Source organism: Vibrio sp. CB1-5, assembly GCF_059412285.1.
The window spans coordinates 1-57671 of record NZ_JBJHPB010000017.1 but is presented as its reverse complement, the minus strand read 5'-3'; the positions used below and the strand labels follow the sequence as shown (position 1 = coordinate 57671).

The following is a 57671-nucleotide window of genomic DNA, read 5'->3' as shown; positions in this document are numbered from 1 at the left end:
GAAGTACAACAAGAAAAAAGTATCGCCCGCTATTTAGATTCACCTGATTGTTTGGTGTTGGTTGCAACCGCAACAAATATAATTGATGCATCCTCTAATGCTAAAAGTGACGAAGCAACGATTGTTGGTTTCGTCACCGCTCAGTTTTGCGAACTGACTTCACCCATTAGCAAGCCGTGTTTCGTTGGCAATATCGATGAGCTGTTTGTGACACCCTCGTGGAGACAACACGGTATCGCTGAGGCTTTGCTCGTCGAGGCGCAAACACGCTTAGAACACCTTGGTGCAACACAGCTTATGGTTGAAGTTTGGGATTTCAATCAATCGGCATTGAATCTCTATAAAAAGCAGGGATTTTTCCCTCACATTCATTGTCTTAGAAAAAAAATATAAATTAGGATTATTCGTGACTCAATTATTGAGCCATTGGTTTTTTTTGTGCTTGCTCGCGCTTTTTACTGCAAATCTGAGTTTTGCTGCATCTTCAGAGTCATCTCCTGAACTACCTAGTAAGAGAGTGAACGGCCAAGCTGTGCCTAAAGCCAGCCATAACCCATTGCCGTTAGCCCCGATTGCCCCCTCGATTAGAGGGTCTTTGTGTATCGTCAGAAGTAAAGATCGTTTGTTGCTCGTGGATGAAATCATTACGGGTAAACTTTCGCTGCCTGGTGGAACGATTGAAAATAACGAAGACCCACGCCTGACTGCTCAACGAGAAACATGGGAAGAAGCAGGATTGGTTGTCGATGTAGGCAGAGAACTTGGACGTACCCACCAGGCTATATTTTTTGAATGTCATGTTGAGTCGGCCATCATCGCGTATGAAGCGACAAAGTTCTCAAAAGGAATTGAATTACCTATCTATTTCGCTCCTCACTTTGGAGTAGAAGTTCGCAGTGCAACATTAATACAGCCTAAGTCTATTGCGCCAAAGGACTACCGCTATCCAAAACAGTGGCCTTTGGTAAAAACGATGTATGAGACGGCTGATAACCAACCGATCCAGTTCATCGATAACCTCATTGAATCGGCTCCGACAATTCACCAGGTCGAACTGGGTTGGCTAGAGAACGCTCAAGAGGTCTTAATGCAAGCGCCTTTGCATATTCGCGAGATGGTAGTGTGGGGCGGACGAATCTTATATGTTCTGGTACAGCCTCTGTTTCTAATGGCGTTCTTACCTCTGTTTATTTGGCTATGGGGACGTCACTTTACCGGTCAGTTGATGTTCGCAGTGACTGCCACCTCTTTGTTTATTTTGGTGGCCAAGCAGGGTTTTGGCTTTGCGGTTCCCCATGCTTACTTGCCTTCAATCAATTACACAGATCGAAGTGGATACAGCTTTCCGGATTTGCTCATTGCAAACTGGGTTTCGATTTCCACCATCGTCATGAGTCAAATCCACACCAGATTTAGAAGTGTGTTCATGTCTGCATTTATCATTGTTAGTGTGGTGTTGGTGTTCTATCAGTTTATCAGTGGTGGTGCGTTCCTTTCTGATATGTTGGCTGGCGCCTTGCTCGGTGCGCTAGTGGGCTGGCACTTCGTACGCCATTCGTTGAGTTTAGCCGTCAGTGAAGTGTATACATTTACCCGACCTCGAGTCTGGCTGGTGCTTATGGCTGTGGCAGCGATTCTTTGCTATGTTTGGCCGTTCCCAACCTTTTTAAGTTGGCTTGGACTTTGTTTAGGTATGCTGCTGTTTACACTGGCTAGTCGCGTTCGATTACCTCGCTCTACCATGTGTTTGAAAGAGTTGCTGCTATCGCTGGTTCTTATCCTTTTTGTACTCCTTGGGTATTTTCAGTTGGAAACTGTGGTCTCACACAGTGGGATAGGTTCGTTACTGCTTCAATTAATCGTTACGCCCGTACTCATTTTGGTTCCCGCTTTAGTTATGGTGCTGTTTAGAAATCAAGATCATCAAGGTCGTGGCGTAAAAGGGTAACTACCGATAGAAATCGAGAGATAAAATGAAGGCTGACTTGAAGAGGAGGTTTTTATGATTATCGCTTTGATTGCGGCTTGTTCGGCGTTTATGTCTAGCGTAGCAGTACAGTTAAACGGCGCAGTAGATGCGGCATTAGATAGCATTGCCGACATTATGTTTATGTAAAAAAGGTCTGATAATTCAGACCTTTTTTATTCTACCTAACGATACTATGCCGTTGCTGCGACTTTGTTTCGACGAGATTGTGCGGCAAAGTAGAGCTTGGTTTCTTCGATGACGACACCGCGAAGAAGCACTAAACCGATCAGGTTAGGTATTGCCATCAGGCCATTGACGATATCGGCGATAATCCAAATCATATCGAGATGCAGAAATGCACCTGAGGCGACCAAACCAACGAAAATAATTTTGTAAGGAAGCACCGCTTTAGTCCCCATCAGGAATACTACGCAGCGTTCACCGTAATAGTTCCAGCCTAGAATCGTGGTGAAGGCGAAAAACATGAGACCAATTGATACCAGCATTGGACCAAAGTACTCAGCGTTAAGACCGGTCGCAAACGCGTGTGTGGTCATTGCTGCGCCAGCAAAGTCACTTTGCCATGCACCAGTGAGAATCAATGCAAGACCCGTCATGGTACAAATGATGATGGTATCGATAAACGTACCTGTCATCGAGATAAGCCCTTGGCGTACACAGCTGTCAGTTTTCGCTGCCGCCGCCGCTATTGGCGCACTACCAAGACCGCTTTCGTTTGAGAACACGCCACGAGCGATGCCCGATTGAATTGCGAGCATAATGCTTGCGCCGACAAAGCCGCCGGTTGCAGCTGTACTGCTAAACGCAGAAACAACAACAAGTTGCACCGCATCCACAAGCTTATCTGCGTTTATGATGATGACGCTAAGACATGCCAATACATAGAATACCGCCATGGTTGGTACGACTTTACCGGCCACCTTGGCAATTGACTGAATACCACCCAGTGTAACGAAAGCGACTAACAGCGTGAGTACTGCTGCTGAAAGCTCACGTGAGACACCAAAGGAGATCTCGCTGGCATCAAGAATGGCATTCACTTGCGGAAAAGTACCGATACCAAAGCACGCTACACCGAGGGCAAACACGGCGAACATGGTTGCGAGAAACTTGGAGCCAACACCATCACGAAGGTAGTACATAGGACCGCCGAGCATTTGGCCTTTGTCGTCCACTTTGCGGTATTTAACGGCAAGCAAGCACTCAGCGTACTTGGTTGCCATTCCGAATAGAGCCGCTAGCCACATCCAAAATAGTGCGCCGGGACCACCAAGTTTAATGGCCGTGGCAACACCGACGATATTACCTGTACCAATTGTTGCAGAGAGTGCGGTACACAGTGCAGCGAAGCTAGACACATCGCCTTGGCCAGATTTGTCTTTAGCAAAGATAAGCTTTAGTGCGGTCGGAAGGTGGCGAAACTGTAAAAGACCCAGTTTAAACGTGAAGTAAACGCCGGTTCCGACCAACAAAATAAGCAGTGGTGGACCCCAAACGAATGAGTCAATGGTTTGCAGTGTAGATTGAAGATTGTTCATGATTTCCCCTTAATAAAACAAAACTTAAGGAGAAGAGAGAAAGGGCAGTACGCGCAATCAAGCATGGCATGATCGAACAGGACTACTCGTATCGCTTAACACTGACATAGAGTCAGTTACTGAATTGAGTGTTTCAATGTTGCTATTCTCTCCTCTGTCCTTTGTACCTGAGAGTTTCACTCATCATAGAAATGAGCTTGCTCCTTCGGCGGCCGATCTAACGGCTCTCTCCAGAGGTTCCTCCAACTACAGTCCTCACTTTATCCTTATCAATTGATAAGCTCTGATTACTCAGAATAAAGCACCTGAAAGATTTACTTCTTCGGCGGGTAGTTTTAACCAAACGTTAAATTTTGGTTAATTACCACTCTCCTGCAGCCTTCATCGGAACAAATATCTAGATACTAGATAATCTGTGGGCGCAATCGTAGCGTATTTAAATAGCGATGTCATGAATAAATTTACAATTTTATTTCTGCAAATAGGGTAGCAAAGTCAACCATTTGGTATATTTGAAATGTTTCTGACGTAAAACTCGTTTAAGTAGGGTAAAGTGTCGCGTTGTGCAGTGAGCATAAAGCCCGCTCTATCTCATTTGGGACTTCCCTGAATACAAGGAGATGTATATGACTCGACTGTTAGCGATCGCTTTTCTTGTCGTGCTTGCCTTTATGCTGTTTCGCTATCGGACTAATGAGAAGGTCCAGAAAGTGGTCATAGTCACTGCCTTATCAGCGTTTGCGATCTACGTGACGACGCTGGTGATTTCAGAATTAATACGATAGTAATCGTCACTCCCAGGAGTAGGTGTGGATAAGCAACAACAAAACCAACAAGCCGAGAATGATGACGTTGTTGTCATTGAGCAAAAAGACAATCGAGCTAGGCTCTATATCGGGATTGCAGCGGTGCTTGGTATTGCAACGGGGGGGCTGATTGGCGCCTCTGTGACTCAAAGTGATTGGCAGCAGCGCTACGCTGAACTGGAATCTCGCTATCAACAAACCGTGACTCAAACCGAAGATCATGAGCAAACGTTGACTGAGCAGCTATCGATGGCAGAGTCGCAAGCACAGCTTAAACTTCGTAAAGCGGTAGAGGAGAAGGTTGCGGAACATCAAGAACAAATTGCCACTCTTGAGGAGCAAATTGCTAAGCTCGAGCAAGATAAAACTGATTTGCAAAACCAGTTGTCGAGCAAAAAGCAGCAACTGGTAAAACAAGAGAACGAAAATACCCAGCTAGTTCGTAAGAATGACATTCAAAGTTCGATGTTTGAACAGTCTCAAGAGCTGTTTAAGCGTGAGGCTGAGCTTAAAGCTGAAGTTGCCAAACTAGAGCAAGAACGAGCCCAAATCACTCCAAACCTGCAAAGGTTAAAACAGGACTGTGACTTGTATCTTGAAGGCACGTCATGGGATGCGAAGTCAGACTCTTGCGAGCGATATGATTCTGCGACCGCATCACTAAGCCAGATCGAACAGATGCTCAAAGTACACAATATGGATCTTAACCATATTGCTACTTTGAAAACTGAGTTGGGTATTCAATAAACCCTAGTTGCTTCCTTTTGCTTTTTACTATGTGTAACAACAAGTAAGAGGAAGCGTCTTGCTCGCAATTTCGGGCTGCATCAAATCTTAATGCAATTGATACGTCTCTCTGCGAATCTTCTTCACACCTAACTCGTAATTTCTATCGCCGTACGTGGCTCGCTTATTTCAAACTTCTAGACTGTCGTTAGCATCTAATTTAACGCTATTTTAATTGGAAGAATGGAGAGGCAGTTAACGTGTATAAGCCGATGGAAAAAGTATCGACACTCGTTGTTTTTGCTGCACTAGCGGTAAAAGTGGACGCGCACGGTATTCAATTTATCGATCAAGCCCCTAACGTCACCAATGCTTTGGAGTACCATCAAGATATCGACCTTGCTAGTTATTATGTCAGCGAAAAACTCGATGGAATTCGAGCAATTTGGACAGGGAAGGAGTTGGTTACACGATCCGGTCGTATTTTAAATGCTCCCAAGTGGTTCGTTAAGGATCTACCGGAGATAATGATTGAAGGCGAGCTATGGGCAGGAAGAGGAGGCTTTGGACAAGTGCAAAAAACGGTACTTGATAAAGTGCCCGATTCATCACAGTGGCAAGCGATTACTTTTATACTGTTTGATGTGCCTGGTCACTTAGGTTCATTTGAACAGCGATACGGTTACCTAAAAAACTATTGTGAGTCGCTGCCATATACTCACATTCAGTGTGTTGAACAAAAGGTGGTAGAGACACACAAAGATTTACAAGCTTTACTTACGCAAGTGACTGACGATGCAGCTGAAGGCTTAATGCTCAAAAAGCGTCATGAAATTTATCACCCTGGACGAAACAACAGCTTAATTAAAGTAAAAACCGTTCAAGATACAGAAGGGATTGTCGTTGGATATAAACCAGGAAAAGGAAAGTATGATGGCATGATGGGAGCAATACTCGTTGAGATAAACGGTGGTGTTCGGCTGTATATTGGTACAGGTTTTACCGATGAAGAGAGAGCTAATCCTCCAGCAATAGGCAAGATGATTACGTTTAAGCACAATGGTTGGACTGAAAACGGCATTCCGCGCTTTGCGCGATACCATCGTATACGAGAGGAAGAGTAGTAAAGATAAGGCTTTTATCGATTCACCACTGAGGACAAGTCGCGACCACAGCGTTTAAAAAGACGTTTCCAGTAATCGACGTGTGCTCGACTTGCTTGTTTGAAAGCGAGATGCCTTGCCTCAAGGTTGTAGCCGCTGTCATCCTTGGTCTGGAGCAGTGCCGTTACAAACAGAGTTTGAGCGGACAATGCCTGATATTCAGAATCTAGGTAAGAGAGGTAGGGTTGCACCTCCTTGACAAATACGTTGTTGAAGACGTTGACCAGATAATTAAAGCGTGAGATGTCGCGGTTTTTACCACAAGGAATGCTATCGTCATATTGATTGAGTTGCGCTGTGACCGTTTGTAACCATCTCTCACTCGCTTCCAAAGAAAAGGCCAAACGCCCAATCACGTTCTGTTTCTCTAGTACTTCTTGATAGTCAGTCAGTAGTGGCGGACGTTCAAGCGTTCCACGTTCATTGGTAGCTATGAATTTGGCAACAGCATTGAAAGCGTCTAATGGCTCTCTTATTTGTAATGCATAGCTGGCATCGCGCTTCACAATCCAATCCGAACCACTTAGTTGCAGCCGCATGGCATCACTGGTGTAAACAAGATTAAAAAAGTAGTCAGGTAAGTACTGGTACTTCACATCCAAGATTTTCTGTAGACTCTCTTTAAGCTCTGGATCAATTTGGTTTGAAGTCAAGCAGCGCTCAAGTCCATCAATAAGCTGCAGTTGGTAGTCGAAATTTCGAAACTGATCCTGAACTTTGCCAAGCACTGAGTTACGCTCTGCAATTAAGCCAAATAGATTGCATTTTCGTAGCTGATAGCTGTCCACTAGACCAAGAGTCGTACGTGGTATTTCTTTGGTAAGCTGACGCTTTGCAGGAAGCTCGACAAGCTCAAAAACTGGGGCAGGGAGTAGTTCGCGTTGCTGAATATTGGCAATGCGCTCCTGGTAATCAAGAAAGCGTTCATTCGGTGTATCGCTAAAACAACCTGTCATCACCGCAACAAAAAGCATTAATGATGACTTGGCGATTAATTTCATTGAAAGCGAAATCTCTTTAGTGCGCACGGTAACCCTGACTCCCTGAGGTGCGAGTGAACATATGTCTGCTTCAATTACCTGTTACGTAATCTTAGTGCATAGTTGATCAGTAGGAGGTTTGAGATAAATGCCTATCTTCTCACAAACCTCAAGCAATAGATCTTTTACTATGGATGGGAACTGATGACTCGAACAATGGAGCTGAAATGAGTGAGCAAGTAAAACTGGACTACGTCGAATTTGCGGCCAGTGATTTAGACAAAACAAAGCGTTTCTTTACTGCTGTATTTGACTGGTCTTTTCAGGATTACGGTGATGACTATACAGCGTTTGAAAACCAAGGTTTGAATGGTGGATTCTATCGTGCAGACTTGTGTTCAACCGCAGCGAGTGGCGGCGCATTACTGGTCTTCTACAGTGCCAACATAGAGGCAACATACAAAAAGGTTGAGGCCAACCAAGGCGTGATTATTCGCGAAATCTTTGACTTTCCCGGCGGTTGCCGCTTCCATTTTACTGAGCCGAGTGGCAACGAGTTCGCTGTTTGGTCTGAGCCACGTTAGTATCAACGTGCTGAGTCGATAGTAAAAAGCAGGCTCCGAATCATTCCAGAGCCTGCTTTTGTGCGTTAATAGAACGCGTGAACTTAGTAAATGACTTTCACCTTCTTCGCACAGCTTACTGCTTCGTCTACTGCTGTTTCTAGTGATTTACGTTTCGTCAACACCACACCTAATCGGCGGCGACCATCAATATCTGGCTTACCAAACAGGCGAACTTGCGTTTGCGGCAGAGCTAGTGCTTCATCTAGACCTTCAAAACGAATGTTGTTTGAAGTGCCCTGACCAAGAATCACCGCAGATGCTGCAGGTCCATATTGAGCGATATTGTTTACTGGTAGGCCAGTGAATGCGCGAACATGAAGAGCAAATTCTGACATCTCTTGAGAGATAAGTGTGACGAGGCCAGTATCGTGAGGGCGAGGTGATACTTCGTTGAAAATCACCTTATCCCCTTTTACGAATAGCTCGACACCGAAAATACCGTAGCCACCAAGTGCGTTAACGACTTGTTCCGCGGTGTATTCAGCGGCTTTACGTGCGTTTTCCGTCATTACTTGTGGTTGCCAAGACTCGCGGTAGTCACCATCTTCTTGACGATGGCCGATAGGCGCGCAGAAGTGGACACCGTCGACAGCACGTACCGTTAGCAATGTAATCTCGTAATCAAAGTCGATAAAACCTTCAACGATCACTCGACCGGCACCAGTGCGGCCACCTTCTTGCGCATAAGTCCATGCATTTTCGATGTCTGCTTCCGTTTTAATGACGCTCTGGCCTTTGCCCGAGGAGCTCATGACTGGTTTTACTACGCAAGGCACACCAACGTGTTCAACAGCAGCCTTAAAGTCCTCGTAGTTATCAGCAAACTGATAAGGTGAGGTGTTCAATTCAAGCTCTTCGGCTGCGAGGCGACGAATACCTTCGCGGTTCATGGTCAACTTAGTTGCATTCGCGGTAGGGACAACGTTAACACCTTTGCTTTCAAGCTCTACTAACTTGTCCGTTGCGATGGCTTCAATTTCAGGAACCACATAGCTTGGTTTTTCTTTTTCGATGATGGCTTCGAGTGCTTCCCCATCTAACATGTCAAGTACATAGCTACGGTGAGCGACTTGCATTGCTGGTGCATCTTCGTAGCGATCACAGGCGATGACTTCTAAGCCAAGTCGCTGACATTCGATGGCGACCTCTTTACCCAGTTCACCAGAGCCCAACAGTAGTACACGTGTAGCGTTTTCACGAGTTGCTGTACCAAACATATAAAATCCTTGACGTTCATGAGGAAGAATTGCCGGGGATCATACTGGATTATCTTCAAAAAGCAAACGTTTGCGCGGAAAATATATTGAGATATTTGAATCGTTAAAAAAATAGCCTCGCGATAGGGCGAGGCTATGATTATTGTTCAATAAAGCTGCTTGCGTTCAATAGAACAGTTGGCTAAAGAGCGACATATTCCAATGGAATATCTGGGTCGATTGCTTCAAGCGTCGCTTGTGTATCGGCGAGGTGGCTGATTTTACCGGAGGCCATCTCTGCAAGTGCCACGAGTTGAATATTTTCGAACGACTGCCCAGCGAGTAATAGTTGCATGAAAGCAACTTGAAGTGGAGGCAGGCTAGGGTTGAATGCTGCATTTTCCGCATAAGCACCTTTGTAGGTTTTACCGTCTTTAGTGCTAATAGCAACGCCGCTAAGGTTCTTAGTATATGGTGAGTGGCTTTGATTAAGCGCATCAACAGCAGAGAGAACCAATGTGTCTGTTTCATCGGTTGAGAGCCCATGTTGTTTAGGACTCATTAGCGCATCGGTAATACCTAAATCTTTAGGACCAAACGATTCTGGTAGGTACTCTTGTAACGTCATCTCATCTCGTTGAGGCAATTGCACAACCAAAGAATCGGCGGTGGTAAGCTCATTCATGAATTGACGACAGTGGCCACAAGGACTGTAGTTGATGGTGATGTCCTTCAGGCCAGTTTCACCTTTCATCCAAGCATGGCTGATAGCGGACTGCTCGGCATGGACGGTTTGACCAAGTTGAGCTCCAATGATTTCCATGTTAGCACCAAAATAAAGGCGTCCGGACAATCCACGAACGATCGCGCCAACAAAAAACTCTGAAATCGGCGCATAGGAATACGCAGCTGCAAAAGGTAAAAGGGCGACACGCAGCTCGCTATCGTCAAGACCAGACAAAGCCTGGAGCTTTTCAAACTGCTCTTTGGATAAAGTCGCATCGAAATCTGGAGCCGATAAAATAGGCTTTAAAAAGGTAGCAATATGCTTTGGAGTGTCGGCCAACGCAGAATCAAAACGATCAGTCATGCGGTTTCCTATGTGATCAAGTGTTTTTTATATTCTAAGCAAGTTCTCAGGATATAAAGGTGATTAGAATCACGTTAAATAATGCAATATTTGCAAATGTTGCAATATAAGAGTGACATCACACAAAAAATCGAGTTGCTAGATCTGACAACCCGCAATAGGTATTAGTGAAGCCAATGGCTCAACCAAATCGAAAAGGCGAACATCGACGGCGCAAGCACTGAGGTAATGACACCGCATATTACCAATGCTAGGGAGCTAAACGCGGCATCGCGAGGATCTTTTTCAGCGCTTGTGGCAGTGCCTAGGGCATGAGATACCGTTCCCATAGTAAGACCTTTCGCAATCGGGTGGGTGACGCCTAATAGTTGGTAAATTGGATAGGCCATAATGGCACCGAATAGGCCAACAAGTAACACAAGGATGGCTGCAATCGCAGGCTCGCCACCGAGATGGCTAGAAACTTCCATCGCGATAGGAGTAGTTACAGACTTACCAAGTAAGCTAGCAATAAGCTCCATGTCTGCACCGAGCAATACGGCGATAATCGATGCTGTAAACATAGACGCTATACTTCCCACACCGCAGGCCAGGGCAATGATTCGCCAGTTTTGGCGTATCTGAGGAAGTTGCTCATACAGGGGATAGGCTAGGGCAACAACCGCAGGTTGAAGCAAGTAACTGATCCACTCGTTGTCAGCGTAATAGGTATCAAATGGTACATTCAGTACCAGTAGCAGAGGGATCAGCATTGCGATGCTAAGTAAAAGCGGATTGAAAATGGGATTCTTTGCTTTTATGGCGATAAAGCGCGCAATAAAAAACACGATGACGGTGACAGGAAGCCACATATTATTTGTCTCCCTTCTTTAAAAAGCGATCAAGGAACACCGAAAGCACAATCAATACGATCAAAGAGCCACCCACAGCACTAGCTAGAATAGGGAGTGCGTTGCTCACTAGCATATCGAAGTGATTCATCAGGCCGACACTTATCGGTACAAATAGCAAAATCATATAGCGAATAAACACATGAGCTCCGGGTTGCACTAAGTGAACCGGAATTAGGCCGCTAGCTAGGCCGGAAAATAGAAGCAACATGCCAAACACACTTCCAGGGATGGAAACGTCAAGTAGGCTTTGAAGGGCGTTACCTAACCAAAGTGAAACAAAAATAACGGCAAAAGAGGCTACATAGCGAAGCACGGTTTTTAGCATGGCTTCCTCTTAGTAAAAATAGTGTGTACATACAGTGGGCAGCCTAAACATAGACTCATTAGACTGCCATTCGACTACGAGGATGGAGGTGTTAAGAAACGAGACGCTCCACGTAGCGGTAGACGGATTTTAGTATGGCGAGCTTTTTCTCGTCAGACTCATGTTCGTGAACTAAGTTTTCCATATTTAGCATGTAATCTTCAATACGACTTTCGAAAAACTCACGACAATGATTTGCCCACCTTGTCTGCTCCGACTCATCAAGCGTCCAAGCGAAATGGCGCGCGCGATATCGGAACAGCAGAGGCTCAATTCTAGAATCACTAAAACTAATGTCTAATGCTGACAGATTATTCGGATCTGTTTCGCGAATAATATCCATCGCGCTCTTATCCGCAGGAGTGAAAAATCCGCTGTAGAGTTGAGTATCGACATCCTTGTCTTCTGCATACTCACGTTCAATGCTGTAAAGGCCGATCAACTTCTCACGAACTTCTGGGTGCTGTTTAATAAGCGCAAGGTTTTTTAAACACTGCTCGCGGTCAATACCAATGTTTGCTGCATTTTCGGCGGTGAGTGTTTTAGCTGGGGCAAGAATTGGGCACTTGTTTAAGTGAATAAGTTTCAGTGGAACCGGGAGCTCATCTTGGCCAAGTTCATCTCGCTTGGTGTAGAGCCTTTGGTGCAGCGCTTCAACATCAAGATCGAGCAAAGGCTGAGGATCTTTCGCTAAATCCGCGACAATAACTGCGTTTTGATTGGTAGGATGCCAAGCAATTGGTACGACCCAGCTAGTGTACTGACACTCTTTCCCGAGCATTCCTGATACATGCATTAGTGGCGTCATATTGACGATATCAACCAACTCGTTCAATTTGCGCTTTTGGCGCTTTGAATAGAAATAATCAAACAGCTTAGGCTGAGCCGCTTTGACTTTTTTCGCGAGCTCAATAGTAGCGATAACATCGGCCATCGCATCGTGCGCGTTTTCGTGCTCAATACCGTTGGCAACAGAAAGGTGCTCCAATTTGAAGCTGGTAAATCCCTCTTCATTTTCTGGCCACTCAATACCATCTGGACGCAGTGCGTGACACGCTCTCATGACATCGAGTAGATCCCAACGAGAGTTCCCGTTTTGCCAGCTCCAAGCATAAGGATCGATGAAATTGCGGTAGCAAGTGTATCGAGTCACTTCATCGTCAAAGCGGATGCTGTTATAGCCAAGGCTAGTTGTATTGGGGGTGGCTAATTGTTCATGAATCTTAGCGATGAACTCAGGCTCTGAGAGCCCTTTTTCTTGGCATAGCTGAGGCGTAATTCCGGTGATTAGCGCGGCTTCTGGTGAAGGAAGGTAATCGGCGGGTGGTTGGCAATAAATGACTAAAGGCTCGCCAATGATATTAAAGTCTGCATCTGTCCTTACCCCTGCGAACTGACAAGGTCTGTCTTTCGCCGGGCTCACCCCCCAAGTTTCGTAATCGAAGAAGAAAAAAGTGGGTTGGTGCTGAGACATGGGGCATGCTTCCTTTGTTCTGAGAGAGAGCCTTTACAATCAGGGCTTTCCGTTGAGTCCATATTAGACCACCGCTGCTAAAACATGGCAATCAACAATCTAATTTAAAGCCGCTGTTGCTGTCTAATTGGACATTCAGCTGCTCAATCTCGCCATCTCATTCTTGGAATTGAACATTGGATGTTTGGACGTCTAGACGTTGACAAGTCTATAGATAGAGACTAGTCTGCTCGCCTTTCTGTCATCGACGCGACTTTTAGTATGTCTACACCACATAAAACCTCTCAATCAGCTCAAGCTTCTGGCGTAGCTCTGTTACCTCTTGCACTTTTTTTAACTCTTTTTATTGGAGTAGGTAGTTACCTATCTTGGCAAGGGGTTGAATTTGCTTTCTATCAGCTACCAGCACCGATTGCAGCGCTTCCAGCTGTGGTATTAGCAGTCTTGCTGAGTAAAGAGAAGCTTAACCGCGCTATTGAGCAGTTTTTACGTGGTGTTGGCCATCAAGACATCGTTGCAATGTGCATGATCTATTTGTTGGCTGGTGCTTTTGCAGCGGTCGCTAAAGCCTCGGGCGGCGTAGATGCAACGGTAAATCTTGGCCTTTCGGCCATCCCAACCAGTCTGATTTTGCCAGGTATTTTTCTTATTTCTGCCTTTATTGCCACCGCAATGGGTACGTCAATGGGAACAATCGCAGCAGTTGCTCCGGTTGCTCTTGGAATCGCCCAGTCAGCGGGAATGAGCATTCCGTTGACGGCGGGTGTAGTGCTTAGCGGTGCGATGTTTGGCGACAACTTGTCGATTATCTCGGATACCACTATTGCAGCGACGCGCTCTCAAGGGTGTCACATGAGAGACAAGTTTAAAGAGAACGTCAAAATCGCGATTCCCGCTGCGTTAGTTGCGATGCTTATTTTTGCTTTCAATAGTTCGGCGACGACTTTACCTGAAACTGGCGATATTGAGTGGCTGAAAGTAATGCCTTATTTGGCCATTCTTGTTCTTGCGGTATCTGGTTTGAATGTGTTCGTTGTGTTGACTGTCGGTATTTTGCTTGCTGGTGGAGTGAGTTTGCTCTCTGTTGATGACTACAGTCTAACGACACTCGGCCAAGATATTTACACTGGTTTTGGTAATATGCAGGAAATCTTCCTTTTATCGATGCTAATTGGCGGTTTGAGTGAGCTGATGCGCCAGCAAGGTGGATTGGCCTTTTTAACGAAGCTAGTGAGTCGAGCTATTCGCACTTTTGGCTCGAGCCATGATAAAACGTCAAGCCGAAGAGCAAGTGAGTTTGGTATCGCTGGTTTGGTTTCTATGGTCAACTTTTGTATTGCGAACAACACCGTAGCGATTATTGTGTCGGGCAGTGTGGCCAAAGAGTTGGCCGATGAGTATCAAGTCGCACCAAAACGTTCGGCAAGTCTACTGGATATCTACTCTTGTGTAATCCAAGGGTTGCTGCCGTACGGTGCTCAGGTACTGCTACTGGGTTCGGTATTTAACTTGTCGCCATTAGATGTCATCGCAAATTCTTACTATTGCTTTGCTCTTGCCATTGCGGCTGTTGTGGCTATTTTCCTCAAACGCTCTTAGCTACAGTTACAAAGACAGCTTGTTAGAAGTAGAATCGCCGCTTATGGTTGCAAATGAATCTCTATCATTCCTCCTGATACATTTAGTAACAAAAGGTAGAGCATTGGCTACTATTGAAAGAGTGTTGTGATTTGGTTAGCGAGTGGTCAAATGCTTCGTCGGATGATTGACAAAGTGTTTTGCACGTAAGTAACCTAAACGGGTAACAATTCTAGACTAGCAAGCGGAAAGTTGTACTTGCTAACCCATATTAGCCAAGAGGAAGTAGCATGTCTGAATTACAAATTATTAAAGCCGACTACACTGCCGTGTCTGATTTATGTGCCATGTTCTTGGATGCATACGCAGACAACGAAGCAATGCAAGCCGCACTGCGTCAAGATGAAGTGGCAGATTTTGCCCATGATTGTTACTGGCGTTGGGCCGTTGGTGAATGGGGACTTGCTGGTGGAGAAGTTTACACAACACCTGAAAGGGATGGCTGCGTTATCATGCGACCGCCAGGTACTCATCAACCCGATGTCATGCAGAAAATGGAACTGTTATCTATCGTTACTCGAATGATGGGCTCTAACCGAATCGAGATTGCCAAAGAAGTGTGTGAACAAATGCTTGCTGTACCACCAATGCAAGATTGCTACTGGCTATGGGGCTTAGGTGTATCTCCGAAAGCCGGTGGTAAAGGTTTAGCAAGTGCACTTATTAATACGGTCACAGATCAAGCCGATGCAGCCGGCAAGCCAACTTACGTCGTTGCTTCAAGTGAAAAAGTCGTGAAGACGTTTGAACGACGTGGTTTTGAAGTCCTTTCTAAGAGTGAAAATTTCCCTTACTGGTTTATGTTACGGCCAGTTCAAGGTTAAATGAGTATTGATGAAAAACGCGCTAGTCAATCTAGCGCGTTTTTTTATGCCAAAAATGCGAGAGACAGTTACACAGAATTATTTACAGGGTCAGAATCCCCGATTGAGATTGAGGCCTATGACAATGCTCACAAATACCTAGAGTGACTCAAATAGAGCGTTCTAGCACATGTTTCTCTTACAGCTTTAACATTTATTTTCAATATTGATGGTTCGATACATTTTATCGAATACTTTTCTTGTCCTTAATTTACGCAAAAGTTAGCTACTCCTACCTCTAAAGTACACTAAAAATGAAGATTGTTTGTCCTACACTGCTATTAATTTCTTTATTACTTGTAGGGATGTTATGGAAGCGTTCAGTCGATGGTTTGACGATATACCAATAAAGCGAAAAGTATTGATAAGTTTTGCAATACCGGTTTTGTTGATGCTTTTGGTTTCTATGGCGGTGCACAAAAATACTCAGTCAATGGTGGAAGATGCGAGTTGGGTGGAACATACCCACAAAGCAATTGCTCGAGCACATGAGTTGCTGACCATGGCTATTGATATGGAGACAGGTAAACGTGGCTTTTTGATCACTGGAGACGAAGTATTTCTAGAGCCTTTCAAATCCTCACTTGGCGTTTGGGATGAAAAGATTGTCATTCTGGCGGATCAAGTAAGTGATAACCCTCCACAAGTTGAGTTGCTCTGGCAAATAGATGCTTTGCACAAACGTTGGCTTGAAGCGGCGACAAAATTAGTGGAGCAACGACGTGGTGTGAGAGAGGGTGAGGAGCAAATGAGTACCATCATCGAATTGGTACAGAAACAAACCAGTAAGTCAATCATCGACGAAATAAGAAAGAAGTTTGCTAGTTTTATCGAAGTGGAAGAAGTGCTAATCCAAGTGAGGACGCTCGAATCGGCAAGATCAGCGACCCAAACGAGTTTAGTGCTGATTTTAGGTACTGTCTTTTCAGCAATTATTTCGGTTTTTGTGGCCTTTTGGAGCTCAGCTCGAGTTAAACGACGTGTTGATACTCTGTTGAAAGCTACTCACGACGTAGGAGCTGGCAGGCTTAAGCTAGGCTTGAAGAAACTTAGTGATAGCAAGCACCTTCACGGTAAAGATGAATTCTCTAGGTTGACGTCGAGCTTTAAAAACATGACGTCGAACTTGGTTGAAACTGATATCAAAATGCATGAGTACAATCAGAGACTAAAAAAAGAGAGCCAAAGAGCAGAAGCCGCTGCGCGAGCTAAAAGCGAGTTCTTATCAACAATGAGTCATGAGATCAGAACTCCTATGAATGGTGTGATAGGTATGACGAATTTGCTATTGGACACTAAGCTTGACGAGCAACAGTTAAGGATGACTGAAACCACGAAGAATAGTGCCGAGTCTTTGCTGTCAATCATTAACGATATATTGGATTTCTCAAAAATTGAGGCAGGGAAGATTGACCTTGAGGTGATTGATTTTGATTTAGGAGAAGTGATAGAGGATGTTGGTGCGATGCTCTATTTTGCAGCAGAGCAAAAGGATATACAGCTAATATGTCCAGCGACGCCAATCATGGATTGTTGTTACAAAGGCGATCCTGGACGGATCCGTCAGGTGCTGAACAATCTAGTTAACAATGCTATCAAATTTACGGAAAAAGGAGAGGTTGCGGTTTATGTCTCTTTAGTGAAAAAGCGGCTTACTGACAGCGTGATTAAGTTTGAGGTGAAAGATACTGGAATAGGTATCAGTGAAGAGCAGCAACAGAAGTTGTTTTCACGCTTTTCTCAAGCGGACAGTTCTACAACACGTAAATATGGTGGTACTGGGCTTGGTCTGTCGATCAGTAAACGACTATCTGAAATCATGGGTGGCGAAATTGGCGTCGTCAGTGAGCAGGGAAAAGGATCGAATTTTTGGTTTACGGTTGTTCTAGAGAACTCAGACAAGCAGTCTGTTGTGTATCTACCGACTGGAGATTTGAAAAAACAACACTTGTTGGTTGTGGATGACATTCTAACCAATCGAAACTTGATGCAGCAGATATTCAGCAAATGGGACATTCCGCATCAAGTCGTAGAGAGCGGTGAAGACGCATTGAAAGCGTTGACCAACGCCAAGCAACAGGGCAATCCGTTTACGATCGCAATAATTGATTACCAAATGCCGAATATGGATGGCGTACAACTGGCGCACAAAATATTAAAGAGCGACTCCATTAAAGACACTAAAATGATCATGTTTTCTTCTGTGGTACAAAGGGGTGACGCCAAACTTATGCAACAAGCCGGCTTTAGCGGCTATTTAACTAAACCTATGCAACAATCCGATCTGCTCAGTGTTCTGGAGAAGGTCTCAGGTCTTGGCTCTGATAGTCCGAAAGATAGCTTCGTAACAAGACACACGCCCGAGAAGAAAACCCAGTACCAAGCGCACGCCCTCGTCGTGGATGATGTCACGACCAATCAAGTCGTGCTTCAGTCTCTACTAGGGAAATACGGTATTAAAGTTGATAAGGCGAAAAACGGCCTAGAAGCGTTGGCGGCATTGCGCACTCATTCTGCTTATGATGTGGTATTCATGGACTGCCAGATGCCAGAAATGGATGGCTATGAAGCGACAAGAGCTATACGGAACACGAGCAATGCCAATATCAATCATTCGATCCCCGTGATTGCAATGACGGCAAACGCCCTTCAAGGTGATAAAGAAAAATGCTTACAAGCGGGTATGGATGATTACATTTCAAAGCCTATCAGCGCGAAAGCGTTAGGCGATGCGCTAGCGAAATGGCTCCCTCATAAGGTGAAACAAGATTCTTCTGATGAGGGAGAAAGAAACTTGGCATGAGTGATATCGCCATCAATACTGAGCGCATGATGATGGTGTCCATAGAAGCCATTGAGCTGCAATTTAGGATAAGCGAGTTAGAGCTCATACGCTTTATGCGTGCTCGGCTTAAGAAAGGCTGTTTCAAATTGTGGAGGGCACGTGTTTCAGGTAGAGTGACAAAGCATACAAAACTAAAAATGACCCTGTAAATAATTCTGTGTAACTGTCGGAGTTACATGTATTCAGTGAGTCGGTCTTCGAACATAATCATAAAGCGGTTTAGTGCTTGTCGCCAGTTTCTAATCGGCATAGTCCACTTCTTGGAAGCATCTCGGATAGCCAGGTAGATCACCTTTCGAGCTGATTCATCTGTTGGGAAGAGCTTGCGCTTCTTAATCGCTTTTCTAATAACGCTATTGAGAGATTCAATGGCGTTAGTCGTGTAAATCGCTCGGCGGATATCCTCTGGGTAGTTAAACAGGGTGTTGAGGTTGTCCCAATGCGCCGTCCAAGAGCGACTGATTTGAGGGTACTTGCTATCCCATCGGTCAGAGAACTGCCCTAAGGCCAGCAGCGCCTCATCTTCTGTGGCTGATTGGTAGATTTTCTTCAGGTCAGTCGTCACCGCTTTGTAGTCTTTCCAAGGGACGTACTTGACCGAGTTTCGCACCATATGCACGATACAGAGCTGTATTTGCGTCTCTGGGAACGCAGTGTTGATAGCATCGGGAAAGCCCTTGAGTCCGTCAACACAAGCGATAAGGATGTCTTTCACCCCACGGTTTTGAAGCTCAGTCAGCACATTAAGCCAGAACTTGGCACCTTCCGTTTCAGAGAGCCACATACCGAGCAGTTCTTTTTGGCCTTCCATGTTCACGCCTAACGCGAGATACACGGATTTGTTGATGACTTGCTTGTCTTGACGCACCTTAACCACAATGCAATCGAGGTAAACGATAGGGTAAATTTCATCGAGAGGTCGCGACTGCCATTCAATCACTTGCTCAAGCACCGAGTCGGTTACTTTTGATATCAGTGTTGGCGAGACGTCTGCATCATACATTTCCTTGAACGTTGCGACGATTTCACGTGTGGTCATGCCTTTCGCGTAGAGGCTCAATATCTTGTCGTCCATGGATTGGAATCGAGTTTGGTGCTTACGGACGAGTTGAGGTTCAAAGCTGGCTTCACGGTCGCGAGGGACGTCGATATCGACTTCTCCATCATCGGTGATGATTGACTTGCCCGAATAGCCATTGCGGGAGTTGGAGCTGGTTCTAGATTGATGTTTTTGATATCCAAGGTGCTCATCAAGTTCAGCGTTTAACGCCGTTTCAACGGTCACCTTGGTTAACATTTTTCGGAAGTCATCAAGATCAGATTCTGTCTTGATTGACTTCGCTGCTTCACGAGCAAAAGCTTCGAGTGCTTTCTTATCCATATTGTCCATCCTTAGCCTTTAAGGCTTAAGTTTAGACAGTTACACAGAATTCAGGACACTCTCTCCCAAGTTCATATGTGGGTCGTAACAAACTTCGGGGCAAAACCTTTTCAGAGTAAAAGCCAAACTACGACAAAAAGCATCGAAAAGTTTCGAACTTTATTGTCATAGTTCTAGTCTTTATTGTCGAGTTTCAAACTTTAATGTCCACCGACACCAAGGGGCTTTGTCGTTCCACTTCTTCGCTAATGATTATTTGCTGTTCTTGATACCAAATTTAGCCAACCTAGCCCTGTTAATATTGCTTTCGTCACCAATTTCCTGAAGAACTTCGTTTATGTTCGTTTGTAGAGCTTTATTTGCTGACCCCATCATGATAATTACTCGGACATAATCAGTGAGGTCTTTGCCCGTAAAGCTTTTAATCATTTCTTTTAGCTCTTTCTTAGGAATTTTACTTAATACCTCTGCTTCGGAAGAATTAAATGAGTTCTGGCCTCTTCTTCTCTCTAAAATCTCTATTGGTTCAGGGTGTTTGTTGTATTGTTCGAAAGCCTCTTGAAGCTTGTCAGCAAACCCTTGGTCATCGACTCCAAAAGGGTTGCTATATGGATCTGAAAGATTAAATCTTTCATAGTTTTCTTTGTGATTATCTATGTAATTGGCAATCATTTCGTCTGCAAGTTGGTCATCACCTAAATCACGTATAAGTTTTACTCCCTGACCATACTGTGATGAGCTAGTGTGGTGAACGGAAGCTTCTAGCCCTCGCTTCATTGCTTCAACAACCTCTTGTGTATTTTCAGCAAAAGAGTCATGAAACAGGTTCCAAGCTTCTTCTAATCCTTTATTTTTACTTTGGTTGTTAATTTCTTCTTGCTTTGACGAACATAGTAACTTCAATTTTTCTTCGTCTACATACCCTTGTTCAATACATTCAGCTATCAGCACATCTAGCTCGTCTGTGTACTGGTAGCCATACTGATTTAGTTTTTGGGACCAAAGCTTTGTTACCTTATCCTCTTGATCATCAGATAATCCAAATAATCTTTTCTTAGTGGTTATGAACTCGAATGATGGTATCTTTTCGGGATCTGAACTGTGGCAGTAATAGCACCAACTAATTGCAACTAACGAATAGATAGCTTGTTGTACTATCATTTCGTCATAAGAGGATAGGAATTTAAGTAGCTCTTGTGCATGTCGCTCAATTTTCTTCAATACTCTAATGTTCTTTATCTGTAAACTAACGCAACATTTTCGGATTAGGTCATATTTTTCTTGTTCATCAATTGCCAAGTCAAAGCACTCTATCGCAGTTGGCTCAAAAGCGATTTGGGTATCTACAACTTTCTCGTGATATTTGAAGTATTCTTCGAGCCTTGCTTTATCCCCATCCTCATTTAGCAGTATGACGATTTTGCACTTTTTCTCTTCTTTCAAGTAAGAAGCCATTCCTAGAATATCTCTTACAGACAGTGAATCACTATGACGCTCTAAATCGTCAAAACACACTATTGTTTTTGAAAGCGTCGCATAAAGGATAGAGTCAACCATGCCTCCTAAACCAGCAACACCGAATAACTCAACATCTTTGCCACTATCTAACAGTTTCATTATTGGCTGCTTTACGGTGCTGCCAATTTTATTCAGGTAGTGCTTAAGGTTTAGCTCTTCCTCAACGTTGCGACTCAAGGCGATTTTTGTATCAACTTTACTGAGTGCTATACCTCGCTTAAGTTCATGTAGAGATTCAATACCAAATAGAGAGACATATGAGTAATGCTTTAGTGCTATGTGATTTTCTTCCCTGATTTCCTTAAAGAATTTTTTCCACGTAAACGTTTTGCCTACCCCCCAATCACCCTTTATGACTAGTACTTCGGGTATTTCAGATAGTAGGAATTTCTCAATTTTCTTTCTGGTATTTGCAACTGACATTTTTACCTTCTTATTATTAGTTTATTGCTACTTGTTGAGAGTTGATGTTCACTCGCCCCTTTAGACACATTAGCGACATTAGAAGAAATAAGTCAAATGACACTTTGTTGGACTGAGAAGTGTTCTCCACGTAACTTTGAATGGGGCAAAAATGAGTTTATTCCCGCAAGGCATCACCCCTCAACGCCTCAAAAGTTCGCCTTTAAGAAGTGACTAATTTTCTGGAAACTGGTAGCATCAAAGTTCAAGATTTAGGAAAAGCAGCTAAAAATTACTGTTTTTCTGGAAAAGGCTCGTAAGCCTTATCACGTAAACCTTTCCAGATTTATTGCTGAAACCACCTGTGTAGGTATTTTGTGACGATGCGTTAATCGGCTCTTTAAGTCAAAACACTTTATCGATTTCAGCCCAGTCAATACTGGGCTGTTCTACATCTAAAGTTTCGAACCATGGCACACCTTTACGTAATCTAGACATTACTCATTCTAATTCACCTTGAAACGCCTCGCAGCAATCCAATAACGCTCTCAGAATTAATGGTTTTCATAGTAACTAGCACATAGCCTTTCTTTTAGTTTTTTCTACTAGCGAATAGAACTCACTCAGCATGAGTCTCTAAAAACTAGCCCTATAAACAATAAGGAACGTGAAATGAAACCCTCTCAACTGTTGGCAACTGCAGCACTCATTAGTGCCAGCATGCCTGCTTTGGCTGTCAATCCACAGCCAGACCCAGACAACCCTACTGGCTATGTGTTATTGCGTAGCGAAGTACAAGCGAGTGCCGCAGCTCAAACCAGCGACCCCATGTATGCCGTTTGGGCTAATGCGCTCTCTACCGCCCCAAATGCTATTGTCGATGCGATCGATGCAGGCTTAGCCACTAACCCAGACAACGTAAAACGTGCCGAGCGTGTGTTCCCACGCTCCGAGTGGGACTTTCTTACTCAAATGGCCGCTCCTGAATACACCTATCAACGCTTTTTACAGGCCATCGGTAAATTCCCTGCGTTTTGTGGCGACTACACCGACGGTCGCAATGCAGATGCTATCTGTAAGCGCTCTATCGTCACGGCTTTTGCGCATTTCGCCCAAGAAACTGGCGGACATATCGCGCTTGATAACACTTGGGATAACCCACTTGCTTTGGAAGAGTGGCAGCAAGCTTTAGTTCATGTGCGTGAAATGGGGTGGTCGGAAGGCCAAGAAGGCTATACCACAGGTTGCGGCCAAAATGATTGGCAAAACAAGCGCTGGCCATGTTCACCCAACCAAGGCTATTTCGGTCGCGGCGCCAAACAGCTTTCCTACCACTTTAACTATGGCCCTTTCTCGGAAGTGATGTTTGATGGTGATGCTACCGTGCTTCTTAATAACCCTGTACTCGTCGCCGATTCTTGGCTCAACCTCGCCTCAGCGATTTGGTTCTTCCTAACTCCACAAGCACCTAAGCCCGCCATGCTGCACGTGATTGACCGTACATGGAAACCCTCACAGCGAGAAATTGACGCGGGGATTGGCTATGGTTTTGGCACCACTATTAACATCATCAATGGTGGCATTGAGTGTGGCGAGCAGAACAAAGATAAAGGTCAGCCCGTCAATCGTATTCGCTATTGGGAAGGATTGGCCGCTCACTATCAGATCCCGATTGAAGCCGATGAAGCGAACACTTGCTGGCAACAAACTCCCTACGGTAGCTTAAATCTGAATGGTGCAACCGATGTGTTATATACCAACTGGGAAGCAAGCTGGAAATACCATGCCGATCGCCCAGAAGGTGTCTCATTCGAATGTAACCTTGTGGGTTATCAAACAGCGTACTCAGCTCTGGTACCCGGAGATTACGAAAAGTGTGTGACCAATTTTTATGGCTCCCACGCAAATTGGCCTGAAGTCCGCATTGTTGACCAACTACCTACTACTGGAGGTGGTGATACGGGTAGCGGTGGCGGAACTGGAGGCGGTGACACAGGGGGAACAACACCTAACATGATCACTTGGGAGCTTGGCGTCACACAGGTTAATGTCGGCGATACCGTCACCCACCAAGGCAAGTGCTTTACCGCGAAAAACAAACCAGGGGTTTGGGAAACACCGACGCAAACTAACTGGTTCTGGGAGCAGATAGTTTGTAACTAGCACATCTACTGACACCACCGATGTTGTGGTGTCAGTAACATCAAGAACGGTATTCAGTAAAATTCATTGTATATTAATAACTTAAAGCAAAAACAATAAGCCGCATGTATAGAAAACCAGTTGCATCTTATGTATAGTCTCAAACCTATCAATCGACCTCAAACTATTGATAGCTAGATATAAATTATAAAAACATAGGATGTACAAAATGACCAATTATTGGTTGTCTAACAAAACGTTGCTGGCGACAGCAATTTCTACAGTCATGCTGGCAGGTTGTGGTGGTGATTCCTCTACAACACCAGAGGCCCCTTCAGCAAAAAACTTTACCGTAACCGCTATAGATGGCTACTTAAAAGGTGCAAAAATACTCGCCGACACGAATGGTGATGGCATTTGCGAAACCGATACGAATACACTCACGACAACTGGCGGTATAGCGACTCTAGATAGTCAGTATCGTGATGTCGCTCTTTGTGTCCGTGCTGAAGTAGGTACTACTATTGATGAAACTCGTGGTGTCATTGAAAAAGCCTTCAGCCTAAAGGCTATGGCAGGTAGCCCAGTCATCACCCCCATTACCGATCTCGTAGCCAGCACAGTAAGTCAGCTTCCAGATGACGCAACAGACGAAGATAAAGACGTTGCAATTCAAGAAGTTGCCGACGCTCTTGGCGTTACAATTGACGAGCTAGATAGCGACTTTATTGATGCTACTAACGGCAACAGAAAACTAGCCATCATTAGTGAGGTGTTAGTTGATACCGTCCATAGCAGCGATTCTGAAACCACCGCTGAAGAAGCACGTAAGCTAGCAGAAAGCATTCGAGACATCCTGCCAGATAACGAAGACGACCTAAAAGACTTCCACCCTGTTATCGATGAAGGTAAACCAACTCAAAACCATCGTCCTAGTATAATCAATCAACTAAAAGACACCGACATAGAGGTGGGCGGCGTTGTTACCGAGTTCAGCATTGTTGATTTATTCGATGATAAAGATGGAGATACGCTAAACTACACCGTCAAATCACTAGATGGCGCACCACGACTCTCTGTCAGTGATGCCGGTTTGGTTTCAGGCTTTGATACCAGCAAAGCAGGTGAGTTTGAGTATCAGTTTTTTGCTATGGACTCTCACGGAGTTAAATCACGCCCAGCATCTTGGGAGCTGACGGTCACAACACCAAACACACCACCAACGGTCAATGACGAGGCTGTTGCCGAATTAAACGCTGATTTCGACGCGCTAGAGCTCTTGAAAGGCAGCGACCTTGATAAGAGCTTTGATATTGCCGATCTATTTGATGATATCGATGGTGATGAACTCACGGTTACCGTTTCAGGAAAAATCGACGGTGTAAGCATCGCGGTTAAAGATGGCTACCTGACACTAGCGGGGACACCTTCAAAAGCGGGAGAGTTCACCTTCACGCTCGCTGCTACCGATGGCATCAATAGCGACAAAGCTCAGGCAGAGTTTTCTATCAACGTGGGTGAGTCAACAGTTGAAGTTCCGCATCCGCTTGAGAACCAAACCTTCTACATGCTAGACACAAATATGGGTCCTGAGGGTTCATACACTTACCACCACCTAGAGTGTCACGCGATGAGGCTCGAAGGTGGCAATATGTATTTCTCTGCTGACCCAGAATCTCATACACCGGCTAGCTGCCCAGAGCTTGAGGCAGAACCCGTTGGTACATATTCCATTGACGGCGATACCATCACTGTGGCGATGGGTGACGACAAAGTAGCTAATATGCTCATTGTTCATCAAGATAGCGATAAAGGCTACTACATGCTCGAGATGGATGACATTATCGATGGAAAGGGTGTTGATCAACTTTACGTAAACAAAGCCGATATTGAAAAGCGACTTGCCTATAGAGGTCAAGATGGCGACCTGACCGTCGACTATTTCTTCCCAGTCATGGATGAGTCTGCAGCAGCTCCTTTTGTTCTGGGTGAAATCAGCGCCAACATAGGCAAAAACACCAACACTGGCGACACTGGTAACTATGACGCTAATGTCTTCTTTACGACTCCACCGGACTACACCTTCAATGGCAAGCCATTCTCGTGCGACTTTGCGAATGACGTATTTGAAGAGTTCCGTCTATCCAGTGTAACCCAAGAATGGACGGTCACTGAACGCTCTGAATTCGAGTGCTATGATCCAGAAGAAGACGGCTACCCAACGATTGCTATCGATTTTGACTTTAACAATGCACTGATTGATGGCGACCACTACACCATCACAGCGAAAACCAAAGAACAGTATCAGCACGAGTTTGAAAAAGTCGCGTTCTCTTTCATCTACCGTGACTTCGTCTGTACTGAAGGTGACACGCCTCGCGATAGTGATGACAACCCGACTGAAGCTGCCGATATGGCAACTTATCAAGCCGCAGTCACCAATTGTCAGGTGCAAACTGAGTCAACACAAGAGATCATTGAAGTCCTCTCTATAGCGATGGGCGGTGAATACTTTGATTTGTTTGACCAGGATATGTTCTACCGTATCTACGCTGATGGCCAGATTGGCATTCATGAAAAGAACGACGATGGAGCAATGGAAGAGCTTGCCAAAGGTAATATTCAATATAGTGCCGAAGGCTATCTGCAAACGCCACTATTCTCGTTCATTGAAGGTGGGGAAGAGCATACCTACCAAGTAACGATGGCCATCACTAATCTAGATGAGCCCTTGTCTTCTAACTCTATCAGCCAAGTTGCCGCTAAGTTCTTCAAACATAGCAGTACGTTTAACTCAAATGAGAGTAAAGGCTGGATCGAGTCTTGGCTACTAACACTAAAAGACTAATATCTTCGATATTTCAATAAGCTGCAAAGGCGCCTACGGCGCCTTTTTTCACGTTCTAGACAGAGATAGTAGCTTACTCACCAGATCTTCAGGTGACTGATCTTGATAAATAAAATATCGATACAAAGCCAAATTAAAAATGCGCTGTTTATTGGGGTCTAACGCCATAGAGTCACTCATACTTGGCACTGTTTTATGCATTTTCTGCGCAACTAAGAAATCCTGCTTAGACCGCTTTTGACAAGCATGAAAACCCTCTAACCCAATGTCTGGCTGTACTGGGATGGAGCCTTTATCTAAATTAAAATGATATTGAAACGACGGACTTTGTAGATGGCTCGCAATACGCTGTGCTTCATCTGATGACATGTACTTAGAACGCAAAAAAATCACACTATCCATATTGTAGAGAAAGTGCTGCTCGGTACCAGGCGTAACGTGGCACGAGACATAATTACTCAGCGCTTGGTCATAGGTGTTAAGCTCACCCAACACCCAATCACCACCAACTTGCATTAACGCCTTCCCCTGTGCCAAGTTAAGTGTCGCCTGAGACCACGAGAGTTTTTGCAGTGGGAGAGGCTGAACCTCACTGATGGCTCGGAAAATGTTAAGAGCACGAACAATCGTGTCAGAGGCTAGCGCCTCGGGTTCAAGTTTGACTAATGCTGCGTAGTAAAGCTCTCGCCCCCCAAGGCTTAATACAATATTCTCAAATATTTGAGCGACTTGCCACGGATCATTTCCCAATGCGAGTGGCGTTATTCCACGAGATTTCGCCGCTTGCATTACAGCAATAAATTCTTTCCATGTTGTCGGCGTCGCCAGCTGTAACTGTGATAGTAATGCCTGATTAGCCCACAACCAGTTCATTCGATGAATGTTCAGCGGGACAGCGACAAAGTCCTGATTCATGGTGTTTAGATCACTGACCAGCGGATAGAGTTTTTCCAACCACTGCTCTTCATTCGCCACTAGACTCAAGTTATAAACCAAGTTCAGCTTTGCCCAAGATTGAATATTCACACCTTCGACCAACGCCATTTCCGGCATATTCCCCGCAAGAACTCGGGTTTGCAACACACTTAATGCCGGTTCACCTCCTCCTCCTTTCACACTCTTTACTTCAAGAGGAACGCCCTGATTTTGTAACTGTGACGTCATAGTATGAAGCGCTTTCTCCTCTCCATCTGATGTCCACCAATGGAGAAATTCATACCCAGCGCTTGGTGTCGCCTGAGCCACAGAAACCACACTAAATACCAAGACCAAACTACTTAACAAACGATACGACAACTCTTAAACCTCCAGCTTCCGCCTTGCTGACTATTAATTCACCGCCATGACCACGAATAATGCTACGTGAAATCGTCAACCCCAACCCCGTCCCTTCCATTTCAGTATTAGCACGAAAATAAGGTTTAAATAGGTCCTCTACAGCGACATTTCCAATACCTTGACCGTGATCTTCGACAATCACGTCAACACTTTGTGTCGACTCAATCAGCTGAACATCGACACGGTGCCCATACTTTATGCCATTGTCGATCACATTCAGTAAGCAACGTTTTAGGGCTAACGGCTTACCCATCACACTCGGGTGATTGTGAGTCTGTATATTAATAAGGCTATCACCTTCGGGATAAAGCTCTTGGCAATGTTGAATCAACGAGATAAGGTCAACAGGCTCTATATCTTCATGAATATCCGTCTCTTTCATGCACTGTAGAGCCCCTTTCACTAAAAGATCCAGGTCACCAATAATACGACTAAATTTTTCCCTTTCTCTATCGTCATCAAGCATTTCTGTGCGCAGTTTAAGACAGGCAATCGGGGTTTTCAGATCGTGAGAAATCGCACTAAACAGCTGCTCTCTATCTCGAATGAAATTGTTCACCTTGAGGTGCATTTGATTGAATGCGGTGACCGCTGAGCGAAGTTCTCGGCTACCCGAAACGGGAATAAGAGGTATATTGTCTTCTTGTCGACTAATTTTCTCTGCCGCGACGGCAAGATGTTTAATCGGCTGCATCTCTCTTCTAAAGAACACCCAGGTGACTAATAGCAACAATATCGTCGAAAGTATGAGTGTAAAGATTTGTTGAGAGCTCAGATATTCAGCATCGAGCTGGCTAAAGGGCGCGGCAACATAAAACCAGGCACCAGAGGAAATTTTTGCTTGAATCACCAATATAGGTGTCGACTGATCACCAGAGGCCATACTGTAATGCCCCCACTGAAATGGCAAGTCATCAATTGGAAGCTCTTCGTTGAAAACTCGTAAATCGTGCCTGAGTGTGAAAGAAGCTCGTACCTCGACGTGATAATCCAATTCATGCCGAAAAATGCGCTTCACTTCAGCCACCACCACCTCCTTTCTTTCACTCGAAGGTATATCTTTAATCTCGATGGCATGATCGTTTAGTGAAACAAAGAACTTAGCCCCCCCCATGTTCCGCAGTTGATTCAGCGCTAAATGCCGATAATCCTCTGGAAGGTCATTAAAGTAACGAATCGTCGAGGCCGCACTCAACGCGAGAGCATTGGCACTATTCACAAGTGACTGCTCTTCTTTTAGGTAAGAATGTTTATACCAAACCACACTGGAGATGAGCTGAGATAATGCAATGACCACCAGCAGTATTAGAGACGTTCTTGCAGCCTGCGAACCGACCCACCATGACGATACATTACTTTTCATTGTGTATCTCAGCCATCAAGATGTAGCCTTGATTGCGCACCGTTACAATAAGCTCTCGTCCACTATCTTGAAGGTGATGCCTCAAACGACTCACCTGAACATCAATCCCTCTCTCCATGGGCAAAGCATCGCGCCCCCATATTGTTTGGGCTATTTGATCGCGAGTTAACAGGCTTTTAGGGCTATTTAAAAATAGACGCAATAGTGACAAATCACTGCCGGATAGCGCCGTCGAGGTTTCGCTTCCTCGTTTCGACAAGTGACGGGTATAGGTATCTAACTTCCATTGACCAAAGCAAATAACCTGCTCAGAACTTGAACGAGCCTGAGTCGTGTTCGTTCGTCTCAGTATCGTCTTTACTCTTGCAAGCAGCTCTCTAGGTGAGAATGATTTCGTTATATAATCATCTGCCCCCATCTCTAGACCAGCGACTCGATCGGCCTCTTCCGTCACCGCAGTAAGCATAATAATAGGCACATCGGAAAGGCGGCGTAGCTCTCGGCAAAGGCTAAACCCATCTTCTCCTGGCATCATAATGTCCAAGATAATTAAGTCTGGGTCAACCGTGTGGTATTGAGGCCACATAGCCTCCCCATCTTGTGCTAAATGTACCTCAAAACCTGCTTTTTCAAGGTACTCACCTAATGTTTCACGCAGTTCTTTATTGTCATCCACGATGAGTATTTTTTTTGCTTCCATTCTTTTTCTCTCGATGTGGTTTTGCATGCTGTGAACTGTATCGGATCCGCATGAACAGTTCTTTCGTACAGCTCAAACTATTTCTAAAAGCAAACAGCAGTTTGTAAGCGACTGCTTACAAACTGCTTGCATTTTCCAACCATGGTTACATTTACATTCGTTACGCTAATGCCAACGAATCAAAAAACGATTCATTTGAATGTTTCACACCATACAAGGAGGAAGTTATGCTAGGGCAAGCTTTCGCACAGTTACAAAAGATTGGACGCTCCTTAATGCTACCTGTGGCGGTTCTCCCCGTTGCTGGTCTTATGTTAGGTATTGGTAACGCCGGATTCGCTTTCATCCCAGATGCGCTAAGCAAGGTTATGCTCGCCGCAGGTGATGGTGTGTTCGGTAACATGCAGCTTATGTTTGCAGTTGGCGTTGCTCTTGGTTTATCCAAGGGGAATGATGGCGCGGCAGCGCTTGCTGGTGTGGTCGGCTTAATCATAATGAATGCCGCACTAGGGGTAACCGCTGGACTCCGAGGTTTAGAGACAGACGCAACGATTATGGGTGTTGCCACGCTGCAAACCGGTGTCTTTGGCGGTATTATCATGGGCGCTGTCGCTGCAGCCATGTTCAACCGATTCTACAACATCAAACTGCCAGAATACCTTGGCTTCTTCGCCGGTAAACGCTTTGTCCCTATCAGCACGGGACTGATTGCGATTGCAATTGGTATGGCGATGGCGTTTATTTGGCCGCCTGTTGGTGCAATGTTAGATACATTCTCTGATTGGGCTGCGTACCAAAATCCTACCCTTGCATGGGCTATTTATGGCGCAGGTGAGCGCTCGCTACTGCCTGTGGGTCTTCACCACATTTGGAATGCGCCATTTTTCTTTGAAGTCGGTTCTTACATTGACCCTGATACGGGTAAAGAAATTACGGGGGAACTGACTCGCTTCTTTGCTGGCGACAAAACAGCTGGCTATCTATCTGGTGGTTTCATGTACTCAATGTGGGCACTGCCTGCCGCAGCACTAGCTATCTACCACTGTGCAGCACCTGAGAAAAAGAAAGTCGTTGGTGGCCTAATGGCAACCGCCGCATTCACTTCTTGGTTAACGGGTATCACTGAACCAATTGAGTTTACTTTCTTGTTTGTTGCGCCAATTCTGTACGTTATCCATGCAATCCTAACGGGTATTGCCTTTGCTATCACAGCGATGCTGGACATTAAGCACAGTACGGATTTTGCACACGGTGCTATTCAATTCTTCCTATACTACCCAATGTCTTCGAACGCTTGGTTGTTCGCAATCATTGGTCCTCTATGGGCAGCGTTGTACTACATACTTTTCCGCACTCTTATTGTGAAATTGAACCTAAAAACACCAGGTCGTGAAACGGAAGAGACGCACAGTAAAGTCGTCGAGGTCTCAGGTGAACTGGCAAACGATATTGTCGCCGCATTGGGTGGTGCAGAGAACATCAAATCTGTCGACGCATGCATCACTCGTCTTCGCGTGAGTCTAAAAAACATTAGTAATGCGGATATTCAAGCGCTTAAAAATCTTGGTGCCATTGATGTCGTTGTCATCGGTGACAATCTGCAAGCTATTTTTGGTACACAATCCGACAACATTAAAACAGAAATAAACTCGGTACTTGCGTCTGCATAGCCGAGCGTCTCCTGAAAGGGCAGCTTCCCCCGCTCAATGCTGCTCTTTTCAACCCAACCTATTTACTAGGTTGGGTTATTTTCACTTTTTGGAGGTTATATGCACGCTTATTTGCTCGCAGCAGGGCAGTCCCGACGTTTGTGGCCACTAGGCCAAAATCAATCCTGTTTAACTCTTCCCGTTGCAGGTTTCCCTTTACTCTATTGGTGGCTAAGTTCCCTGAACGCCCTAAAGGTGTCTCGAGTCTCTATTGGTACAACTCATCACAACCAAGTAAGGGCAGCTCTGAGCCTGCTACTCAAAACCCACCCTCAACTTAAAAACTTAGCTATCGATATTGTTGATATATCTAAAAGCAAAGGACCTGCAGACACCTTACAACAGCTTATTAATGGTGTGCCTCCCCACTCTTCTAGGAGCTTGGTGTTGTTTGCTGACCAGTATCTCGATATTGCTGACCTATCCCAACTGCATCAACAAAAACACGATGCGTGCCTATTCCGGTCATTAAGAGAAGAGGAGTGTTCCGATCGCCTCTGTTTCGATCTTAATCACCCCTTTGATTTTCTTTACCACCCGAGAAGAATTGGCTACAACCACGAGCTATGTGCTCTGTTAACAAATGAACCTCTGAGCGCCATTTTCTCCTGTGGGTTGGCCAGTATAGAACCGCATATTCAATGTGGCATGATTCCAAGTGATGAATACTACCTAGAGCCGTCTTTATACCAAAACGCAAACATCGACAAAATAGCGCATCTTCAATGCCAGCAACCATCGTTTAATGTTGATTACCCTTGGGATCTAATGGCAATCAATCAACATCTCGCCACTCAACGTTGCCAGCTTCTCAAACAACATCACATTCCCCAAAGTAGTTCTGTGTCACCACTTGCCTATATTGATGGTTTTGTGAGCTTAGGGGAAAATAGCCATATCGGTGCAGGGGTGTATATTTTGGGAAATGTCATCATTGGCAATAACACCACCATACAGCAAGGTGCGATTTTAGAGGGCAATAACATCGTTGGCGATAATTGTGAGATCAAGCAACATTGCAAAGTTAATGCTCACAGCATTGTCGGTGATCGCAGCAAAATCGCTCACTGTGCTGAGCTCAATGGCCTGTTATTTGGCAATAACTACCTCAATCATCAATGTGTCGTTAATGGTATTTTAGGGCAATCGACTGATATTGGCGCTGGAACCGTGTTTGGTGATTTACGATTTGATGATGCGAAAGTCCAGCACAACATCAAAGGAAAACGCATCACTCCCCACCAATTTGGGCAGTTTGTCTATATTGGTGATCATTGCCGCACTGGAGTCAACGCTAGCCTTATGCCCGGCACCAAAGTGGGATATGAATCGATTATTGGTGCTAGTTGCTGTGTACAAGGTGACGTCGATAACGGTCAACTGGTTCAAACTCAGCCATCATTGACCTACCAAATTTGGAATCATGAGCGCTACGGCCAATAACAAAAAAATAGGAGAGCAAGATGTTTGAATACTACAGCCAACTTTCTGAAATTTTGGATAATGTTGTTAACACTAACCACCAGCAAATTAACAAAGCCAGTCAGTTATTTGCCAACGCCATCATTGAAGACAATATGATCCAGGTTCTAGGCACCGGACATTCGCACATGGTAGGACTAGAAGGCTTTATTCGCGCTGGCGGGCTTGGCAATATCAACGCGATCCTCGATTCGAATGTGCTCACCAGTGACGGAGCCTTACGCGGTTCCGCATTAGAAAAGCTTCCAGGGCTCGCAGATATTCTTTGGGATGACCAGAAAATCTCACCCAATGATGTCATTGTGGTTGTGTCCAACTCTGGTCGCAATGCGCTACCGGTCGAGTTTGCACTCAGAGCAAAACGTGAAGGGCACTGTGTCATCGCCATCACTTCCCTTACCCACTCTTCAGAGTTTAAAAGCCGACACCATTCAGGGCAGAAGCTAATGGATATCGCTGATATTGTTTTGGATAACCTAGCTCCGACAGGTGACGGCGCCATAGAAATCAATCAACGTCCTACAGGAGGAATTTCGACCATTTCTGGCATGATGCTGATGCACATACTGTGTACCGAAGCCCAGAAGATAGCGCTTGAAAAAGGCACCACACCATTGATTTTTTCGAGTCAAAATGCCGACGGCTTTAACAATGATGACGTCTATAAACACTTTCATGGACGACTAAAATGCCAATAACTCAGTTATTGAGAAGTTTTTACACAAGTTTTATTTAAGTTAACTTTCCGATGTAAGGGATATTTCTTATAGTTCATAGTGACTGTAAGGAGTTGTTAATGGACAAAAAACACGTATATTTCTTTGATGCGATGCGCTGTGTAGCGGCGCTCGCGGTAATCATCATTCATGCCTTGGGACCTTACCGTCATGAATTAGGACAAATTCCGATGGGAGAATGGGTGACGGCCATTACCTTCAATGGATTTAGTCGCTGGGCCGTTCCTGTGTTTATTCTAATTACCGGTGCGCTGATGCTTCATGATAAGCGTCCGTTCGATCTGAAATACTATTTGTCACGCCGACTGGGAAAAGTACTCATCCCATTTTTGGTTTGGTCACTGTTTTACGCTTATCTATCGGGCTGGACGGTCGAAGGCTTTAATGGCAGTACAGTAAAAGACGTATTAGCAGAAAGCTACCACCACCAAACCTATTACCACCTTGGGTTCTTCTACTACTTTATCCCTTTATACGCTGCCATTCCTTTCCTGCAACTGTTTGTTCGCAAGTTCGATGATGCGGCGCTTTATGCGTTCACCGGGCTTTGGCTACTGACTACTTTGCTGTTTTTAATGCGTATTGATGGGCCTTGGAGTGAGCAGTTCTGGTTGTACATGGGCTTATTGCCACTGGGCTATATTCTGTATCAAAAGCTGCCGGCGAGCCGTGGTGTGGTCATCACCTCTGCGATTCTTGGTGTAGGTGCGATGGCTCTGAGCAGCTATATGGTCGTGCAAGGCAGTATCGATGCTGAACGCTACTACGTCGGGCGCTGGTTCTCTTATAAGACACTCAACACGGTTTTAGCCGCAAGTATGATCTTTATCGTCTGTAAAGCTTATGCTGACAACCTCAAACCAAAGGTGAAAAAAGTAGTCAGTTTTATTAGTCAGTACAGCCTAGGCATCTACATTCTACATCCACTGTTTCTATGGCCGATGAATGAACTTGGACTGCACCATGGCCATCCAATTTACATGATCCCATTTTGGGTATTGGTCAGTGGCAGTTTGGCGCTAGGCACCAGTTGGTTGTTGGCTCGCAGCCCTAAAACCCGCTGGCTGCTGCCATAGCGAGAAGCTATTTTCCTACACACACTACGTTAAGCAGGGTGTTACCTTTAAGCGGTGACACCTTGCCATTAGTAAATAGTCCTTTCTGACCATCTCCCCAATAAGGCATCTGCATTGGCCACTGGTTGTTCACCATGACCTTCGAGCTAACAAGCGCTTGCCACTCACTGTTACTTACTAAGTGCATATCGAGATCGCTGCATACCTTAATTGCGCTGTTATAACTTAACCGGTTCCACGCCTTATTGTGCTCCATATAAAACTGATGATCACCTCCGGACAAATAAGGGACGGCATAACGCTGACCATCGAGCTGCGTGGAAAGTCGAATCGACAAGGCAGAGGATTTGTTGGAAGGCAGAGCTGGAATAGTCGCGGCTTTTTTAACAGGTTTCGGCGTTGCCGATTGTGTTTGAGGAACGGGTTGTGTCAATGTTTTTTGGCCAGATTGGGGCATGCTGAAGGCAGCTTTTACCCCATTAGGGTTTGCCGACTTGGATGAGGAAGCCGGGGATGACGTCGCCGCCTTGCTGCTGCGCTCGACGACACGAATAAACGCGTCCTTGTAGCCCTCGATGCCTTTTACCTCAGCTAAGTCTTGTTTCGCTTTATTCACATCGGTGTAAGGTCCAATCAAGCAGCGGTAGCTGCTTTGCTGTGGAAGCATCCAAACATCGGTGGATATCTCAGAATAGAGTGGCATCGCTTGCTCAAGAGGCATGGGCATTTCGAGTATCCCGCACTGGATCCAATAAACCGCGTCTTGCGAAACAGGGATTTTGCTCCCCCAAACCCCATTACCAATGGGGCAGTTTTCCGCGAGTACAGGGAGTTGATTGGTAGATGTCTGACTGGCATCACACAAAGCATCATTAGCCGACACATTCGTTGCTACTACTGCGGACATGGCCAATAAGCCGAGCAGAACACGACCACGCTGTTGGCGTGATGATGCGCTCACCAATCCCTTTACTCTGCTAAAAGAGCTCATACCTATCCCCTGAACACTTCTTTGGAATTCGCGGCACAAATAAAAAGAGCCGCAATGATTTGCGACTCTTAGTGTAGTGAGGATTGGGTTTAAAAATCAATCACTCTCGATCACCCTTTGTAGATTTTCGGGTTAAATACATCACGCAGCCAGTCACCTAATAGGTTGATAACTAGAACCAAAGTGATAAGAACCAAGCCAGGGAAGGCAGTGATCCACCAAGCACCCGAGAAGATGTACTTAAAGCCGATGCTAATCAGCGCACCTAACGACGGTTGGTCTACAGGCAAACCCAGACCTAGGAACGACAGCGCTGCTTCCGACATAATTGCATTCGCAACCTGTACCGTTGAAATAACTAGGATTGGCGACAGACAGTTCGGAAGAATGTGACGGAACATGATACGTGGCGCTTTAAAGCCCATCACGCGTGCCGCTTCCACATACTCTTTCTTCTTCTCAGCCAGTACCGAAGCACGAATGGTACGTGCATACTGTGGCCATTCGGCAATACCGATGATCACCACCAGCATTAACACTGCATATTGACTAAAGAACTCACTACCAAAGCTCGCCTTAAAGATAGCAGAGACAATGATCGCGACCATCATGGTAGAGAACGACAGCTGAACATCCGCAAAGCGCATTAGGAAGCTATCAACACGGCCACCGAAGTAACCCGCTGATAAACCAATAACTGTACCGAGAAGTAGCTGAAGACCTACAGCCGCAAAGCCAATCGTTAGCGATAGACGAGAGCCGTAAAGAATCGTCGACAGAATATCACGACCTTGCTCATCCGTACCCAGCGGGAAGGTTGCGTCACCGTCTTCCATCCAAGATGGTGGCAGCTCGGCATCCATAATGTCGATAGTACTAAGATCATACGGGTTATGCGGTGCAATCAACGGCGAAGCTAACGACATCACTAGAATCACCATAAAGACCGTGAAACTCGTCATCGCAACCTTGTCGCGCTTGAAGTAATACAGAAAATCCGATTGTTTGAAACGCTCCCAACGTGAAGGAACGGCTTGTACTGCTTGTGTCATGGTTATGCTCCTTTACCTGTTAGGTTTACTGTTGGGTTAATCAAGCCGTATAGCAGGTCGACGATGGTGTTAGTCACAACGAAGATTAGACCTACAAAGATAACGTACGCGGTGATAAGCGGCGTATCTACGCGGTTGATTGCCTCTAGGAAAAGGAAGCCTGTACCAGGCCACTGGAATACGGTTTCGGTTAGGATGGTATACGCCACCATAGTACCGATTTGTACACCACCTACTGTTAGTACAGGTAGCATGGTGTTCTTAAGTGCATGCTGGTAGTAGATCTTATGCAGCGCCAGACCTTTTGCCTTACCAAACTTGATGTACTCAGAACTCAACACTTCCAACATCTCTGCGCGCACTAGACGAATAAACAGCGGCAACATAATGGAAGCCAGTGCGATACACGGCAGCACCAAGTGCGCCAGACCATCAAGCGTTAGGAAGCCAGAGTCCCAACCAAACCAGTTTGCGGTCTCTCCTCGTCCGTACGACGGAAGCCAGCCCAGTTCGATAGAGAATACGTACATCAACATGATTGCCGTCAGGAATACAGGGATCGAAATACCGATGCTACTGCCTGCCATGATGACTTTCGTGAAGAAACTCTTCGGGTTAATTGCTGAATAAACCCCAAGAGGGATAGATAAACAGATTATGATTAACGTGGCACCCAATACCAGCTCTAATGTCGCCACTAGCTTGCTCGCAATCACTTCAACCGCAGGGCGCTTGAAGAAGTATGAGTTGCCTAAATCACCTTGTACCGCGTTACCAAGAAAACGCGCGTATTTCGTAATGAAGGGATCGTTGAGGCCCATTTCATCACGCATCGCTTGACGCTCTGCTTCTGAAACCGACTGACCTACAAGTTCACGCAACGGGTCGCCCAGGTTATCCTGAATGGCAAACGCCACCAAACTGATCACAAACATCACTATCAGTGCCTGAAACAGGCGCTTGACCAGAAACGAAAACATTCCTTGCCCCTTATGTATCCATTACATTAAAAATTCGTTCAGCCTAAAAAACGCGCTCTGCTCGCTGAACAAAGCAGAGCGCGATTATCTGTCGCTTACTCAGCGAGAGAGTGCCGCTTACTTAACGACTAGGTCACCAAAGTATGGGAAGTTCATGCCGTTGATGATTGGGCCAATCTCAACGTTAGACTTCGCTGCCCATGATGGATCTTGCCAGTGTAGAGGAACAAACGCCGCTTCATCGTATAGCGTTGCTTCTACTTGCTTAAGCATCGCGCTACGCTTCGCTAGGTCTGTCTCAGAGTTAGATGCAGAAACGATCTTGTCCACTTCTGGGTTAGAGTAGTGACCACAGTTGTACTGACCACGACCCGTAGTTTCATCACGAGTCATCGTTAGGAACTCTGTGAAGTTCGCTGAATCTTCTGTATCTGGGTGCCAGCCGATCATCATCATGTCTGCTGCACACTTATCAAACTCTGGCCAGTATTGCGCTTTAGGCATTGTCTTCAGATCAACCTTGATGCCGATCTTAGATAGCATTGCTGCCGCAGCTTGAGCAATCTTGTCATCGTTCACGTAACGGTTGTTTGGCGCCATCATAGATAGCGTAAAGCCGTTCTCGTAGCCCGCTTCCTTCATTAGCTCTTTCGCTTTCTTCAGGTCGTAGCGTGGAGTTAGCTCTTCATTGTAACCCGCGTAACCAACGGGGCTTTGCTGACCAGCAGGTGTCGCAGCACCTTTCATGATCTTCTTAGCAATACCTTCGTTGTTGATTGCGTGAACGATAGCTTGACGAACGCGAACGTCTTTCAGCGCTTCGTTGCTGTTTTGGTTCATTTGGAACGTGATGACACGCGTACCAGGCATAGTGTATAGGTTGATGTTGCTCGCGCTATCCACTCGCTTGTAGTCGTTTGGCGCTACTGGAGCAATCATGTCTACGTCGCCAGAAAGAAGAGCAGCTACACGCGTTGCAGCTTCTTTGATAGGTACTAGTGTTAAGTTATCAACGTTACCTTTTGATGCGGTATCCCAGTAGTTAGGGTTACGCTCAAACTCAACCTTGATGCCTTGCTCACGTGATTTAACCGTGAATGGGCCAGTACCAGAAACGTTAGTAGAAGCAAAAGAGTTACCGTGCTTAACGATTTCGCCTTTGTCTTTACCGTCTTCTGTTGTGCCAGAGTAGAACTTGCTGTCCATTGGGAAGATGTACGTTGCCACGTTCTCAACTAGCGGGTAAGTACCGTCAGTCTTGATTTCGATGGTGTAGTCGTCAACTTTAGTCAGTGATACTAGCGGCGCAAAGATACCTTTGAAGTCAGCAGACTTCTTAAGGCGCGCAAATGTCCATACTACGTCGTCAGCTGTTAGCTCGTTACCAGAGTGGAACTTAACGCCTTTACGTAGGTTGAAACGCATAGTTTCGTTGTCGACACGCTCCCAAGATTCAGCCAAACGTGGCTCAAATTCCATGTCTTGGTTAAAACGTACTAGTGGGTCAAATACCATGTGTGAAAGCTGCATCACACCGCCAGATAGCTGCTCTTGTGGATCAAGCGTTACTGGGTCAGCGTCGTATGCTACGGTGATGTTTGCTGCTGCAGCGCTAAAGCTTAGGCCAGCTGCCATCAAAGCCACTGCTAATTTACTTTTCATGGTTTTCATTGTGCATAACTCCTTCATGCGGGGATCCGGATCCCTTTTTGTTGTGTTTGCTTCTGCTTATATTTCCGATTAGGAACTTATTTGGCTTACGCCGTTTTTACTACGTCTTCTCTTAAACCTGTAAACTCAGGCATCAAGGAAATCAGTTGCTTGCTGTATTCGTGTTGTGGGTCGGTAAACAATTGCTCGGTTGGTGCCACTTCCAGTAGCGTACCCATTTGCATTACACCCACTCGATCACACATCTGACGGATAACCGGCAAATCGTGACTGATGAACAGCATGGTGAGGTTCAGCTCTTGCTGAAGATCTTTAAGTAGGTTCAAAATCTGCGCCTGAACCGATACATCAAGCGCTGATGTTGGCTCATCACAAATCAATAGACGTGGACGCGTTGCCAGTGCGCGCGCGATAGAGATACGCTGACGCTGACCACCAGAGAACTCGTGTGGATACTTCACACCCGCCATCTTGCCAAGACCCACGTGCTCAAGCAGATCTTCAACAATCTGTTTAGTTTCTGACTCGTTAGCGGTCAGTTTGTGGAAACGAATTGGCTCAGCAATGATGTCGTAGATCTTCATCCGCGGGTTCATTGAGGTGTATGGGTTTTGGAACACCATCTGCATCTGACGACGCATCGGACGACGCTCTTTCTCCGACTTAAGCGAAGTTAAGTCGATACCCTCAAAGGTCACCTTTCCTGAGTTTGGTGCGTAAAGACCTGCAATAACACGAGCAATGGTCGATTTACCCGAACCCGATTCACCTACTAGGCCAAATGTCTCGCCTTCATGAACCTCAAAGCTCACGTTGTTCGACGCCTGAACGTACTCACGACGACTTTCGAACAAAGAATCTTTGGTCACAAAGCGTAGGTTGACGTTCTCAACGTTAAGGAGTGGGCCTGTGTAGTTTCGGTGATCTTGGCTTTGACCTAACCAGTGGTTTTTCACATCAAGCGGCTCCATTTCGTGAGCTTCTTCGATGTAGCTAACCAGTGGGAAGCGATCCAGTTTCATGTCTGAGCGCGGAACCGCTGAAATAAGGCTACGAGTATATGGATGATCGGGGTCGCCCAGTACTTTTTTCGTAGCACCAAACTCAACCAAGTCACCACGGTACATAACCGCAACACGGTCAGTCACGTTAGACACTACGCCCATATCGTGCGTCACTAGCATACAACCGACATTGTTCTTAACGCACAGCTCACGAATCAAACCTAAGATTTGGTCCTGAATTGATACATCTAGTGCGGTGGTTGGCTCATCAGCAATGATTAGGTCAGGTTCACCCGCTAACGCGATAGCGATAACAACACGTTGGCGCATACCACCAGAGAACTGGTGCGGATATTGTTTAAGACGGTTTTCTGGTTGTGGAATACCCACTTGCTTCATTAGGTTGAGAGAGCGCTCATAGGCCTGCGCATCCGTCACCTTCATATTGGCGTGGATGGTCTCTTTTAATTGTTGCTCAACCGTGAAGAGTGGATTAAGTGAGGTCATTGGGTCTTGGAAAATAAACCCGATTTTTGAGCCACGAACTTTTCGCATCTGTTCAGGAGATAGACCGGAGATTTTCTCTCCATCCAGGAACACTTCGCCACCAGCGATCGTTCCTGGAGGTGATAGCAAATCGATCACCGCATTACCTACGGTTGATTTACCTGCACCAGACTCACCCACAACACCAACTATTTCGCCGCGTTCAATATTGAACGACAAATTTTTAACCGCGGCATGTACCCCATGGCGAGATGGGTATTCGATACGAAGATCTTTAACTTCTAATAATGACATTACCAGACCTCTACTGCTTTGGCAGTTTTCTGCCCCTGTCTGAAAAATTGAATCCATTCTTAGACAGCATTTTCTGCTGACTAATTACAAGTGCATCAATTTGGCAAATCTTTCACAGAAAAGCAACAAAAATAGGATAAAAATTCGATTTCAAGCAAATCTAAAGCAGTATAAATAAATATTTATGCACATTAACTACATATAGCAATGGTAAGACCTATTAAAAAACTTGATGTGGCACCAATAAAACCCACTATAAAACGATCATAAATCGCTACACATCACGATATTAACCATACTAATAACTAACCCACCGCGAATAGTTATTCCACAATCACTTTAACACTATGGAAACATAAGTTTTGTAACAAAGTCATTTGCAGAACTAAAGTCTAGATCTTAATCACACTTCCTAGCCTAAATGCTCAGATTTTAAAAGTTAGCAACATTTTCCCCTACGTTAAATTGCAACATAGCCAGTACTATCATTATGAACAAAACTCTAGCTTTTACAGCAAATGCAGAGCGAAGCACCATTTCTTATCTTACAAGAATCGTAGAAATGTTATTCAGCCTACTGCAAGAGGCACATCAGGCTATTTATAGAAAGAAAAAGTGCTAAGAAGAGTGAGTTTTCGCGTTTCAATAACAGCAATCATATGAAACTAAACTGGCGAAAGGCATGAAATCGAGCTCATTAGCGCCCCCGAGCTCACTCACCTACGCTACCTCAAGAGTTTTCCAACCACCAACCTCGCCTTTGGACAAGGCCTTGAATGGTGGTCGGTGAAGAGGGATTCGATTGGTTCGACACTCGACGACTGGGCTTCCATAGGACTGGCCACCCAGCCCCCGACTCGTATGGGTTCTTCCCAAAACCTGCAAACCACATACGAAAAAAGCCTCGTCTTTCGACGAGGCTTTCGAATGGTGGTCGGTGAAGAGGGATTCGAACCCCCGACCCTCTGGTCCCAAACCAGATGCGCTACCAAGCTGCGCTATTCACCGACGATGTTTTATTACGACTAAAATCGTAAAGGGAAGCAAATGCTACCAAAATTAATGGGGTGGCTAACGAGATTCGAACTCGCGACCACCGGAATCACAATCCAGGGCTCTACCAACTGAGCTATAGCCACCACAAATTTTGTTTTGTTACCGTAACAACGATAACTGAAATAGTGGTCGGTGAAGAGGGATTCGAACCCCCGACCCTCTGGTCCCAAACCAGATGCGCTACCAAGCTGCGCTATTCACCGACGATGTTCTTTTCAGAACGATTTCGTTTCGATTAAATCAAAACTGGAGACAAATGTCACCGAAATAATGGGGTGGCTAACGAGATTCGAACTCGCGACCACCGGAATCACAATCCAGGGCTCTACCAACTGAGCTATAGCCACCATTATGTTTTGCCAATATTATTTCCGGATGGCACGCCCGAAAGGATTCGAACCTTCGACCTTTGGCTCCGGAGGCCAACGCTCTATCCAGCTGAGCTACGGGCGCATGCCCTATCGGCGGATGGGAATAATACGGATATCACACTATGTCGTAAAGTACTTTTTCAACTTTTTTTCTCGTTTGTTGTCTTTTTCAGCACTTTGGTACAGAAAATAGTAGCTTGACGATGTGATTCACCCCGTGAAGCTGAAAACTTGTGGTTTATTGCAACAAGTTAACAGGATATAATCACCCAATGTTTACATTGATTTAACAGCCGTTAGATCAGCAAGCAGAATAAAATCGTATAAATGAATAGCAAGCACCGACTTGCTACCTTGTTGGATAGTAAAGTGAGTTTAATGGATATGTCTCGTCGAATCTTAACTGTGTTGGTCGCTGCACTAACTTTTTCTACTGCCTCTTTTGCAGCGGATGTGAGCCAAGAAGAATATGACGCTATCGCAGAGCGTATTAAACCTGTTGGTGGTGTTTACTTAGCCGGCAGCGAGCCAGTTGCTGCAGAGCCGACTGGTCCACGCGATGGTGCTACGGTTTACAACACCTTCTGTACTGCTTGTCACTCAATTGGTGTGAGTGGTGCACCGAAAACCGGTGACGCGGGTGATTGGGCTCCGCGTATTGCACAAGGCAAAGACGTGTTAGCGGATCACGCGATCAACGGCTTTAACGCAATGCCAGCAAAAGGCTCTTGTATGGATTGTTCGGATCAAGAAATCATCGATGCTATCGAGCACATGATTGCTGGTCTGTAATTCAGAAAAAGCACTCTATATAAAGAAGGGGCTCACTGGTTAGTGAGCCCCTTCTTTATATAGAGTGCAAATTGTCGTTACTTCTTATTGAACATCGCGCGAATATTGGCGATATGCGCTTGGCCTTTTTGCATCCGCTCTTCTGCAGAGACTGGCTTTTTAGATTGCTCCCAGTCGACATCATCAAATGGGAGTTCATCAAGGAAGCGACTATGCTCGGGCTTGATGAGTTCGCCAAACTGACGGCGCTCTTTACAGATAGTAAATGTCAGCTCTTTTTGTGCTCGCGTGATACCCACGTACATCAGGCGGCGTTCTTCTTCGACATTGTCTTCATCAATACTGGTTTGATGAGGCAAAATCCCCTCTTCTGAGCCAATCAAATAGACATAAGGGAATTCCAAGCCCTTGGAAGCATGCAGTGTCATAAGTTGAACGGCGTCGCTGTCATCTTCTTCTTCACCACGCTCCATCATGTCACGCAGAGTAAGACGCTGAACCACTTCTTTCAGTGTCTTCTCTTCTTTATCGTAATTGTCACCCTCTAGGTCTGCGACAATCCAAGAATAGAGATCAGACACGTTCTTCATACGCATTTCTGCTGCTTTTGCGCTTGATGAAGTCTCGTAGAGCCAGTCTTCGTAATTAATATCACGAACTAGGGCACGAACAGCTTCTACTGTGTTTCCACGCTCGGCATTGTCGCCAATGGTTACGATCCATTGGGTAAAGCGACGCAGGTTCTCAAGACCTCGGCCAGTGAGGTGCTGCTCTAGCCCTAACTCAAAACTGGCTTCGAACAAACTCTTGCCACGCATATTGGCGTAGCTACCCAGCTTCTCTAACGTCGCCGGTCCAATTTCTCGGCGCGGCGTATTAACGATACGCAAGAATGCATTGTCATCATCCGGGTTCACCAACACACGTAGGTAAGCCATGATGTCTTTGATTTCCGCACGAGCAAAAAACGAGGTGCCACCAGAAATCTTATAAGGCACTCGGTTTTGCATCAGCGCCTTTTCAATCAAACGCGATTGATGGTTACCTCTATATAAGACGGCATAATCACGATAGTCGGTGCGATTAACAAAGCGGTGTGCAATGAGTTCGCCAGTGACGCGCTCTGCCTCATGCTCTTCATTCTTGGCTTTCAGTACCTTGAGCTTTTCACCATCAGGGATCTCTGAGAATAGAGACTTCTCAAATACGTGTGGGTTATTGGCAATCAAGATATTCGCGGCGCGCAGAATTCGGCTTGTGGAGCGATAGTTCTGCTCGAGCATCACAGCTTTAAGGTTTGGGAAATCCTTATTAAGAAGTACCAAATTCTGAGGCTTAGCACCACGCCATGAGTAGATCGACTGGTCGTCATCACCTACCACGGTAAAGCGAGCCCGTTCGCCAACAAGCAATTTAACCAGCTCATACTGACTGGTGTTGGTGTCTTGGTATTCGTCCACCAGCAAATACTGTATACGTTTTTGCCAGCGCTCGCGCACCTCTTGATTGGTTTTAAGTAGGATCACCGGTAACGCAATCAGATCATCAAAATCGAGCGCGTTGTAAGCTTTCATCTGGATTTGGTACATCTCAAAACAATAAGCAAAGAGCTGCTCTTGCTCAGATCGCGCGCTGCCTTTGACCTGCGCTGGAGTGAGCATGTCGTTTTTCCAGTTTGAAATAGAGCTAAGTAGTGAGCGAAGTAGATCTTTATCGCCATCAAGCTGCTTTTCTGTCAGCTCTTTGAGCAAAGCCATCTGATCCTGATCGTCAAACAGAGAGAAGCCTGCTTTCAAGCCCAGCGCTTTGTACTCACGGCGAATAATATTCAGCCCCATGGTATGAAACGTCGACACCATCAAACCTTTAGATTCATGCTTTCCTAAGGTTTGCCCTACGCGCTCTTTCATTTCTCGCGCAGCTTTATTGGTAAACGTCACCGCAGCGATATTTCTCGCCTTATACCCACAGTTTTGTACTAGGTAGGCTATCTTATTAGTAATCACGCGGGTTTTGCCTGACCCTGCGCCGGCAAGAACCAGACATGGACCAGAGACGTATTTAACCGCCATATCTTGCTGCGGATTTAGCTTCATTGAAGTGCTCACTAGTGAAGTTTTGTAACGCGCACATAATAGACTGCGAATGCAGACAATGCCATGTCCCGTAGATTTTTTTAACCTTTACAAAAGAAGGTTAAAAAATAAGTTGCACAAATATGCCCAGATTGTTTTATAATGAATGAACGTTCATTCACTAATAAGCGGATGGCTAATGATGGCAATCAATACCAACGACAAACGACTGCAAATCCTAGAAGCGGCGCAAAAAATGGTCGCCGAAGTTGGGATACAGGGTGTGTCGATGCAAAAACTCGCCAATAAGGCAGGTGTCGCAGCTGGCACAATTTATCGTTACTTCGATGATAAGGACCATCTTTTGGAAGAGCTGCGACAGTTTGTTGTTTCGCGCATGGCAGATGCCGTGCAAGAAGGCGTAGATGCGGATAAACCGCTCAAGGAGCAGTATCGCACCATGTGGCTCAACATATGGCGCATAGCAGCGTCCAATATCGACTCGTTAAAGACTCGCGTTCAATACGATTCGATTCCTTCAAAAAATAGTTATGAAGCTCGGGAACAGGAACGAAAAATGTTTGCCCAAGTGGATAACCTATTCACAGAAGGAAAGAAACAAGGGATTTTCAAAAATCTCGATAATGAAATTCTGTCTGGACTAAGCTTAGAAGCAAGCATATCACTTGCTCGCAAGCATGCTCTAGGCCTATATCAACTGGATGAAAACGCGCTGGAATCGGCGATAGAAGCCAGTTGGGACGCAATTATAAAACACTAATGTGGAGTTCTCGTTAGAATGAAAAAGTGGACATTTTTCATGCTACTTATCGCAATACTGCTGTTCGGCAGTGTGATAGGTTTCAACCTGTTCAAGCAACAGAAAATTGCTGAGTATTTAGCTAACCGCCCGGAGCCTGAGTTTCCAGTCACCGTGACCACCGTTAAACCTGTGGATTGGGTACCAGTTATCGAAGCCATCGGTTTCGTAGAACCTAACCAAGGCGTGACACTGACTTCAGAAACCAGCGGCGTGATCAGCAATATCTCGTTTGCATCGGGCTCAATGGTTGAAAAAGATCAACTTCTTGTATCTCTGGATTCAGACGTAGAAAAAGCCAACCTCAAGAGTTCACAAGCACGCCTGCCAGCAGCAAAAGCCAAATACGAACGTTATCAAGGCCTGTACAAAAAAGGCTCGATTTCTCGTGAAGCGTACGATGATGCTGGAGCTAACTACTTCTCACTATCTGCGGATATCGAAAGCTTGAAAGCTCAGATCGACCGCCGTGAGATCAAAGCGCCGTTTTCTGGTGTGGTTGGTATCCGTAACGTATTCCTTGGTCAATATCTACAACCAAGTGATGACATCGTTCGTCTTGAAGACACTAGCCTAATGAAGCTGCGCTTCACGGTTCCTCAAACCGATTTCTCGCGCATTTCTATTGGTCAGGATGTCGACATCTTTGTTGATGCGTATCCAAACCAACCATTTAAAGGTTCTATCTCTGCCATTGAACCTGCTGTTAGCATCCAAAGCGGTCTAATCCAAGTTCAAGCGGATATTCCAAATAACGATGGCAAACTGCGTAGCGGCATGTTCGCTCGTGCGAACATCATTCTGCCTAAGCTAGAGAATCAAGTAACGCTACCGCAAACCGCAATCACGTTTACGTTATACGGCGACAACGTGTATGTCGTAACGGACGTTGATGGCGAGAAGCGCGTTAAGCAGCAAGTCGTAAAAGTTGGTGAACGTACTGGCGACATCGCACACATTCTTGAAGGTGTGAGCCCAGACGATGTCATCGTGACCTCTGGTCAAGTACGTCTAAGTAACGACGTGAAAGTTAAGGTAGTGGAAAGCAACGCGACGGTTCCACCTGCTGAGACACCGATGCTGTAACTGGAGGCAAAATGCGTTTTACTGATATTTTCATAAAACGTCCTGTTCTTGCGGTATCGATCAGCTTTTTGATTGCTTTGCTTGGTTTACAAGCAGTATTCAAGATGCAGGTTCGTGAATACCCAGAAATGACGAATACGGTTGTGACCGTCACAACCAGCTACTATGGCGCGAGTGCCGACTTGGTTCAGGGCTTTATTACTCAGCCCTTAGAACAGGCGGTGGCACAAGCCGACAACATCGACTACATGACATCGCAATCGGTGCTTGGTAAGTCAACTATTACGGTAAACATGAAGCTCAATACGGATCCGAATGCGGCGCTGTCAGATATTCTGGCAAAGACCAACTCGGTTCGCTCTCAGCTTCCTAAAGAATCTGAAGACCCTACGGTAACTATGTCGACGGGTTCGACAACCGCGGTACTTTATATCGGCTTTACCAGTGATGAGTTGGCGTCGAGTCAAATCACTGACTACCTAGAGCGTGTAATCAACCCGCAGCTATTTACCGTTAACGGCGTATCGAAAGTGGATATGTACGGTGGTATGAAATACGCACTACGCGTATGGCTAGACCCACTGAAAATGGCCGCACTCAAGATGACGGCAGCGGACGTGATGAACGTTCTGAATGCTAACAACTATCAGTCTGCAACGGGTCAAGCAACAGGTGAGTTCGTTCTGTATAACGGCAGTGCCGATACTCAGGTATCGAACACCGAAGAGCTAAAGAATCTAGTTGTAAGCTCAAGTGACGGCCAAGTAATTCGCTTAGGTGATATCGCGAAAGTGACGCTTGAAAAGAGTCATGATGTATACCGCGCAAGTGCGAACGGCCAAGAAGCCGTAGTAGCAGCGATCAATGCGGCACCGAGTGCTAACCCGATCAACATTGCAGCCGATGTGCTTGAACTTCTTCCTCAGCTTGAGAAGAACCTACCAAGTAACATCAAAATGAACGTGATGTATGACTCGACAGTTGCGATCAACGAATCGATTCAAGAGGTTATCAAAACCATCCTTGAAGCGGCATTAATCGTACTTGTGGTTATCACTCTGTTCTTGGGTTCATTCCGTGCAGTACTGATCCCTATCGTTACTATTCCGCTATCCCTAATTGGTGTAGCAATGGTGATGCAGGCGATTGGCTTCTCATGGAACCTGATGACGCTACTGGCGATGGTATTGGCTATCGGTCTGGTAGTAGATGATGCGATCGTTGTACTTGAAAACGTTGACCGTCACATCAAACTGGGTGAATCACCGTTCCGTGCAGCCATCATTGGTACGCGTGAAATTGCGGTACCGGTTATCGCGATGACACTAACTCTAGGTGCGGTATATGCACCGATTGCTTTGATGGGTGGTATCACGGGCTCACTGTTTAAAGAGTTTGCTCTGACGCTCGCGGGTTCGGTATTTGTCTCCGGTATCATCGCATTGACGTTGTCGCCAATGATGTGTTCCAAGCTACTTAAAGCCAACGAGACACCAAACCGTTTCGAGGAAAAAGTGCATCATGTTCTTGACCGCATGACGGCTCGCTACGAGAAAATGCTCACAGCAGTGATGCAGCACCGTCCGGTTATTATCGGCTTTGCGATCATCGTGTTTGCCTCTCTCCCTATGCTGTTCAAGTTCATTCCAAGTGAACTGGCACCATCGGAAGATAAAGGTGTAGTGATGTTGATGGGTACGGGTCCGTCGAATGCGAACCTAGACTATCTACAAAACACTATGAATGATGTGAACAAAATCCTGAGCGACCAACCTGAAGTGGCGTTTGCACAGGTGTTTACTGGTGTTCCTAACTCAAACCAAGCGTTTGGTATTGCGTCTATGGTGCCATGGAGTCAGCGTGAAGCGAGCCAAGCAGAAGTTGCCAACCGTGTAGGTGGTCTGGTTGCAGATGTACCGGGAATGGCAGTAACAGCATTCCAGATGCCGGAACTTCCAGGTGCAGGTTCAGGTCTGCCTATCCAGTTTGTTATCACGACACCAAACAGCTTTGAAAGCTTGTTTACCATCGCGACCGACATCTGGGGAGATGTGCAGAAGAATGCTCAGTTTGTGTATTCGACCCTAGATCTGAACTACGACTCAGCAACGATGAAGATCAATATCGATAAAGACATGGCTGGCGCTTATGGTGTAACCATGCAGGATATCGGTATTACTCTAGGTACTATGATGGCCGATGGTTACGTAAACCGTATCGACCTCAATGGCCGTTCATACGAGGTTATCCCACAAGTTGAGCGTAAGTATCGTCTAAATCCAGAGTCTATGAACATGTACTTTGTTCGCTCTGATGATGGTCAAGCTATTCCACTTGGTAGCTTAATTAGCATTGATGTAGTCGCTGAGCCTCGCTCGCTACCGCACTTCAACCAGCTAAACTCTGCAACCGTTGGAGCTGTTCCGTCACCAGGCGTAGCGATGGGTGATGCGATTGCTTGGTTTGAGTCAACGGCAGAAACCAAACTACCAAGCGGCTATAACCATGACTATATGGGTGAAGCACGCCAGTATGTGACCGAAGGTAGCGCACTGTACGCAACATTTGGTTTGGCGCTGGCAATCATCTTCTTAGTACTGGCTATCCAGTTTGAGTCGATTAAAGACCCATTCGTTATCATGGTCTCGGTACCGCTAGCGATTTGTGGCGCCTTGATTGCTCTAGCTTGGGGCGCAGCGACTATGAACATCTACTCGCAGGTTGGTTTGATTACCCTAGTTGGTCTGATTACCAAGCACGGTATCCTTATCTGTGAGGTTGCGAAAGAAGAGCAGCTTCTGCATAAGAAGAGCAAGATGGAAGCGGTCATGGAAGCGGCGAAAGTACGTCTTCGCCCAATCCTAATGACAACGGCGGCGATGATCGCAGGTCTTATCCCACTGATGTACGCATCAGGTGCGGGTGCAGCTCAGCGCTTTAGTATCGGTATCGTAATCGTTGCTGGTCTGGCGATTGGTACGCTGTTTACGCTGTTTGTACTGCCAGTTATCTACACTTACTTGGCAGAGCGTCATAAGCCACTACCTGTGTTTGTCGAAGACAAAGACTTAGAGAAAATTGCTCGAGTTGACGAAGCTTCAGCTGCATGCAAAGAGAATCGCGTATAAACAGTTAATGTGATTCTACGTTGTGAGTTAAAAACAGCGTTACTTAGAAAAAGGCCACATTGTGGCCTTTTTTATTACGCTAAATAACGACATTGCCCAGTGGATTACATAGAATAGTGGGATTACTTAAGGAGTTACCAGACATGTTTGACCCAAAGAAACTTGAACAGATTGCTAAGCAGATTCACGACTCTATGCCACAACCCGTGAAAGAGCTTGGTGCGGATGTTGATCAGAAAGTACGTCAAGTGATTCAAGGCCAATTGAATAAGCTTGATGTGGTTAGCCGTGAGGAGTTTGACGTGCAAACTCAAGTACTGCTTCGTACTCGTCAAAAGCTAACAGAAATGGAGCAAAAGCTTGCTGAGCTAGAACAAAAGCTAGCCGACAAGTAACCATTGGTTCGCTGCCATCCGAGCATTAGGCTCGAATGACACAGACAAAAGAAAGGGGCTACCGATTGGTAGCCCCTTTTACTATGTTGTGTTTACTTTTATCTAATTTTGGGTCGGCTTAGCCGCCTACAGCGATGCGCTTCATGTCTGTCATGTAGCCACGTAGCTCTTCACCGATGTACTCAACAGGGTGGTTGCGGATAACGTCGTTTACTTCGATTAGTTTGCCGTTATCTACTTGGTTAGATGTCTCACCTAGACCTTTACCGATTACGTCAGTACCTACTGATGGCATGAACTTCTCACGAAGCAATGGTGTTGCTACGTTCGCGAATAGGTAGTTACCGTATTCTGCTGTGTCAGAGATTACAACGTTCATTTCGTATAGGCGCTTACGTGCAATCGTGTTTGCAATCAATGGTAGCTCATGTAGAGACTCGTAGTATGCAGACTCATCAATGATGCCTGATGCTGTCATTGCTTCGAATGCTAGCTCAACACCCGCACGAACCATAGCCACCATTAAGATACCGTTGTCGAAGTACTCTTGCTCAGAAATTTCTACATCAGAAGATGGGTAGTTTTCAAATGCTGTTTCAGCCGTCTCTGCGCGCCAGCCTAGAAGGTTCACGTCGTCATTTGCCCAGTCAGCCATCATAGTGCTAGAGAACTCACCTTGGATAATGTCATCCATGTGCTTGTTGTAAAGCGGACGCATTAGGTCTTTTAGCTCTTCAGATAGGTCAAACGCTTTCACTTTCGCAGGGTTAGATAGACGATCCATCATGTGCGTGATGCCGCCGAATTTCAGTGCTTCTGTGATGGTTTCCCAACCGAACTGAAGTAGCTTACCTGCGTAGCTTGGGTCGATGCCGTCAGCAATCATCTTCTCGTAACATACGATTGAACCTGCTTGTAGCATGCCACAAAGAATCGTTTGCTCACCCATTAGGTCAGACTTAACTTCAGCAACGAATGAAGACTCTAGAACACCGGCACGGTGGCCACCTGTTGCTGCTGCCCATGCTTTCGCAATTTCAAGGCCATCACCTTGAGGATCGTTCTCTGGGTGAACTGCGATAAGAGTCGGAACACCAAAGCCACGCTTGTATTCTTCACGAACCTCAGTCCCTGGACACTTAGGTGCAACCATTACAACCGTTAGGTCTTTACGGATTTGCATACCTTCTTCAACGATGTTGAAGCCGTGAGAGTAACCTAGCGATGCGCCTTCTTTCATTAGCGGCATTACCGTCTCTACCACGTTAGTGTGCTGTTTGTCCGGAGTTAGGTTAACCACTAGGTCAGCTTGAGGGATTAGGTCTTCATAGCTACCAACAACGAAGCCGTTGTCTTTCGCATTTTTGAACGATTGACGCTGCTCATCGATCGCTGCCTGACGAAGTGCGTACGACACGTCTAGACCAGAATCGCGCATGTTCAAGCCTTGGTTTAGGCCTTGCGCACCACAACCAACAATGACTACTTTCTTACCTTTTAGGTAATCCGCTTCTGAAACAAATTCAGAGCGATCCATAAAACGACAACGACCTAGTTGGTCTAATTGCTCACGCAAGTTAAGAGTATTGAAATAGTTAGCCATAGTCGGGCTCTCCTGTTGAATTCTGTCCGTAGTGTCGATGCTTATCATCGAATGACTTCATACTAAAACAGAGTCCCAATTGCTTAAAGTGATATATTCACAATTTGTTATTGCAATTAATGCAACTACCGATATCTTTAGTGTTATGAATATTAAAAGTCTTCAAGCTTTTATCCATCTTTGTGAGAGTAAAAGCTTCAGTAAAACCGCGACAGCGATGCATGTTAGTGCGTCTGCTCTGAGTCGCCAGATTCAAAAGCTAGAGCAAGACACCCATCAAAGCCTCTTCTTGCGTGATAACCGCTCGGTAGAGTTGACGCCAGCGGGCAAGAAATTACTGCCTATCGCCGTCAACATCGTGAGCGAGTGGCAGCAGTTTCAATCTGACAGCCAACATGGAGAGCAGGAACTTCGCGGCAAGTTACGACTTTTTTGTTCCGTAACCGCAAGTTACAGCCACCTGCCCGAACTATTGGCAGAGTTTAGGCTACTCTATCCCTACATCGAGTTTGAGCTCTCAACAGGCGATCCCGCGCAAGCAATAGAGAAGGTTATGAATGATGAGACCGATATTGCTATCTCCGCTTTGCCCGAGCTGCTTCCTGCAAGGTTGGAATTTGAGACCATCAGTGAGATCCCTCTATCTGTCATCGCGCCAGCAGGGGTCAGCAGCTTTGGCTCTGAACTTGCTGATGGCATGCCAGACTGGAATAAGATCCCGTTTATAGTCCCAGAAGCGGGTACCGCTCGCGAAAGAGCCAATCTATGGTTTAAAAAAATGCGCATTAAGCCCAACATCTATGCACAGGTATCGGGTCATGAAGCCATTGTTAGTATGGTGGCACTGGGGTGTGGCGTGGGCATTGCACCAGAGGTCGTTATCGTCAACAGTCCGGTTCGGGACAAGATCCAGCGTCTAAAACTGGAGCCTATCAAACCCTTCAAGTTAGGGGTGGTATGTAAACGCTCAAACCTCGATAACCCACTGCTGTCCGCATTTTGGAAAGTCGCTGAGAAGGTCTATATTCAACCTTAATAAGGCTCCACGAGATGACACGGTTGGGATACTTTATTACCCAAGTTATCGATACTATATGGTTAGTTTTCTGCTCAATAGGCTCATTGTCTTATGCTCACATTCAAAAAAACGGTTCTCGCCTGTACATCCATAATGCTATTTGGTTGTGCGTCTGCTCCAGACAGTGTGCCCTTGTCTAAGAAGGACTATTGCACAGAACTCCTCAACAAAGAGCGATTACCGCTATCTCACTATACTCAGCCTTTCGAGACTGAAATGGATAGCAGCACAGGTGTTTATGTCTTGGAGCAAGGGACAGAAGCGATGATGTCTCGGGCTTGGTTGACCGATCGAGCAGAGACTTCCATTGATATTCAATACTTTATCTTCTCAGTCGATAACGTCGGTTTAATTGCCACTGACTATCTTGTCAGAGCAGCTGAACGTGGTGTTACAGTTCGAGTACTAGTGGATGACATCATGCTCGATGCTAAGGGAGATGAGCTACTCATGTTGGCTGCTCATGACAACTTCGAGATAAAGATATACAACCCTAACGCCAATATTGGCAAAAACATTGTGCAGAAAATGACGACGGTTTTAACCGATTTCCACGGCATCAACCAACGTATGCACAACAAGGTCTTTTTAGTCGATGATCAAGTGGCCATTACTGGGGGCAGAAATATCGCTGACGAATACTTCGGCTTCGACCACGAGTATAACTTCCGTGACAGAGATGTGTTTCTCGCAGGCAAAGCGGTTGAAGAGATCGATACATCCTTTGAGCTGTACTGGAGTAGTCCGCTCAGTGTATCTGTAGAAGATCTCTTTAAATCCAATCCCTATGGCAGCAACCCCGACTTTTCGCGATTACATTCCTATGCCTGTAACCCAAAACATTTCCATCCTGAGATAAGGGCTGAGATAGATAAAGTGCCAGAGACCTTTCAGGCATTGTCTAAAGAAGGCAAGTTCTTGTTTGTTGATAACGTTGAATACATCGCAGATGAGCCTGGAAAGAACGATCGTCAGACCTTTTTAGCTGGGGGCAGCATCACTCGCGACAAGCTGATTGCTCTTGCTGAGAGCGCGCAAGCATCGATCATGATCCAAACACCCTATCTGGTGACAACTAAAAAGGATCGTGAGTTTCTACGCGGTTTAGTTGAGAAGGGCATTTCAATAAAGATCCTAACCAATAGCCTAGCTTCCAATGATAACTTAGCTGCATTTAGCGGCTACCAGAGAAACCGGAAGCAGCTACTAGCGACTGGTGTAGAGGTTTATGAGTTTAAACCCGATGCAGAGGTTAGGCAGAGAGTAATGACCGATCACATGTACAAGAAACTTCCAACGACACCCATCTTTGGTCTCCATGCTAAAACCATGACGATTGACGATGCCATTACCGTTATTGGTACCTACAATCTTGACCCACGTAGCGCCCATTTGAACACAGAGAGCTTTGCTATTATCCACTCACCAAAGATCACTGAGCATGTATCAGCTGCTATGAAAGTGGAAATGGAGCCTGAAAACGCGTGGAGGATAACAACAGACTTTAATCCAGATAAAGAAGTTAGCGTCTCTAAAAGGGTCGGAGTGAAACTGCACCGCATCGTGCCTAAGAACATTCTCTAACTCTGTATCGCTGTTCAGCAATAAACAGCAATCGAGTAGGAGGAGGCCTCACGGCCTCCGTCCTCTCACACCACCGTACAAGCGTGGGTCGCATACGGCGGTTCCGAATATACTTTTAGTGATTCGTACCCATCTCGCAATGAGTACAACCCCAACTCCTCGAGCCATTTTATTGACATAGCGTGATTCACTTGCGGCGTGAAGGCCAAGCACCACCAACCTTTGTCTGACATCGCTAGCTTCCACGCATTGCGCTCCGTTACACCTTGTTGCTGTAACCATGTCGCTATGCCGTATCTGCGTTTGCGTTGCTTAAGTCGGTAGCATCTTAACCGTCGCCGTATCCATTTGTCCAAGTCCTGCATCGTACTCTTCCGCATGGCAAGCTTGAAGTAGTGTTGCCAACCTCTTAGGTACTGAGTTAACTCAGTGATTACCACCTCTAACTTTCGACCTCGGTTTCGCTTCGTTATTTGCCGCACTCGCTTCTTCAGTTGAGTTTGCGCTGGCTTCGATATATGGATGACTCCATCTATCCCGAAGCGGTGGCTTAGGTAACTTCGCTCTGTCACTCTTGTCGCTGCACTTTTCTCTCGGTTTACCGTGAGTTTCAGTCTCTGCTCCAAGAACTCCGTTATCGATTCTTTAACCCGATGAGCGGCTTCCTCACTACGAACATAGATTTGACAGTCGTCTGCATATCGACAGAACTTATGCCCTCTACGCTCTAGCTCTTTGTCCAGTTCATCTAATACGATATTGGAGAGTAACGGAGATAGTGGACCACCCTGTGGTGTCCCTCGTTGTCTCTGTTCAACTAACCCGTTTCGCATTATGCCTGCCTGTAGATATGACCTAATGAGCTTCAACACTCGTTTATCTGCGATAGCCTGTGACAATCTGTACATCAGTCTATCGTGATTGACGGTATCGAAGTATTTCGCTAGGTCTATATCCACCACATAACCTCGCCCCTCTCGGATGTAACGACTCGCAGCCGCTAGCGCATTATGGGCGCTGCGGTTTGGTCTAAATCCGTAACTACTATTGGAGAATATGGGCTCATAAATATCTGAAGTACCGAGGTGATTGCCTGTTGGACAACTCTATCGAGCACTGTTGGGATACCTAATTGCCTTACACCACCGCTAGGTTTGGGTATTTCTACACCGAGGACTGGCTGAGGTTGGTAGCTTCCATCCAGAAGACTCTGGCGAAGCTCTTGCCCGTTTGAAGCTTGTCGAAGTTTAAGGATGGTTGCATCAATATCGAGTTTGTCGACACCTGCACATCCCTTGTTCTTCTTCACTCTCCGTAGAGCTTGATTCAAGTTGGTTGAGGAACAGATTTGTTCCATCAACCCAGTTGAGGTCACCAAGACTCGTCCTCCTATCTACGCCGACCATGCTTGTCATTCTTCGTTTCCATGAGCTTTACTTGCGGTATCGCCCCTTGGGACGTAGAGATGATTTTCATCTTGCTATGACTCCACATGATTGAGTGTCTAGTGACTGCTTCTTGATATATTCAGTTCAGGCCTTCCCTTAAGTTGTACATTCTTAAGGTACTATGCCTTCTGCTGACTTCTTATTGTCCATCACACAACATCGCTGCTGCATTAGTCTCTATCGAGACAGACCATAAGATCTCCCGAGGTAAGACGCTGCTCTTTCCCTTGGCCGTGCCTGATTTATCACTACACACTTCCCGTCGAGGCATTGGGCTATTCTATCTATCGCTAGGTTGCCCAAGTTGTAGTGACCTACTATCAGATTTCTGTTCGTCACAACCAAGTTTTGCCATTTGCTTCCTTCAGATTTCACCTCACGGTGAACACCCTTGCATAGGCTAACGGTTCCCGCTCGACTGAGCCCGTAGAGGACTTTCACCTCCTAGATCAACGCCATGCTCGGCGCACGAAACAAAAAAGGCTCCGACCGAAGTCAGAGCCTTTAAATATGGCAGGGGTGGACTGGGCCGGCATTCCAGAGATTCGACCGGGCTGGCGACCCAGCTCCCAACACATTGCTTTGAAAAAGCAAAAACGAAAAAGGCTCCGACCTAAGTCAGAGCCTTTGAATATGGCAGGGGTGGAGAGATTCGAACTCCCAACACGCGGATTTGGAATCCGCTGCTCTGCCAATTGGAGCTACACCCCTAAAGTGTTATCTAATCTATGCTATTTAATGGCTTAAATCAACACGTTAGATTCAAAAAAGCCTCGTCGTTAGACGAGGCTTTTTAATAAGTGGCGGAGTGGACGGGACTCGAACCCGCGACCCCCGGCGTGACAGGC

Annotated in this window: 41 protein-coding genes, 6 tRNA genes, 2 pseudogenes and 1 riboswitch (1 of these 50 running past the window's edge); of the genes and pseudogenes, 23 read left to right on the top strand and 26 right to left on the bottom strand. The window is 45.7% G+C overall.

Features of this window, described 5'->3' with window-relative positions:
- Together ACJB0T_RS13255 and ACJB0T_RS13250 are read left to right on the top strand one after the other, a co-directional pair.
- Positions 1–393, top strand: the 3' portion of a protein-coding gene (locus ACJB0T_RS13255; protein WP_479290308.1) for a GNAT family N-acetyltransferase. It extends 126 nt beyond the left edge of the window; 393 of the gene's 519 nt are visible here — the last part of the coding sequence; its start codon lies beyond the left edge, outside the window; the stop codon is at positions 391–393.
- 13 nt (positions 394–406) lie between these two features.
- Positions 407–1948, top strand: a complete 1542-nt coding sequence (locus ACJB0T_RS13250) for a bifunctional NUDIX hydrolase/phosphatase PAP2 family protein (protein ID WP_479290305.1) — start codon at positions 407–409, stop codon at positions 1946–1948.
- 212 nt (positions 1949–2160) lie between these two features.
- Here the strand turns inward: ACJB0T_RS13250 and ACJB0T_RS13245 are convergent, their stop codons facing one another.
- Positions 2161–3528, bottom strand: coding sequence for an alanine/glycine:cation symporter family protein (locus tag ACJB0T_RS13245; RefSeq protein WP_479290303.1), 1368 nt, complete (start codon positions 3526–3528; stop codon positions 2161–2163).
- A gap of 144 nt (positions 3529–3672) precedes the next feature.
- Positions 3673–3772, bottom strand: a riboswitch (glycine riboswitch).
- 382 nt (positions 3773–4154) lie between these two features.
- On the opposite strand from ACJB0T_RS13245, the gene ACJB0T_RS13240 reads away from it, so the two are divergent.
- The 3 genes from ACJB0T_RS13240 (at position 4155) to ACJB0T_RS13230 (ending at position 6184) form a co-directional block, all read left to right on the top strand.
- Positions 4155–4313 (top strand): hypothetical protein, encoded by a 159-nt coding sequence (locus ACJB0T_RS13240; protein WP_042501352.1) that lies wholly within the window; start codon positions 4155–4157, stop codon positions 4311–4313.
- A 24-nt stretch (positions 4314–4337) separates the two neighbouring features.
- Positions 4338–5081: a chromosome partitioning protein ParA gene (locus ACJB0T_RS13235; protein WP_479290301.1), complete on the top strand. Its 744-nt coding sequence runs from the start codon at positions 4338–4340 to the stop codon at positions 5079–5081.
- A gap of 251 nt (positions 5082–5332) precedes the next feature.
- Positions 5333–6184: a DNA ligase gene (locus ACJB0T_RS13230; protein ID WP_479290299.1), complete on the top strand. Its 852-nt coding sequence runs from the start codon at positions 5333–5335 to the stop codon at positions 6182–6184.
- 14 nt (positions 6185–6198) lie between these two features.
- Here ACJB0T_RS13230 and ACJB0T_RS13225 read toward each other — a convergent pair whose 3' ends face one another.
- Positions 6199–7224: a DUF3080 family protein gene (locus tag ACJB0T_RS13225; RefSeq protein WP_479290297.1), complete on the bottom strand. Its 1026-nt coding sequence runs from the start codon at positions 7222–7224 to the stop codon at positions 6199–6201.
- 206 nt (positions 7225–7430) lie between these two features.
- Here ACJB0T_RS13225 and ACJB0T_RS13220 point away from each other — a divergent pair, with 206 nt between their 5' ends.
- Complete coding sequence (locus ACJB0T_RS13220) at positions 7431–7787, top strand: VOC family protein (protein ID WP_479290295.1); 357 nt, start codon at positions 7431–7433, stop codon at positions 7785–7787.
- Between the two features lie 83 nt (positions 7788–7870).
- Here the strand turns inward: ACJB0T_RS13220 and purT are convergent, their stop codons facing one another.
- The 5 genes from purT to sbcB all read right to left on the bottom strand — a co-directional run bounded on the left by purT (position 7871) and on the right by sbcB (position 12846).
- Positions 7871–9046, bottom strand: a complete 1176-nt coding sequence (gene purT, locus ACJB0T_RS13215; protein ID WP_479290293.1) for a formate-dependent phosphoribosylglycinamide formyltransferase — start codon at positions 9044–9046, stop codon at positions 7871–7873.
- Between the two features lie 181 nt (positions 9047–9227).
- Positions 9228–10115 (bottom strand): cytidine deaminase, encoded by an 888-nt coding sequence (gene cdd, locus ACJB0T_RS13210; RefSeq protein WP_479290291.1) that lies wholly within the window; start codon positions 10113–10115, stop codon positions 9228–9230.
- A gap of 164 nt (positions 10116–10279) precedes the next feature.
- On the bottom strand, positions 10280–10966 hold the full coding sequence (locus ACJB0T_RS13205; protein WP_338164479.1) for a CidB/LrgB family autolysis modulator: 687 nt from the start codon (positions 10964–10966) through the stop codon (positions 10280–10282).
- Position 10967: 1 nt separating this feature from the next.
- On the bottom strand, positions 10968–11333 hold the full coding sequence (locus ACJB0T_RS13200) for a CidA/LrgA family protein (RefSeq protein WP_479290289.1): 366 nt from the start codon (positions 11331–11333) through the stop codon (positions 10968–10970).
- 91 nt (positions 11334–11424) lie between these two features.
- Positions 11425–12846 carry an exodeoxyribonuclease I gene (sbcB, locus tag ACJB0T_RS13195; protein ID WP_479290287.1) on the bottom strand — a complete coding sequence of 474 codons (1422 nt, stop codon included), beginning with the start codon at positions 12844–12846 and terminating at the stop codon, positions 11425–11427.
- Positions 12847–13107: 261 nt separating this feature from the next.
- Here sbcB and ACJB0T_RS13190 point away from each other — a divergent pair, with 261 nt between their 5' ends.
- From ACJB0T_RS13190 to ACJB0T_RS13175, 4 genes and pseudogenes are all read left to right on the top strand, one after another.
- Complete coding sequence (locus tag ACJB0T_RS13190; protein ID WP_479290285.1) at positions 13108–14445, top strand: Na+/H+ antiporter NhaC family protein; 1338 nt, start codon at positions 13108–13110, stop codon at positions 14443–14445.
- Between the two features lie 269 nt (positions 14446–14714).
- On the top strand, positions 14715–15308 hold the full coding sequence (locus ACJB0T_RS13185) for a GNAT family N-acetyltransferase (protein WP_479290283.1): 594 nt from the start codon (positions 14715–14717) through the stop codon (positions 15306–15308).
- Positions 15309–15738: 430 nt separating this feature from the next.
- A complete protein-coding gene (locus tag ACJB0T_RS13180; protein WP_479290281.1) occupies positions 15739–18150 on the top strand; it encodes a response regulator in 2412 nt (803 codons plus the stop codon).
- A gap of 44 nt (positions 18151–18194) precedes the next feature.
- Positions 18195–18341 (top strand): annotated as a pseudogene (locus tag ACJB0T_RS13175) (DUF2805 domain-containing protein); the annotation flags it as partial.
- A 23-nt stretch (positions 18342–18364) separates the two neighbouring features.
- Here ACJB0T_RS13175 and ACJB0T_RS13170 read toward each other — a convergent pair.
- Positions 18365–19573 carry an IS256 family transposase gene (locus tag ACJB0T_RS13170; protein ID WP_479289532.1) on the bottom strand — a complete coding sequence of 403 codons (1209 nt, stop codon included), beginning with the start codon at positions 19571–19573 and terminating at the stop codon, positions 18365–18367.
- Positions 19574–19825: 252 nt separating this feature from the next.
- Entirely contained in the window at positions 19826–21514 is a 1689-nt protein-coding gene (locus ACJB0T_RS13165) for a hypothetical protein (RefSeq protein ID WP_479289730.1), read from the bottom strand.
- A 651-nt stretch (positions 21515–22165) separates the two neighbouring features.
- Here ACJB0T_RS13165 and ACJB0T_RS13160 point away from each other — a divergent pair.
- Both ACJB0T_RS13160 and ACJB0T_RS13155 read left to right on the top strand, forming a co-directional pair.
- Complete coding sequence (locus ACJB0T_RS13160) at positions 22166–23656, top strand: chitinase (protein WP_479294669.1); 1491 nt, start codon at positions 22166–22168, stop codon at positions 23654–23656.
- A 208-nt stretch (positions 23657–23864) separates the two neighbouring features.
- Positions 23865–26483, top strand: coding sequence for a hypothetical protein (locus tag ACJB0T_RS13155; protein WP_479294668.1), 2619 nt, complete (start codon positions 23865–23867; stop codon positions 26481–26483).
- 48 nt (positions 26484–26531) lie between these two features.
- Here the strand turns inward: ACJB0T_RS13155 and ACJB0T_RS13150 are convergent, their stop codons facing one another.
- Genes ACJB0T_RS13150 through ACJB0T_RS13140 form a run of 3 tightly spaced genes read right to left on the bottom strand, consistent with a single transcriptional unit; the run spans position 26532 to position 29884 of the window.
- Positions 26532–27779, bottom strand: coding sequence for an ABC transporter substrate-binding protein (locus ACJB0T_RS13150; RefSeq protein WP_479294667.1), 1248 nt, complete (start codon positions 27777–27779; stop codon positions 26532–26534).
- Entirely contained in the window at positions 27757–29184 is a 1428-nt protein-coding gene (locus ACJB0T_RS13145; protein ID WP_479294666.1) for an ATP-binding protein, read from the bottom strand. Before ACJB0T_RS13145 ends, ACJB0T_RS13150 begins: the two co-directional genes overlap by 23 nt.
- Positions 29174–29884 (bottom strand): response regulator, encoded by a 711-nt coding sequence (locus ACJB0T_RS13140; protein WP_479294665.1) that lies wholly within the window; start codon positions 29882–29884, stop codon positions 29174–29176. Before ACJB0T_RS13140 ends, ACJB0T_RS13145 begins: the two co-directional genes overlap by 11 nt.
- Before the next feature lie 227 nt (positions 29885–30111).
- Between ACJB0T_RS13140 and ptsG the strand changes: the two genes are divergently transcribed.
- The 4 genes from ptsG to ACJB0T_RS13120 all read left to right on the top strand — a co-directional run bounded on the left by ptsG (position 30112) and on the right by ACJB0T_RS13120 (position 34888).
- Positions 30112–31554, top strand: a complete 1443-nt coding sequence (gene ptsG, locus ACJB0T_RS13135; RefSeq protein WP_479294664.1) for a glucose-specific PTS transporter subunit IIBC — start codon at positions 30112–30114, stop codon at positions 31552–31554.
- Positions 31555–31653: 99 nt separating this feature from the next.
- Entirely contained in the window at positions 31654–33036 is a 1383-nt protein-coding gene (locus tag ACJB0T_RS13130) for an NTP transferase domain-containing protein (RefSeq protein ID WP_479294663.1), read from the top strand.
- Positions 33037–33056: 20 nt separating this feature from the next.
- On the top strand, positions 33057–33773 hold the full coding sequence (locus ACJB0T_RS13125; RefSeq protein ID WP_479294662.1) for a sugar isomerase domain-containing protein: 717 nt from the start codon (positions 33057–33059) through the stop codon (positions 33771–33773).
- A 98-nt stretch (positions 33774–33871) separates the two neighbouring features.
- Positions 33872–34888, top strand: a complete 1017-nt coding sequence (locus ACJB0T_RS13120) for an acyltransferase (RefSeq protein WP_479294661.1) — start codon at positions 33872–33874, stop codon at positions 34886–34888.
- 7 nt (positions 34889–34895) lie between these two features.
- On the opposite strand, the gene ACJB0T_RS13115 is transcribed toward ACJB0T_RS13120, so the two are convergent.
- The 10 genes from ACJB0T_RS13115 to ACJB0T_RS13070 all read right to left on the bottom strand — a co-directional run bounded on the left by ACJB0T_RS13115 (position 34896) and on the right by ACJB0T_RS13070 (position 42896).
- Positions 34896–35879, bottom strand: coding sequence for an SPOR domain-containing protein (locus ACJB0T_RS13115; RefSeq protein ID WP_479294660.1), 984 nt, complete (start codon positions 35877–35879; stop codon positions 34896–34898).
- A gap of 110 nt (positions 35880–35989) precedes the next feature.
- Positions 35990–36931: an ABC transporter permease gene (locus ACJB0T_RS13110; protein ID WP_479294659.1), complete on the bottom strand. Its 942-nt coding sequence runs from the start codon at positions 36929–36931 to the stop codon at positions 35990–35992.
- 2 nt (positions 36932–36933) lie between these two features.
- Positions 36934–37911 (bottom strand): ABC transporter permease, encoded by a 978-nt coding sequence (locus ACJB0T_RS13105; RefSeq protein ID WP_479294658.1) that lies wholly within the window; start codon positions 37909–37911, stop codon positions 36934–36936.
- 117 nt (positions 37912–38028) lie between these two features.
- Complete coding sequence (locus ACJB0T_RS13100) at positions 38029–39582, bottom strand: ABC transporter substrate-binding protein (RefSeq protein WP_479294657.1); 1554 nt, start codon at positions 39580–39582, stop codon at positions 38029–38031.
- Positions 39583–39668: 86 nt separating this feature from the next.
- Positions 39669–41387 carry a dipeptide ABC transporter ATP-binding protein gene (locus ACJB0T_RS13095; protein WP_479294656.1) on the bottom strand — a complete coding sequence of 573 codons (1719 nt, stop codon included), beginning with the start codon at positions 41385–41387 and terminating at the stop codon, positions 39669–39671.
- 931 nt (positions 41388–42318) lie between these two features.
- A tRNA-Pro gene (locus ACJB0T_RS13090) sits at positions 42319–42395 on the bottom strand.
- A 55-nt stretch (positions 42396–42450) separates the two neighbouring features.
- Positions 42451–42526: transfer RNA gene (locus ACJB0T_RS13085), tRNA-His, on the bottom strand.
- Between the two features lie 43 nt (positions 42527–42569).
- Positions 42570–42646: transfer RNA gene (locus tag ACJB0T_RS13080), tRNA-Pro, on the bottom strand.
- Positions 42647–42714: 68 nt separating this feature from the next.
- Positions 42715–42790, bottom strand: a tRNA-His gene (locus tag ACJB0T_RS13075).
- Between the two features lie 29 nt (positions 42791–42819).
- Positions 42820–42896 (bottom strand) — tRNA-Arg (locus ACJB0T_RS13070).
- A gap of 296 nt (positions 42897–43192) precedes the next feature.
- Between ACJB0T_RS13070 and ACJB0T_RS13065 the strand changes: the two genes are divergently transcribed.
- Positions 43193–43606: a c-type cytochrome gene (locus ACJB0T_RS13065; protein WP_042501986.1), complete on the top strand. Its 414-nt coding sequence runs from the start codon at positions 43193–43195 to the stop codon at positions 43604–43606.
- A 77-nt stretch (positions 43607–43683) separates the two neighbouring features.
- Here ACJB0T_RS13065 and rep read toward each other — a convergent pair whose 3' ends face one another.
- Entirely contained in the window at positions 43684–45702 is a 2019-nt protein-coding gene (gene rep, locus ACJB0T_RS13060) for a DNA helicase Rep (protein WP_479294655.1), read from the bottom strand.
- Positions 45703–45883: 181 nt separating this feature from the next.
- Between rep and ACJB0T_RS13055 the strand changes: the two genes are divergently transcribed.
- The 4 genes from ACJB0T_RS13055 to ubiK all read left to right on the top strand — a co-directional run bounded on the left by ACJB0T_RS13055 (position 45884) and on the right by ubiK (position 51110).
- The gene (locus tag ACJB0T_RS13055) at positions 45884–46462 is read left to right on the top strand and encodes a TetR/AcrR family transcriptional regulator (RefSeq protein WP_479294707.1); all 579 of its coding nucleotides are present in this window, start codon (positions 45884–45886) and stop codon (positions 46460–46462) included.
- A gap of 18 nt (positions 46463–46480) precedes the next feature.
- Positions 46481–47587, top strand: a complete 1107-nt coding sequence (locus tag ACJB0T_RS13050; RefSeq protein ID WP_479294654.1) for an efflux RND transporter periplasmic adaptor subunit — start codon at positions 46481–46483, stop codon at positions 47585–47587.
- A gap of 11 nt (positions 47588–47598) precedes the next feature.
- Positions 47599–50715: a multidrug efflux RND transporter permease subunit gene (locus ACJB0T_RS13045; RefSeq protein WP_479294652.1), complete on the top strand. Its 3117-nt coding sequence runs from the start codon at positions 47599–47601 to the stop codon at positions 50713–50715.
- Positions 50716–50858: 143 nt separating this feature from the next.
- Positions 50859–51110, top strand: a complete 252-nt coding sequence (ubiK, locus tag ACJB0T_RS13040; protein ID WP_042477776.1) for a ubiquinone biosynthesis accessory factor UbiK — start codon at positions 50859–50861, stop codon at positions 51108–51110.
- Positions 51111–51228: 118 nt separating this feature from the next.
- Here the strand turns inward: ubiK and ilvC are convergent, their stop codons facing one another.
- Positions 51229–52713, bottom strand: a complete 1485-nt coding sequence (gene ilvC, locus ACJB0T_RS13035; RefSeq protein ID WP_479294650.1) for a ketol-acid reductoisomerase — start codon at positions 52711–52713, stop codon at positions 51229–51231.
- 145 nt (positions 52714–52858) lie between these two features.
- Here ilvC and ilvY point away from each other — a divergent pair, with 145 nt between their 5' ends.
- Positions 52859–53749 (top strand): HTH-type transcriptional activator IlvY, encoded by an 891-nt coding sequence (ilvY, locus tag ACJB0T_RS13030; protein ID WP_479294648.1) that lies wholly within the window; start codon positions 52859–52861, stop codon positions 53747–53749.
- Positions 53750–53842: 93 nt separating this feature from the next.
- On the top strand, positions 53843–55375 hold the full coding sequence (locus tag ACJB0T_RS13025; protein WP_479294647.1) for a phospholipase D family protein: 1533 nt from the start codon (positions 53843–53845) through the stop codon (positions 55373–55375).
- Positions 55376–55440: 65 nt separating this feature from the next.
- Here ACJB0T_RS13025 and ltrA read toward each other — a convergent pair.
- Positions 55441–56732, bottom strand: a pseudogene (gene ltrA / locus ACJB0T_RS13020) (group II intron reverse transcriptase/maturase).
- A 725-nt stretch (positions 56733–57457) separates the two neighbouring features.
- Positions 57458–57534 (bottom strand) — tRNA-Trp (locus ACJB0T_RS13015).
- Positions 57535–57671: the final 137 nt, after the last annotated feature.

Coding starts and splice junctions, on each gene's coding strand:
- ilvC (WP_479294650.1), bottom strand. CDS start 52,713: ATGGCTAACTATTTCAATACTCTTAACTTGCGTGAGCAATTAGACCAA.
- ACJB0T_RS13130 (WP_479294663.1), top strand. CDS start 31,654: ATGCACGCTTATTTGCTCGCAGCAGGGCAGTCCCGACGTTTGTGGCCA.
- purT (WP_479290293.1), bottom strand. CDS start 9,046: ATGTTTGGTACAGCAACTCGTGAAAACGCTACACGTGTACTACTGTTG.
- ACJB0T_RS13170 (WP_479289532.1), bottom strand. CDS start 19,573: ATGGATAAGAAAGCACTCGAAGCTTTTGCTCGTGAAGCAGCGAAGTCA.
- ACJB0T_RS13125 (WP_479294662.1), top strand. CDS start 33,057: ATGTTTGAATACTACAGCCAACTTTCTGAAATTTTGGATAATGTTGTT.
- ACJB0T_RS13160 (WP_479294669.1), top strand. CDS start 22,166: ATGAAACCCTCTCAACTGTTGGCAACTGCAGCACTCATTAGTGCCAGC.
- ubiK (WP_042477776.1), top strand. CDS start 50,859: ATGTTTGACCCAAAGAAACTTGAACAGATTGCTAAGCAGATTCACGAC.
- ptsG (WP_479294664.1), top strand. CDS start 30,112: ATGCTAGGGCAAGCTTTCGCACAGTTACAAAAGATTGGACGCTCCTTA.
- ACJB0T_RS13055 (WP_479294707.1), top strand. CDS start 45,884: ATGGCAATCAATACCAACGACAAACGACTGCAAATCCTAGAAGCGGCG.
- ACJB0T_RS13190 (WP_479290285.1), top strand. CDS start 13,108: ATGTCTACACCACATAAAACCTCTCAATCAGCTCAAGCTTCTGGCGTA.
- ACJB0T_RS13120 (WP_479294661.1), top strand. CDS start 33,872: ATGGACAAAAAACACGTATATTTCTTTGATGCGATGCGCTGTGTAGCG.
- ACJB0T_RS13100 (WP_479294657.1), bottom strand. CDS start 39,582: ATGAAAACCATGAAAAGTAAATTAGCAGTGGCTTTGATGGCAGCTGGC.
- ACJB0T_RS13165 (WP_479289730.1), bottom strand. CDS start 21,514: ATGTCAGTTGCAAATACCAGAAAGAAAATTGAGAAATTCCTACTATCT.
- ACJB0T_RS13205 (WP_338164479.1), bottom strand. CDS start 10,966: ATGTGGCTTCCTGTCACCGTCATCGTGTTTTTTATTGCGCGCTTTATC.
- ilvY (WP_479294648.1), top strand. CDS start 52,859: ATGAATATTAAAAGTCTTCAAGCTTTTATCCATCTTTGTGAGAGTAAA.
- ACJB0T_RS13065 (WP_042501986.1), top strand. CDS start 43,193: ATGGATATGTCTCGTCGAATCTTAACTGTGTTGGTCGCTGCACTAACT.
- ACJB0T_RS13245 (WP_479290303.1), bottom strand. CDS start 3,528: ATGAACAATCTTCAATCTACACTGCAAACCATTGACTCATTCGTTTGG.
- rep (WP_479294655.1), bottom strand. CDS start 45,702: ATGAAGCTAAATCCGCAGCAAGATATGGCGGTTAAATACGTCTCTGGT.
- ACJB0T_RS13240 (WP_042501352.1), top strand. CDS start 4,155: ATGACTCGACTGTTAGCGATCGCTTTTCTTGTCGTGCTTGCCTTTATG.
- ACJB0T_RS13095 (WP_479294656.1), bottom strand. CDS start 41,387: ATGTCATTATTAGAAGTTAAAGATCTTCGTATCGAATACCCATCTCGC.
- ACJB0T_RS13200 (WP_479290289.1), bottom strand. CDS start 11,333: ATGCTAAAAACCGTGCTTCGCTATGTAGCCTCTTTTGCCGTTATTTTT.
- ACJB0T_RS13140 (WP_479294665.1), bottom strand. CDS start 29,884: ATGGAAGCAAAAAAAATACTCATCGTGGATGACAATAAAGAACTGCGT.
- ACJB0T_RS13220 (WP_479290295.1), top strand. CDS start 7,431: ATGAGTGAGCAAGTAAAACTGGACTACGTCGAATTTGCGGCCAGTGAT.
- ACJB0T_RS13025 (WP_479294647.1), top strand. CDS start 53,843: ATGCTCACATTCAAAAAAACGGTTCTCGCCTGTACATCCATAATGCTA.
- ACJB0T_RS13185 (WP_479290283.1), top strand. CDS start 14,715: ATGTCTGAATTACAAATTATTAAAGCCGACTACACTGCCGTGTCTGAT.
- cdd (WP_479290291.1), bottom strand. CDS start 10,115: ATGACTGATCGTTTTGATTCTGCGTTGGCCGACACTCCAAAGCATATT.
- ACJB0T_RS13045 (WP_479294652.1), top strand. CDS start 47,599: ATGCGTTTTACTGATATTTTCATAAAACGTCCTGTTCTTGCGGTATCG.
- ACJB0T_RS13115 (WP_479294660.1), bottom strand. CDS start 35,879: ATGAGCTCTTTTAGCAGAGTAAAGGGATTGGTGAGCGCATCATCACGC.
- ACJB0T_RS13050 (WP_479294654.1), top strand. CDS start 46,481: ATGAAAAAGTGGACATTTTTCATGCTACTTATCGCAATACTGCTGTTC.
- ACJB0T_RS13225 (WP_479290297.1), bottom strand. CDS start 7,224: ATGAAATTAATCGCCAAGTCATCATTAATGCTTTTTGTTGCGGTGATG.
- sbcB (WP_479290287.1), bottom strand. CDS start 12,846: ATGTCTCAGCACCAACCCACTTTTTTCTTCTTCGATTACGAAACTTGG.
- ACJB0T_RS13110 (WP_479294659.1), bottom strand. CDS start 36,931: ATGACACAAGCAGTACAAGCCGTTCCTTCACGTTGGGAGCGTTTCAAA.
- ACJB0T_RS13180 (WP_479290281.1), top strand. CDS start 15,739: ATGCTTTTGGTTTCTATGGCGGTGCACAAAAATACTCAGTCAATGGTG.
- ACJB0T_RS13105 (WP_479294658.1), bottom strand. CDS start 37,911: ATGTTTTCGTTTCTGGTCAAGCGCCTGTTTCAGGCACTGATAGTGATG.
- ACJB0T_RS13230 (WP_479290299.1), top strand. CDS start 5,333: ATGGAAAAAGTATCGACACTCGTTGTTTTTGCTGCACTAGCGGTAAAA.
- ACJB0T_RS13155 (WP_479294668.1), top strand. CDS start 23,865: ATGACCAATTATTGGTTGTCTAACAAAACGTTGCTGGCGACAGCAATT.
- ACJB0T_RS13145 (WP_479294666.1), bottom strand. CDS start 29,184: ATGAAAAGTAATGTATCGTCATGGTGGGTCGGTTCGCAGGCTGCAAGA.